Consider the following 55104-nt stretch of genomic DNA (forward strand, 5'->3'; position numbering starts at 1 on the left):
AACATAGCTCTCGGTCTCCATCGGCAGGAAACCGCCGGAACCGAGCCAGCGCGACACCCGGCTTTCACCCGAATTGTAGGCGGCCGCCGCCAGGCCGAGATTGCCGTAGCTGGTTTTCATCTCGGCGAGATATTTCGCCGAGGCCGGGATCGCCTGGTTGACGTCGAAGGAGTTGGCAAGGCCACGCATCTTGGCGGTGCCCGGCATGAACTGGGCGATGCCTTCGGCGCCGACCGGACTGACGGCGTTGGGATCGAAACGGCTTTCCTTCCAGATCAGCCGGGCGAAGAAATCCCTGGGCAGGCCGTTCTGGTCGGCATGGGCCTGGATCAGGTTGCAGACCTTCTCGATGAGCCTCTGCTTGGCGGATTGCGGTGGATCGGCCTGGACAGCTGTCGAACAGACCAGGGCGCAAAGCAGAACCAGCGTCGCCCTGAGGAAACGCTGCATCGCGTCTACTCCGCCGCTGCTTTGCCGCGACCGAACCGTTGCTCGATATAGTCGGCGACCATTTTCTCGAAATCCGCCGCGATCGACGGCCCGCGCAGCGTCGCCGCCTTCTTGCCGTCGACGAAGACAGGCGCCGTCGGCGTCTCGCCGGTGCCGGGTAACGAAATGCCGATATCGGCATGCTTGGACTCACCCGGGCCGTTGACGATGCAGCCCATCACCGCGACCTTGAGGTTCTCGACGCCGGGATATTTTTCGCGCCACACCGGCATGTTCTTCCTGAGATCAGCCTGGATGTTCTGGGCGAGTTCCTGGAACACGGTGGAGGTGGTGCGGCCGCAGCCGGGGCAAGCGGCGACGATCGGCACGAACTGCCTGAATCCCATGGTCTGCAGCAGTTCCTGCGACACCTGCACCTCGCGCGTGCGGTCGCCGTTCGGCTCCGGCGTCAGCGAGATGCGGATGGTGTCGCCGATGCCTTGCTGGAGCAGGATGCCCATGGCGGCGGACGAAGCCACGATGCCTTTCGAACCCATGCCGGCCTCGGTCAGGCCAAGATGCAGCGCGTGGTTGGAGCGGGTGGCGAGCTCGGTATAGACGGCGATCAGGTCCTGAACGCCGCTGACCTTAGCCGACAGGATGATTTTTTCGCGGCCAAGGCCGATTTCTTCCGCCATTTCGGCCGACAGGATCGCCGACTGCACGATCGCCTCGCGCGTCACTTCCTGCGCGGTCAGCGGAAAGCCCTGCGCCTGGTTGTCGTCCATGAGCCGGGTCAAAAGCTCCTGGTCGAGCGAACCCCAATTGACGCCGATGCGCACCGGCTTGTCGTATCTGATCGCCATCTCGACGATCGCAGCGAACTGCCGGTCCTTCTTGTCCTTGAAGCCGACATTGCCCGGATTGATGCGGTATTTGGCCAGCGCCTCGGCGCAGGCCGGATGGTCGGCCAGCAGCTTATGGCCGATATAGTGGAAGTCGCCGACCAGCGGCACGTTGATGCCGAGCCGCGCCAGCCTTTCGTGGATGCACGGCACTGCGGCAGCACTCTCGTCGCGATCGACGGTGATGCGCACGATCTCGGAGCCGGCGCGGTGCAGCGCCGCAACTTGCGCAACCGTCTGGTCGACATCGGCCGTATCGGTGTTGGTCATCGACTGCACGACAACCGGAGCACCGCCGCCGACGACCACGCCGCCGACATCGACGCCGACCGAGGTGCGGCGGGGGAAGGGGGAGGAAAAATATCCGGTCATGCCCGGCAGCCTTTTGTCTCTGGAGCGCCATGCGCCCACCGGGACGCACAAGAACGCCCCGGGCCGATGCGCTAAAGTCCGGGCATGAGGTGGAGGAGCAAAGATGGCTTGTCAATGGCGACAGGTCGCCACTGGCCGCAATTGGCCCGCCGCCGGGATCAAAAAAATCGAAGATCCGGCGACGGCCGAAGCAAAAAATTGAGCTGAACGGAAGTCCAGCCTCGGCGACCGCCCAGCACTGGAAATCACAATCCACCACACCGGCGACAAATGCCGCCGGCAAGAGAGGCCGTGGATCGTGATCGTCTATATCAGGAGGGCATCAATGGGTGGTCGGTTGTGCTCTCAGTTTTTCAATCTCGTCCTTGAGTGCCAGCTTGCGTCGCTTGAGATTCACGATTTCGAGGTCGTCGACCGATGGATGGTTCATCGCGTCATCGATTTCACGCTCGATGTCGCCGTGTTTCCGCTGCAACTCATCAAGATGGGATGCAAGAGACATGATTGGTTCTCCCTTTCATGGTTTCCTCGATTGCAGCCGTCACGGCGCGTCCACCGCAGGTTCGCTTCTGTGACGGCACAATGACACTGTGCCACCATCCGGCCGCGATGTCGAATGCTGCGTGGTAGCATTCCACGACAATGTGAAATGTGATATGGGCTGCGCGCCGGTGATAAAAGACCCCGGCCCCGCCCAATCAGGCCCAGTTTTTGGGCGCCGCAGACGTGCAGACGGTAGAGAATGTCCGATCAGGAACAGGCCGATATTCGCCTCGAATTTTCCCGGCTAAAGCAGGAACACGCCGATTTCGATGCGGCGATCAACGCGATGATCGCCACGAACTGCGACCCGCTGCAGATCCAGCGCATGAAGAAGAAGAAGCTGTTCCTCAAGGACCGGCTGATGGCGCTGGAAGACAAGATCATTCCCGACATCATCGCGTGAGACGGCAGAGCCGGGTCGCTCCTGATCGCTTCTTTGCGCCTATCCGGCGATCGAAAGCCTGGCGGCGCGGTCGCGCAACAGGCCGATGAGACTGCTGGTCCGCTCCTCGGACGTGTCGATGGGAACCACCAGGCACATCGTCGCCTCGACCTTGCCAGGTCCTGATAAGACCGGCGCGGCGAGGCATTTCGTATACGCATCGACAAGGCCCGAGGTGACGCAATAGCCGGTGGCTTCAGCCTTCTCGATGTCGGCGATGAAGTCGCTGAGAAGCAATCTGCGGCCGTCGGGCAGGATGAGATCGTCTTCGGATACCATGTCTTCGATCCGGGCCTGTTCGAAGCCCGCCAGAAGCAGCCGCCCCGAAGCGGTCCAGGGCAGCGGTATCTGCAGGCCGGTGGCGGAGCTGATGCGGAACGGCCTGGTGCCCGGGCTTGAATGGACGATCGTGTAGCGGCCGCTTTGCAGCATACACAGTTCCGAGGTTTCGCCGGTCTCGCGCGACAGATTGTCGACCTCCTGGCGCCCGCGCCTCAAGAGGTCGTTGCCCCGCACATAATCCATTCCGTAGAGATAGAGCTTCTTGCCGAAATAGACGCGGTTGCCGTCGCCTGCCGTCTCAAGCAGGCCGGCATCGACCAGCGACCGCACAAGCGTGTAGGTCGTCGAGCGGGGTGCGTTCACCCCCTTGGCAAGATCGCCAATGCCGATCGCTCGCTGCGTCGTGTGAAGAAACTCGAGGATCTCGAGCACCCGGTTGAGGCCTTTTTCGCGGGAGCCTGACGTCTTCTCGTCGGCTGAAACTGCCAAGGCACTGCCATCTTGCATTGTCGATTCCTGATGTTAGTATCTGTCTTGTACAGGATACATACGTCTCTTGTAAGAGACAATTTCTCTGAAAATCAACGATGCGTGTATTGCCTGTGCATAGGGGAACACAACACGAAAGGAGGTCGCCGTGAACGACACATCCGGAAGACGTGATTTTCTAAAATTGGGAATGGCGGGACTGGCCACGGCTGGTGTGCTGGCAACCGTCGATGCCCAGAAGGCCGCTGCTCAGGCGGCATCCGACAGCCTGCTGCGCACCGTGCTCGACCGCGGCAAGCTGATCGTCGGCACCGGCAGCACCAACGCGCCCTGGCACTTCGAGAACGATGCCGGCGAACTGGTCGGCATGGACATCACCATGGCGCGCATTCTTGCCAAGGGCCTTTTCGATGACCCGACCAAGGTCGAGTTCGTTATGCAGGATCCGGCGCAGCGCATTCCCAACGTCACCACCAACAAGGTCGACATCACCATCCAGTTCATGACCATGAGCGCCCAGCGCTCGCAGTTGATCAATTTTTCCCGGCCCTACTATGTCGAGGGTGTCGCCTTGCTGACCCTTCCGACCGCCGAGAACAAGACCTTCGATAAATTGCTTGCCGCAGGTTCGGCGACACGCGTCTCGATCCTGCAGAACGTCGATGCCGAAGCATCGGTGCACATAGCTCTGCCGCAGTCGCAGGTGATGCAGATCGACACCCAGGCCAACGTGTTGCAGGCGCTGGAAGCCAAGCGTGTCGATGCTGCAGCGGTCGATCTTTCGACCGTGCGTTGGCTTGCCTCGCGCAATCCGGACAAATACTTCGACGCCGGCAAGAGCTGGTTCTCGATGCTTTATGGCGCCGCGCTCCGGCAAGGCGATCTCGACTGGCTGACCTTCGTCAATCAGACCTTCACCATCGCCATGTTCGGTCACGAAACGGCGCTCTACGACGCCGCGTTCAAGGATTATTTCGGGCAGGAGCCGCCGGCGCGCCATCCCGGTTTTCCAGTCATCTGATCCAGTTGGCGGAAGGGCAGCATTCGGCGCCTTTCCGCCGGCTTCTCCTCGACGGCCCTTCGCACTGAGGCGGACGCATGGGCTATGCCCTCAACTTCAACCTGATCTGGCGGCATTTCGACAAGCTGTGGGGCGGCCTGCTGCTCAGTCTCGAACTGGCCGTCATCTCGATCGCCATCGGCATCGTCATCGGCCTGGTTCTGGCTGTCTGGTATGTCTCGGCAGGGCGCGCGGTGCGGGCGGCCATCGCCGCCTATGTCGAATTCATCCGCAACGTGCCGCTGATCCTGCTCGTCTACCTCGTCTTCTATGGCTTGCCGACCGTGGTCGACCTCGCCTACAGCGCTCAGACCTCGTTCATCTTGACGCTGTCGGTCTATAGCGGCGCCTACCTGGTCGAGGTGTTTCGCTCGGGCCTTGAAGCGGTTCCGCGCGGCCAGCTCGACGCCGGCAAGGCGATTGGCCTGACGCCATGGCAGCGACTGGTCCATGTGCGCCTGCCGACTATGCTGCGCATCACCTTGCCGGCGCTGTCCAACACCTTCATCTCGCTGTTCAAGGACACCTCTATCGCCTCGGTCATCTCGGTACCCGAGCTCACCTACGGCGCCCAGTGGATCAATTTCAACACCTTCCGCATCGTCGAGGTCTACCTGGTCACGACGGCGATGTACCTGTTTACCGGCTATGCGCTGCTTTTCGCGCTGCGGCTCGTCGAGCGCCGATTCAGGGCGGCACGCTGACATGCTCACCCAGATCGCCTATGCCTTGCCGTTCCTTGCCCAAGGCTTCGCCTTGACCTTGTGGGTGTCGCTGCTGGTCGTGGTCCTGTCGCTCATCGCGGGCGTCCTGCTGGGCGTCGGCCTGGTTTATGGTCCCGCGCCGCTGCGCTGGGCGGTGCGCATCTTCAGCGACACGATCCGCGGCATTCCGATCCTGGTGCTGATGTTCTTCGTCTATTACGGCCTGCCTGCGATCGGGCTTCATCTGCCGTCGTTCTGGGCCGCCGTGCTTGCGCTCACCTTGTTCAAGACGGCGCAGGTCATCGAGTATCTCAGGGGCGCGGTCGGCTCCATCCCGAAAGGGCAGTCGGAAGCAGCAATGGCGATCGGGCTGACCTTTCGCCAGCGCCTGGCCTACGTCATCTTCCCGCAGGCCTTCAGGCGCTTCCTGCCACCCTGGATCAACGGCGTCACCGATGCGGTCAAGGGCAGCGCACTGGTGTCGCTGCTCGGCATCACCGACCTGATGCAGGCCATCAACCAGGTCATCGGCCGCACCTACGAGGCCATGCCGCTCTACATCCTCGGCGCGCTCATCTATTTCGCGGTCAACTATGCCCTTTCGCTCGCCAGCCGGCGGCTCGAGCGGCGTTTCTCCTTCATCCGGGAATAGCAATGTCCACAAGTTCGAACGACACCCCGGCCCTCCTCGACGTCCGCAACGTTTCCAAATCCTTTGGCGCCGCCCAGGTCCTGCGCTCGGTCAGCCTGCGAGTGGCGCGCGGCGAGGTGGTGACCGTCATCGGCCCCTCGGGCAGCGGCAAGACCACGCTGCTGCGTTGCGTCAACTTCCTGGAAAGCTATGACAGCGGCTCGATCCGCATCGACGGCAAGGAGGTCGGCTTTCGCGACTCGGGAACCCGTCAGCGCCGCAGCGAACGCGATCTCGCCGCGATGCGCGCCGAAACCGGGATGGTGTTCCAGAGCTTCAACCTCTTTCCTCACCTGACGGCGGCCGGCAACATCATGCTGGGGCTGCGCAAGGTGCGGGGAAAAAGCGAAGCCGAGGCGCGCTCGATCGCCGAACATTGGCTCGGCCGCGTCGGCCTTGCCCACAAGGCCGACAGCCTGCCCGCCGAACTGTCCGGCGGCCAGCAGCAGCGCGTCGGCATCGCCCGCGCCGTGGCGATGGAGCCTAAGATCCTGCTGCTCGACGAGATCACCTCGGCGCTCGACCCCGAACTCGTCGGCGAGGTGCTGGCCGTCGTGCGCAGCCTCGCCGAGGACGGCATGACGATGCTGATGGTGACGCACGAAATGGCCTTCGCGCGCGACGCCTCGAGCCGCATCGTCTTCATGGCCGATGGTGGTGTCAGCGCCGTCGGCCCACCGAAGGAGATTCTCGCGGCGGAGACCACCAACGAGCGCCTCCGCACCTTCCTGGCGCGCTTCCGCGCCTCGCATTTCTGACACCGGACAGCGAAAGCTGTCGCAAGGAGCATTTGATGACGCCTTATATCCGGCTCGCCGAACTCGGCTTGACGCTGCCCGAGCCGCCGACCCCGATCGCCAACTTCGTCACCCATGCCGAAAGCGGGCGGCTGATCTTCCTGTCCGGCCAGGGGCCATTGCGGGCCGACGGCACGCTTTGTACCGGCAAGGTTGGAGAGGACGTGACGGTAGAGCAGGCCTATCAGCATGCCCGCCTCACCGGCCTCAATCTGCTCGCCGTCATGCACGCAGCCGCCGGCGATCTCGGCCGCATCGTGCGGGTCGTCAAGCTGCTCGGCTTCGTCAACGCGATACCGACCTTCAGCGACCACCCGAAAGTGGTCAACGGCTGCTCCGACCTTTTCGCCGATGTCTTCGACAATATCGGCGGCCATGCCCGCTCGGCAATCGGCGTCGGCTCCTTGCCCGGAAACATCACCGTCGAAATCGAGGCGGTCATCGAGATCGCCGCCTGACTTTTAGAAATGGAATCCGAGAGATGAAAACCTATTCCGCCGACGGCTCCAACACCACCATCCGCGAACGGCTCGGCCTTCGTCCGATCATCAATGTCTCGGGCACGATGACTGCGCTTGGCGCATCGATCATCGTCCCGGAAGCGATCAGCGCCATGTCTGAAATGGCTTCGCAATGGGTGGAGATGGACGATCTGCAGCGTGCCGCAAGCACGATCGTTGCACGCCTCACCGGCGGCGAGGCCGGTTTCATCACCGCCTGCTGTGCCAGCGGCATCACCATGGCGATCGCCGGCGCCATGACGGGAACCAACCTGCTCGCCATCGAGCGCCTGCCGGACGACACCGAGGACCTCAAGTCGGAAGTCATCGTCCAGCTCGGTCACATCGTCAATTACGGCGCGCCGATCGACCAGTCGGTCAGGCTGGCCGGAGCAAAGACCATTCCCGCCGGCACGGTCAGCGTGACCCAGGACTATCATGTGCGTGACGCAATCCGCGACCGCACAGCGGCGGGCCTCTATGTCGTCGCGCACCACACCGTGCAGTACGGCATGCTGTCGCTGGAGGAATTCTGCGAAATCTGCCACGCCAAGGGCGTCCCGGTGATTGTCGACGCGGCTTCCGAATACGATCTGCGTGGCTTCCTGGCGCGCGGCGCAGACATTGTCATCTATAGCGGCCACAAATTCCTCAGCGGGCCGACCAGCGGCATCGTCACCGGGCGCAAGGATCTGGTGCGCGCCGCCTATCTGCAGAACCGCGGCGTCGCACGCGCAATGAAGGTCGGCAAGGAGAGCATCGCCGGCACCATGGCCGCACTCGAAGCCTGGGAAAAGCGTGACCATGACGGCATCCGCCGGCGCGAAGAGGCAGCGCTCAACCTGTGGAAGGACACGTTGCAGGGACTGCCGGGCATCGTCGCGCAGATCATCCCTGATCCGACCGCCAATCCGCTTGATCGCCTGCAGATCTTCGTTTCGCCTGAGAGCCGGTTCACCGCCGCCGGCCTCGCCTCGGCCCTGGCCGCGGGCTCGCCGCCCATCATCGTGCGCAACCACGAGGTCGAGCGCGGCCATTTCTTCCTCGACCCGTGCAATCTCCACCCTGGCGAGGCGGAGATCGTCGCCGAACGGCTGCGAGACATATTGACCGCGGCCGACCGGCCCATCGACGCCATGAAGCCTGCCCGCAAGGATTCGTCCGGCGCCTTGCGCTGGCCGGACTAGAGCAATTCCAGGAAAAGTGTGAAACGGTTTTCCCGGGAAAAGCGCGTAGCGCTTTCCCTAAGGGAATTGCGTCAAAACAGAGAGATGGAGCGGTTCAGCGTTTCCGTGAAACTGTGAACCGCTCTAGACCCCTAGCATGCTGGTGTCGCCAGCCATCACGTGACCGTGAACGGCCGGATCTGCACCAGCCGGGAATAAACCACCGCCATCCCGGGTCTCCTCAGCATACGCCACTCCTGGCGTTGAGGAGACCGACATGACCCATCACCACGATGACGAGAGCGGACGCGACGGCATCAGCCGCCGCCATGCGCTGGAATGCATGATCTGGGCCGGCACCGGCGTGCTGTGGACGATTTCAGGCGGCGTACCGGTGTCGCTCAATCTGCTTGGCGCCGCACAGGCCGCCGAAGCCATGGCCACCGGCTTCACCTTCCTGCAGATCTCCGACAGCCATATCGGCTTCGACAAGGCGGCCAATCCGCATGCCATCGACACGCTGAAGGAGGCCATGGGCAAGATCCAGGCGCTGCCGCAAAAGCCCGCCTTCATGATCCACACCGGCGACATTACCCATCTTTCCAAGCCGGCACAGTTCGACAATGCGGCTGAGATCATCGGCGGCGCCGGCTTCGACGTGCATTACGTGCCGGGCGAGCACGATCTGATCGATGACGGCAACGGCAAGGCCTATCTCGGCCGTTATGGCAAGGGCACCAAGGGCGCCGGCTGGTACTCCTTCGACCAGAACGGCGTGCATTTCGTGGCCCTGGTCAATGTCGTCAACCTCAAGGCCGGCGGGCTCGGCAATCTCGGCGCCGAGCAACTGGCGTGGCTGGCCGACGACCTGAAGGCGGTCAGCGCCTCGATGCCGATCGTCGTCTTCGCCCATATCCCGTTATGGGCCGTCTATCCCGAATGGGGCTGGGGCACCGACGACGCGGCACAGGCGCTCGGCCTGCTCAAGCGCTTCGGCTCGGTCACCGTGCTCAACGGCCACATCCACCAGATCATGCAGAAGGTGGAAGGCAACGTCACCTTCCACACCGCGCGCTCGACCGCCTTCCCGCAGCCGGCGCCAGGCACCGCCGCCTCGCCTGGACCGATGACCGTACCGGCCGGTCAACTGCGCGGCCTGCTCGGCACCAGCAGTGTCACCGTGAAGCAAGGCGGGCAGGATCTCGCCATCATCGACTCGACGCTGGCTTGAGCCTGAAAGGGAAATCACCATGATTTGCATACGCCTTCCGGCCCGGCACATGGCCGCCATCCTCACGGCCTTCACCTTGACCACGGCGACCTGTCCGCCGCTGCGCGCGGCGGATGCGCCGATGGTCAAAATCGAGAATTTCGCCTTCACGCCACGAGAGCTGACGGTCAAGCCCGGCACCACCGTGATCTTCAGGAACGACGACGACATTCCGCATCTGGTCGTCGCCAATGATTCCTCCTTTCGCTCCAAGGCGCTTGACACCGGTGACACATATGAATTCACCTTCACCAAAGCAGGCGACTTTGCCTATTTCTGCGGACTTCACCCGCACATGCAGGGCAAGATCACCGTCGCGCCCTGAAGGCGCATGGCAGAACCTGCCCGGAGTGCCGGATCATGCTGCGGTGTTGAGCGAGAAGGCCCTGGCCGAGCGCTTCGGCGAGGTGGTGCTGCCCCATCTCGGCGATGCGCTTGCGCTCGCCCGTTGGCTGACCGGCAACGCCGCCGATGCCGAGGACGTGGTGCAGGAGGCCTGCGTGAAGGCGCATGCCGGCATCGCCGGCTATGCCGGCGGCAATGCCCGCGCCTGGCTGCTGACCATCGTGCGCAACACCGCCTACACCTGGATGTCGCGCAACCGGCCGCGCGGTATGCTGACCGTCGGCGACCTCGGCGATCTCGACGAGATCGCAGCGGCGCACGGCACCAGCCTGCCGGGCGAAGATGGTCCGGAGGCGAGCCTGATCGCCAGGGCGGATACGGCGGCACTGGAGGCGGCGATCGCGGCACTGCCGCATCCGTTTCGCGAGACGCTGGTGCTGCGCGATATCAACGGCCTCAGCTATCGCGAGATAGCGGCCATGCTCAGCGTACCAATGGGCACTGTGATGTCGCGGCTGGCTCGTGCCCGCGGCCTGCTTGTGTCTGAACTGGGGAGAACGCCATGACCAACCATGACGACGGACTGCCCAACGATCCCGAAGGCATCAGACTGATGATCCACGCCCTCGTTGATGGCGAACTCGACGCGGCAGCAGTGCTGGCGGTGGAGCGGCGCATCGCCGCCGACCCGCAGCTTGCCGCCGAACACGCCCGCATCGTCGCCTTGCAGGCGGCAGTCAGCCGCTTGCCGCGCCCTGATGTCAGCGATGCCTTTCAGGCCCGCATCGCGGCCATTGGCATGGCGGCCACGGCACAACAGGCGCAAGACGAGCCGGTGCAAGACGAGGCGGCGGAGCCTCAGCAGGGCACGCCGTCGGCGCAACCGGGGTTGATTGCCCTGATCGGGGGAGGCCAGAGGCGAAACGCCGAAACACGTCTGTCGCAGACGCGGGTCCTGCCAAGGGCGCGCCGCTTCGGCTCGTTCGACTGGCGTGCCATGGCAGCATCGATCATGATCAGCGCGGTGCTGGCCAGCGGCGCGACGCAATGGCTGATGGTCAACAGCGCATCCGACGGTTTCGCAGCAGCGGTTGCCAGCGGCCATCGCCGCAGTCTGCTTGCTGCCAGCCCTATCGATGTCGTTTCGTCCGACCGCCATACGGTGAAGCCGTGGCTCGACGCCCGGGTGGGCGTATCGCCGCCGGCGCCGGACCTCGCCCAGGATGGCTACGCGCTCATCGGCGGCCGGGTCGAGGTGATCGCCGACCGGCCGGTGCCGGCGCTGGTCTACCGCCACCGCGAGCATCTGATCACACTGGTCGCCGAACCGCAGCAGGGCGGCGGCACCACAGCACCTGACGATCTCTCGTCGGGCGGCTTCTCGCTGGTGCACTGGAGCGACGGCGCCTTCTCCTACTGGGCGATCTCCGACATGGAGCGCCCCGAACTCGACGACTTCGTCGCCCGCTTCCGCAAGGCGGTGTGACGACGGCCGTGCCCCGCTCATCCCACCGTCCCTGACAGGTCTTCAGCCTACGGCGTCAGTTGAGAAATCGCCGGTTCACGGCGCGCATTTGCGCTGGCCTGGACGAATTGCGGCCCGGCCGCCGCTCATAACCTTTCAAAACAATAACTTTACAAATATTTGTGTTTATGTGAAGTTATGAATGTTGAAGGGTCGATCATGACAGCCAATCGTTTCGCCACGCGCCTGAATTCCTTTGCCTCGCGGCCACAGGCCGAATGGCCCGACCTCACCGGCAAGCCGTCACTGATGCAGATGGCCGCGCGAGCCGCCAAGGTTGCCGGGTTGACCGACCTCGATCTGAATTTCCCCGACCATGTCAGCGAAAAACCTGCTGAAATCGCGCGGAGCCTTGGCGACCTTGGCCTCTCCATCAATGGCTTTGCCATGCGCTACTACTCCAATCCGGCCTTCAAGCTCGGTGCCTTCACCAATCCGGATCCGGCGGTGCGCCGCGAAGCGATCGACCTGACCAAGGCCGGCATCGACGCCGTGCGCGAGGCCGGCGCCAGCCTGATGACGCTGTGGCTCGGACAGGATGGCTTCGATTACGCCTTCCAGGCCGACTATGCGACACTCTGGCAACACGAAATAGAAGGAATTTGTGAAGTCGCGGCGCACGACCCCGACTGCCAGATCAGCCTGGAGTACAAGCCCAACGAGCCGCGCTCCTATAGCCTCATGCCGGATGCGGCGACGACCTTGCTGGCGATCCGCGACGTCGGCCTGCCCAATCTCGGGGTCACGCTCGACTTCGCCCATGTGCTCTATGCCGACGAGCAGCCGGCCTTCGCCGCCGCCCTTGTGGCACGCCACAGCAAGCTGCTCGGCGTGCATCTCAATGACGGCTACGCCAAACGCGACGACGGCCTGATGGTCGGCGCCGTGCACACGCTGCAGACGATCGAACTGCTCCGCCAGATCCGCAAGGACGGCTACGCCGGCGCCATCTATTTCGACACCTTCCCCGACATGACCGGGCTCGATCCGGTGCACGAGTGCGAAGTCAACATTGCCACCGTCAAGCGCATGCTGCGCGTCGTCGACCGGATCGATCAGGACAACCGCCTGTCCGCCGCTGTCGACCGCCAGGACGCGGTGACGTCGCAGGCCATCATCCAGGAAATCATGCTCGGTCCGGACAGCTGAGGCGTCCGGGACAGCTGACGCGCCTGGACGCCACCACCGTTTTCAACAAGGGAGGAATACAATGAAATTTCTGCTTGCCACCACCACCGCCGCGCTGATGGCACTATCGATCGGCTCAGCGTTTTCGGCCGATCTCGCGCCGCTCAATTCCGATACCGAGAAGGACCGCATCGACTGGTCGCAGGTCGAAGCCAAGTTCGGCGCATTGCCCAAGCTGCCCCAAGGCACCAAGGCCGGCGCCGTCTCCAAGACGCTGACCAATGAATACTGGCGCTCGCTCGGCGAGGGCTACAAGGCGTTCGGCGACAAGGTTGGCGTGCCCGTCGTCTATCAGGCGGCGCAGAGCGAAGGCGACCAGCTCGGCCAGCTCACCATCGCCGAAGGCCTGGTGACGCAAGGCTACAACGTGCTGCTCGTCTCGCCGCAGACGGACGCCAATCTGCAGCCGATCATGGAACAGGCCAAAGCCGCCAACGTGCCGGTCGTCAACGTCAACGACGCGGTCATCCCGCAAGCCGAGCACTATGTCGGCAATGTCCAGCGCGACAATGGCGTGCGCGTCGCCAAATGGTTCATCAAGAACCGTCCGAATGGCGGCAAGGTCGCCATCGTCGAGGGCCAGGCCGGCGTCTATGCCGCCGTCCAACGCACCGACGGCTTCAAGACCACCATTAGCGAGTCCGGCAAGTTCGAGGTCGTCGCCAGTGTTCCCGGCAACTGGGACCGCCAGACCTCCTATGACGCGGCCACCAACATCCTGCAGCAGCACCCCGACCTGATCGGCTTCTATGCCAACAATGACGGCATGGCGCTGGGCATCGTCGAGGCGGTCAAGGCCGCAGGCCTGCAGGACAAGGTTGCCGTGTTCGGCACTGACGGCATTTCCGACGCCTATGCCTCGATCCGTGCCGGCGAACTGACCGGCACGGTCGATAGTTTCCCGGTGCTGACCGGCGAGGTGGCGCTGGAAACGGCGCTGCGGCTGGTGGCGGGACAGAAGCTGCCGCGTGTCGTCGCCACGCCGCAGGCATTGATCACCAAGGACAACGCAGACCGCTATTCCGGCGCGGGTGACGCCGTGCGCAAGGCGCTTCTCGAGGACGCCGCGGCAGGCAACTAAAGGGCGGGGTGGCGGGTGCCAGCCCAAGGCTGGCACCCTGCCTGGAGAACGAACTGATGTCTGTCCCCAGGCTGCAATTCGTGGGCATTTCCAAGCTGTTTCCGGCCGTACGGGCGCTCAGCGACGTGTCCTTCTCGGTCGGTGCCGGTGAAATTCACGGGCTGCTCGGCGAGAACGGCGCCGGCAAGTCGACGCTGCTGCGCATCCTGTCGGGCGTCTACAGGCCGACGGCGGGAAGCGTCCTTATCGACGGCAAGCCGGTCACACTAGCCAATCCGGTCGCGGCGCGCGCGGCGGGTGTGGCCATGATCCATCAGGAACTGCAGCAGGTGCCGCGCCTCAGCGTCGCCCAGAATATGTTTCTCGGCCATCCGCTGACGCGCGGCGGCATCTTCGTCGCCCGGCGAGAGCAGGAACGCCGTGCCGCCGAGGCTCTTGCCGCCATCGATCCGTCCATCGATCCAGCGGCCCCCCTTGGCACGCTGAAGGTAGCGCAGCGACAGATCGTCGAGATCGCCCGCGCGCTGCTCGATCGCGCCCGCATCGTCGCGATGGACGAGCCGACATCGAGCCTGACGCCGAGCGAATTCGAACGCCTCGCCGAAGTCATCACAGGGCTCGCGCGCGACGGCGTGGCGGTTGTCTATGTCTCGCACAAGCTGGACGAGGTGTTCGGCATCTGCCAGCGCGCCACCATCATGCGCGACGGTGTCGTTGTCGATTCCGTCGATCTGGCAAGCCTGTCGGAGAAAGCGGTCGTCGCGATGATGGTCGGCCGCGAATTGGCTCAGGAACACCATAACTCCCATGCCTCCGGCGAGGTCATGCTGAGCGTACGCGGCCTGGCCTCCGCGACGAAAGTCCGCGACGTTTCGTTCGACCTGCATCGCGGCGAGGTGCTCGGCATTGCCGGCCTGGTCGGATCCGGGCGCACCGAGTTGCTACGGCTGCTGGCCGGCGTCGACCGCGCATCCGCTGGTACGATTGCAATCGACGGCAAGGCGACGCGATTTTCCAGCCCGCGCGATGCGATTGCCGCCGGCATCGGCCTGGTACCGGAGGAGCGCAAGCGCGAGGGCATCGTGCCGCTGCGGTCGATCACTAGCAACATGGCATTGGCGTCGATGGGCGTGTTCGCGCCTCGCGGCGTCATCGATCACACCAGGCTGAAGCGGGTGGCAGCCGAGAAGATGAGCCGCGTCAATCTGCGCCCGTTCCTCCTCGACCGGCCGATCCGGCTGTTCAGCGGCGGCAACCAGCAGAAAGCGATCATCGGGCGCTGGCTGTCGGCGGGCACGCGCATTCTTTTGTTCGACGAGCCGACACGCGGCATCGATGTCGGCGCCAAGGCCGAAATCTATCATCTGATCGAGGAACTCGCAGCCGAGGGTCATTCGGTGATTGTCGTCTCCTCCGAGCTTCCCGAGGTGATCCGGCTTGCCGACCGCGTGCTGGTCATGCGCGACGGCACGATCGCGGCCGAACTCGACAGGAACGACATCAGCGAACCGGCGATCGCGGCGCACGCCATCCCGCAAACGCAAACGCCGGCGGCACGGCCGGCAAGGCATTAGGTGACGGATATGTCGGATACCACTCTGGTGCAGCCACGGACCGAGTTCCTGCGCGGGTTCTCCATGCGCGACGCCGGCACGCTGATCGGCCTTGTCGTGATCCTGGTCGTGTTCGGCGCTCTGGTGCCCGGCTTCTTCGCCGAGCGCAACCTGATCAACATCCTGCAGCAGTCGAGCATCAACGCGTGCTTGGCGCTGGGCATGACGCTGGTCATCATCTCCGGCGGCATCGATCTGTCGGTCGGGCCGACGGCAGCCCTTTCGGCCGTCATCTCGGCCTCGATGCTGGTCGCCGGCGTGCCGTTTCCGCTCGCCATAGCCGCCGGCTTTGCCATTGGCCTCGCCTGCGGCCTCGTCAACGGCTTGCTCGTCGCCTATGTCGGGCTGCAGCCCTTCATCGTCACATTGGGAACGCTCAGCACCTACCGGGCGCTGGCGCTGATCTATACCGGCGGCAATCCGGTGCTCGGCCTGCCCACAAGCTTCCGCGCCATCTTCAACGGCTCGCTGTTCGGGCTGCCGCTGGCGGTCATCATCGTTGCCGGTGTGGCTGTCATCGCCTGGATCGTTTTGAAGAAGACGCCCTTCGGCGAATATCTGCTTGCCGTCGGCGGCAATGAGGAGGCCGCCTATATCGCCGGCGTGCCGATCGCCCGCACCAAGATCGCCGCCTACATGATCTCAGGCCTGCTGGCGGCCCTTGCCGCGCAGATCCTGGTTGGCCGGCTGGGCGCCGCCGAGCCCATCCTCGGCAATCTCTGGGAACTCGACGCCATTGCCGCGGCGGCCATCGGTGGCGCCTCGCTGATGGGCGGCAAGGGCAGCGTCGTCGGCACCATTCTGGGCGCCGTCATCCTCGGCGCCATGCGCAACGGTTTGACGCTGATGAACGTGCAGTCCTTCTATCAGCTTCTGGCAACTGGTCTTATAATCCTCGCCGCGATGCTTATTGATCGTGTGACGAGGGGGCGTGGATGACCTTGAGCGGGCTGGACCTGAAAGCGGTAGGACCGCGCATCCGCATGATGATGCCGCATCTCACCCCGCTGGAGGCGAAGGTGGTGGAAACCGTCTTTGGCCGGCGCGGCTTTGACGAGAGCATTCCGCTGAAGCAGATCGCCGAGGAATCCGGTGTATCCGAGGCGATGGTGGTCAAGATCGCCAAGAAGCTCGGCTTCTCCGGCTATCGCGACTTCCGCACCGCCGTCTATGAATACAGCCGCCTGCCGACCGCGGAGATGCACCAGGAACTGTCGTCGGACGACAGTTCGGCCGAGATCGTGCAAAAAGTGTTCCGCACCTCCATCCAGGCGCTGGAGGAGACGCTGGCCATCCTCGATATCGAGGATTTCGACCGCGCCGCCGATCTTCTGTACCGCGCCGGAAATCGTGACTTCTACGGCGTCGGCGGTTCGGCGCAGATCGCGCGCGACGTCTCGCACAAATTCCTGCGCATCGGCATCCGCACGAACGTCTTTGACGACTCGCACATGATGCTGATGTCGGCCTCACTGCTCGGCCCAGACGACATCGCCGTCGGCTTCTCGCATTCCGGCAATACGTCAGCCGTCATTGATGCCATCCAGCTGGCCCGCAAGAACGGTGCCCGCACACTGGCCATCACCAATTACGACACTTCGCCGCTGGCCGCAGTCGCCGACATTGTGCTGTGCTCCACCGCGCAGGGCTCGCCGCTGATGGGGGAGAACGCGGCGGCGCGCATTGCCCAGCTCAACATTCTCGACGCGCTGTTCGTGGCGGTGGCGCAGCGCGACTACCAGGCGGCGGAGCGCAATCTCGGCCGCACCATGTCGGCGGTTGCATCGAAACGAAAAGATCGGGGCTCATGAGCACAACGCCGCTGGTCACCGTGTTCGGCAGCCTGCACTATGACATCATGGTCGACGCCCCCGGCCGCCCGCGCAAGGGCGAAACGGTGACCGGCTATGCCTGGCACCCGAAATGCGGCGGCAAGGGCGGCAACCAGGCGGTGTCAGTGGCAAGAGCCGGTATGCGCGCGGCAATGATCGGCGCCGTCGGCGACGACGATTTTGGCACGGCGCTGCTGGCCAATCTCGATCGCGCCGGTGTCGACCGCCGCTTCGTTCGCGTAGTGCCGGGCGCCGGGTCCGGCATGAGCGTGGCGATCTTCGACGAAGGCGGCGACTATGGCGCGGTGATCGTCTCCGGCAGCAATTTGACGCTGGGCGACAAGGACATCGCGGCTGCCTCCGATGCGGTGGCACAAACTTCCGTGCTGCTCTTGCAGAACGAGGTACCGGAAGCCGCCAACATCGCCGTTGCACGCGCAGTGAAAAGACATGGCGGCCGCGTCCTGCTCAATGCCGCCCCCGCGCGCAAACTCTCCGGCGAGTTGATCGCGCTCGTCGATATCCTGGTGGTCAACGCCATCGAGGCGGAATTCCTGGCCGGCCTGGCGGTGGTCGAAACACTGGACGGTGCCGCGCAAGCGGCGCGGCTTCTGGTCGATCTCTGCCCGACAGCAATCGTTACGGCGGGCGGCGAGGGCGTCGCTTGCTGCGACCGGACCGGTGTGGCCTTCGCGTTGCCGGCCATCCCGGTCAAGGTCGTCAGCACGCATGGTGCGGGCGACGAATTCGTCGGCGCGCTGGCCGCGGCGCTTGCCCGTGGCGAGGCCATGCGGGCCGCCGTCACCGCGGCCAACGCCGCTTCGGCCTTGCTGGTTTCGACACCCGAGGCTGAGCGCGACGGCATCTGATATCTCGGCTCTGGAGGAGCACTTTCCATCTTGCCAAACGGCAGCAGCTGCCGCCCATCCTTGCGGCTTCGCCCGAATTCCGCTAAGGCGCGCCTTTGTCGCCGGGGAGCAAGGACTTGGACGATCAACGCGCCGACGTCGCCATCATCATGGGCAGCCAGTCCGACTGGGCGACCATGCGCCATGCGGCCGAAACGCTGGAGGCACTGGGCATTCCGCACACGCGGCTGATCGTCTCCGCGCATCGCACACCGGACCGGCTCTATGATTTCGCGAAGGGCGCCAAGGCTGCCGGCTACAAGGTGATCATCGCCGGCGCCGGCGGCGCGGCGCACCTGCCCGGCATGACAGCGGCGATGACGCCGCTGCCAGTGTTCGGCGTGCCGGTGGAATCGAAGGCGCTTTCCGGGCAGGATTCACTGCTCTCCATCGTCCAGATGCCGGCCGGCATTCCCGTCGGAACCCTGGCCATCGGCAAGGCCGGTGCGGCCAACGCTGCACTTCTGGCTGCCGCCGTGCTGGCGCTCTACGACGACAAGCTTGCCACGCGGCTGGATGCCTGGCGCGCCTCGCAGACCGCCAAGGTCGCCACCGAACCGACGGACACGCCGTGAGCCTGCCCGCCGGATCGACCATCGGCATCATTGGCGGCGGCCAGCTCGGCCGTATGCTGGCGATGGCCGCCGCACGCCTCGGCTACCGCATGGTGGTGCTGGAGCCGCAGCCGGATTGCCCGGCAGCACAGGTCGCCAACCGGCAGATAACAGCCGCCTATGACGACCCGGCGGCTCTTGCCGAACTGGCGGCGGCGAGTTCCGTCGTCACCTACGAATTCGAGAACGTGCCGGTCGCGGCCGCCAGCGCGCTTGCCGCCAAGGTTCCGGTCTATCCGCCGGCGCGAGCGCTTGATGTGGCGCAGGACCGGGTAAGCGAGAAGACATTCCTCAATGGCATCGGCATTGCGACCGCGGATTTCCGCCCGGTCGATAATGACGATGAGCTGACGGCGGCGCTGAACACGTTCGGCGGCAGCGGCATCCTGAAGACGCGGCGCATGGGCTATGACGGCAAGGGCCAGCGCGTCTTCCGCAACATGGAGGCGGGCGGCTTTGCAGGGATCTGCGAGGCGATGGGCAATGTGCCGCTGATCCTGGAAAGCTTCGTGCCGTTCGAGCGCGAGATTTCGGTGATCGCGGCGCGTGGGCTGGACGGCGCGGTTGCCGCCTACGATCCGGCCGAGAATGTCCACCGCAACGGCATTCTCCACACATCGACCTTGCCGGCCGCCATTGTGCCGGAGACGGCCGCAGCGGCACAGGCGGCAGCATCGAAGATATTGTCGGCGCTCGACTATGTCGGCGTCATCGGCGTCGAGTTCTTCGTGCTGGCCGACGGTTCGTTGCTGGCCAACGAGATCGCGCCGCGCGTGCACAATTCCGGCCACTGGACCGAAGCCGCCTGCATCGTTTCGCAGTTCGAGCAGCATATCCGCGCCGTGGCGGGCCTGCCGCTGGGAGACCCGAAACGCCATTTTGACTGCGTGATGGAAAACCTGATCGGCGACGATGTGCTGCGTGTCGCAGAACTGCTCGCCGAGCCGGATCTGATGCTGCATCTCTACGGCAAGGCCGAGGCACGCCCCGGCCGCAAGATGGGCCATTTCACCCGGGTCAGGCGTCGCGCCTGACCTGAGAAGCGCGCTTTATTGCACCTCGTCGCCCTCGTCCTCGTCAGGACTGGCGCAACTCGCATCACCCTCCTCGCAATTGGCCGCGGCCGTGAGCTGCTTGGTGCGGTCATTGGTCAGCCTGGTCAGGCATTGCGAAACTTCCATCGGATGGATCGAGCCGCCCTCGCTGGCCGCGGTGGAATGAGCGCATTCGGCGTCGCGAAAGGTGATCCAGGCCCGTTGCGCCGCCTGCAGCAATTTCCTGCTGTCGGCATCATCCGAGCTGATGAGGTCCTGGTAGGCCTTGTTGAGCCTGGCGTCGGCGGCCTGGTAGTCCTCGCCGGCACAGATGTTCATCATCTGCTGGCTGTCGTCGCTGCGGTCGCATTCCTGCGCCCGGGCATCCGAAGCTCCCGCCAGCAAGACAAGGCAGGCGGACAGGAAAATTCGGCGCATATTCATCCCCAAATCCCTTCATGGCGGCCGTATCATCCCAGCCGGCCAGAGGCCGCGCAATGCCGCAAGGCCGACATGGCCGATATTTGATGATATGGAAGGTTCGCCCTGTTATGGAGCACGCTTGCGGTTGACACGGACAAGGCTCCTCGTTTATGAGCCACCCACAGTTCAAAGGCGCGTCTTCTGGCGCGCCTTAAAAATTCGACCCGGACCGGGTCCACACCGACAGGCAAGACCATGAAGATCAAGAATTCGCTCAAGGCGCTGAAGGCGCGTCACCGCGACAACCAGCTGGTTCGCCGCAAGGGCCGCGTCTACATCATCAACAAGACCGCCCCGCGCTACAAGGCACGCCAGGGCTGAGTTTTCGGCCGGAGGCGTGTTGCCTCCGCCCAATTGATGCTTGTTGCCGGCCCTGCCGGCCTTTCACGCCAAATTCAGTTTGACGTTCCGCCGCCCGGGACTAGAGTCCGGCGATGCGGATTCTCTTTGCATTTTTAACAGCCTTGCTTCTTTCCGGCGCCATGTCCTTGCCGGCTCGGGCGGATGACGCTGTCGCACCGCCAGCCGCTTCGGACGCGCCGCCGGTGGCAACGACGAAGCAAGCCCGCCTCGACCAGCTGTTCAGCGACTTGAAGCGCGAGCGCAACGAAAAGGCGGCCGAGCGCATTGCCGGCAACATCTGGAACGAGTGGTCCCAATCCGGCAGCGCCTCGATCGACCTGATGATGCAGTGGTCGCAAAAGGCCCTAGAGGGCCAGAAGTTCGACGTCGCACTCGATTTCCTCGACCAGGTGGTGACCCTGCAGCCGACCTACGCCGAAGGCTGGAACCGGCGTGCCACCGTGCATTTCATGATGAAGAACTACGGCAAGTCGATGTCCGACATCGACCATACGCTGCAGCTCGAGCCGCGCCATTTCGGTGCGCTGTCCGGCCTGGCGCAGATCATGGCCTTGACCGGTCACAAGCAATCGGCGCTCGAGGCCTGGCAGAAGGTGCTGGCCATCTATCCGATGATGCGCAGCGCCCAGGACCAGGTCGCCACGATTTCGGAAGAGCTTGCCGGCGAAGGCATTTGATGCTCCCGATCTCCCGCAGGGGTATGCTGAGATTCAGGTCAGGCGGAGCCGAGAATGGCGGTGTCCGAGAACCGGAGCGGAGCGTACTTTTGGGTACGTGAGCACCGGAAGCACAGGACGCCACCGTTCGCAGGCCGGCCTCACCTGAATATCAGGCATACCCAGAACTAATTCCGCTCCAGCCCGTATTCCCCGCATGAACCTGATCTACGCTGCCCTCGCCTTCCTGATGGCGCTTGTCCTTGGCCTTGTCGGCGTCACCCGCGTCGGCTCGTGGCTGATCGAGCGGCGCAATCCGCCGATCGGTGAATTCGCCGACATCAATGGCGCCCGCATCCACTATGTCCATGTTCCGGCGCCTGCGAACGCCGCGCTGCCGCCGATCGTCTTCATCCATGGCGCCAGTGCCAATCTAAGGGACCAGATGCTGCCGCTGCGGCCGCTGCTCGAAGGCCGCGCCGAAATGCTGTTCTTCGACCGGCCGGGTTTCGGCTGGTCAGGGCGTGGCCCAGGCAACAACGAAAGCCCGTCGGCCCAGGCCAGCACCATAGCCGCGCTGATGGACCGTCTCGGCATGAAAAACGCTGTCGTCGTCGGCCATTCCTTCGGTGGCGTGGTAACGACGGCGTTTGGCCGCGAGCATCCCGACAAGACACTCGGGCTGGTCTTCCTCGCGCCGGCGACCCATCCCTGGCCGGGCGGCGCAACCTCCTGGTACTATGATCTGACGACCATTCCGGTGATCGGCTGGCTGTTTTCCGAGACGCTGACGTATTCGACGGGAACGCTGCAGATGGCTGATGCCACGACCTGTGTCTTCTCGCCCAACAAGGTGCCGGACAATTATCTCGCCACGGCCTCGATCCCGCTGGTGCTGCGGCCACCGGCCTTTCGCGCCAACGCCACCGACGTCGCGGGGCTCTATCGCTATGCTGTTGGCGCCGCCCCCCACTACGCCGAGATCAAGGCACGGACCGTGGTCATTTCGGGCGACCGCGACAAGGTCGTCTATGCGGAGATTCACTCGGTCGGCCTCGTCCGCGACATTGCCGGCGCCGAACTGGTCTGGGTGCACAATCTCGGCCACAAGCCGGACTGGATTGCCCCCGACCTGGTGGTTGGCGCCATCGAGAAGGTCGCCGGCAAGGACATCGACCTGCAGGCACTGGCAAAGGCCGTGGAAGCGCGCATCGCCGGTGACGCCTATGGCGTCGGCAAATGCGCCGACATCAAGGTGCCGCAGGCCGAACTCGCGCCGACCTGATCACCTAGATCGGCTGGTCTGCACGTCCGACCCGACATAGGCGATGCGCAGCATGTTGGTCGAACCCGGGGTCCTCAGCGGTACGCCGGCGGTGATGATGACGCGGTCGCCCGGCTTGCCGAACCCTTCGTCGAAGGCGATGCGGCAGGCGCGGTTGACCATGTCGTCGAGGTCGCGGGCATCGGGCGAGACGACGCAATGCGTGCCCCAAAGCAGCGACAGCCGCCGCGCCGTGTTGAGGATCGGCGAGAGCGCAATGATCGGCACTTGCGGACGCTCGCGGGCAGCGCGCAGGCCGGTGGTGCCGGACGCTGTGTAGGTGATGATCGCCGACAGTTTCAGCGTCTCGGCGATCTCGCGGGCGGCCAGCGAAATGGCGTCGGCGCCGGTCGCTTCCGGCTCGGAGCGCTGCGCGTTGATGATGCCGGCATAGGTCGGATCGGTTTCGACCTTGGTGGCAATGCGGTCCATCATCGCCACCGCTTCGACCGGATAGGCGCCGGCGGCGGACTCCGCCGACAGCATGACGGCGTCGGCACCTTCGAAGACGGCGATCGAAACATCGGACACCTCGGCGCGGGTCGGCACGGGGGCGGTGATCATCGATTCCAGCATCTGCGTTGCCACGACCACCGGCTTGCCGGCGCGGCGCGCGGCGCGCGTGATCTGCTTCTGGATGCCGGGCACCGCCTCAAGCGGCATTTCGACACCGAGATCGCCACGGGCGACCATCAGCGCGTCGGACAGCTCGATGATCTCGGCCAGCCGCGCAACGGCCTGCGGCTTTTCGATCTTGGCCATGATCAGCGCCCGGCCCCGCGCGATCTTGCGCGCTTCGGCCAGATCCTCCGGCCGCTGCACGAACGACAGTGCGACCCAGTCGACGCCCGTCGACAGCACGGCATCGAGGTCCTTGCGGTCCTTCTCGGTCAGCGCGCCGACAGGCAGGTCGGTATCAGGCAGGCTGACACCTTTCTTGTCGGAAATCGTGGTGCCGGCAATGACGGTGCAGACGATCGACTTGCCGTCGCCGCTTCTCACCGCCCTCAATTCGAGCTTGCCGTCGTCGATCAGCAGGCGATGACCGGCTTCGACCGAACTCAGGATCTCGGGATGTGGCAGATAGACCCTGGTCGATGTGCCGGGCTCGGGATTGTCGTCGAGCGTGAAGGTCTGGCCGACGGTCAGCACTTCCTTGCCATTGGCGAACTTGCCGACACGCAGCTTGGGGCCTTGCAGGTCGGCCAGGATGCCGATCGGCCGGCCGACCGCTTCCTCGACAGTGCGGATGCGTCCGACCAGCGTGCGCATCAGTTCGTGATCGGTATGGCTCATATTGATGCGGAACACATCGGCGCCCGCTTCGAACAATTTCTTCAGCATCTCCTCCGACGAGGAGGCCGGACCGATGGTGGCTAGGATCTTGACCTTGCGGCTACGTCTCATTGACTGTTTGTTCCCGGGGCGGCTGGAGCGCCTCCCGTTGCGGGCTCATCGGTCAGCTGGACCATCCAGCTTGCCTGTTCGCCCGTGTCATATTCCTGGAATCCGGCGCGCTGAAAGCCCCGGGCGACGCAATCGGTTACGCCGGCGATCTTGAACTCTTTTTCAGCCACGCACATGTTGATCGGGCCGTCCCAGCGTCCACCGCGCTCGGCGTCTTCTGCATAAAGATAGTAAAACCTTGATGACAGCGGCCCTTCGATCAGCGTCTTGCAGCTCGATCCCTCGATGTGCCACCAGCCCTCGGTGATCCAGCCGGCCTTGGCGCGATAGCCGATGCCGACGCCGACCAGGTTCTGCGTGGCGTTGCAGACACGGAAATCGGCACGCGCCGGCGAGGCCATGACCATCGCCGACAGGCCCACCGCAAGGATCAGGAGCGGCATGGCAAAGGCAGAGCGCATGCGCTGCCTGCCGGCGGAACCCATCCGAAAACCCCTCAAGAACCACATCTGCATCTCTCTGCGCCCCTTTTCGGAAAAGTCCGGGCGCATGTCAACGCACCGTTTTGTTCAATTCCAATCGATTTAGAAAGGCTCCGGCGCACAATTCGCCGACTTCTGCCAGATTTCCGCAGAAACCTTGGCCAAACAACGGCATTGCGCAAGCGTCGTCTTCGTGGAATGACGATAGCACCCTCCCCGGAAGCCCGCGAACAGACCATTTCCTGCCAATGACCCGATCCACAGTTTTCGCGCCTTTCGATGTCATCGAAGGCGACCGCAAGCGAGGCATCGTGCTCCTGGGCGACCATGCCCGTCGTGACCTGCCGGAGGAGTATGGCAGCCTCGGCCTGCCGGCGGCGGAGTTCGACCGCCACATCGCCTATGATATCGGCGTCGAGGCGGTGACGCGCGAACTGGCCGCCTCGCTCGGCGTGCCGGCGGTGCTCGCCAATTTTTCGCGACTGCTGATCGATCCCAATCGCGGTGAGGACGATCCGACGCTCATTCGCCAGCTCTATGACGGCACCGTCGTGCCCGGGAACTACCCGATTGCCGCCGAGGAGCGCGAAAGACGGCTCGACCGCTTCTACCGGCCCTATCACGACGCCGTCGGCGCTATGATCGCCTCGGTCGCGCAGGCCTCTGCCCAGGCACCCTTCATCTTCTCGGTGCATTCCTTCACCCCGGTCATGCAAGGGATCCAACGTCCCTGGCATGTCGGCATCCTGTGGGATCGGGATGACCGGGTGGCGCGGCCGCTGATCGACATGCTGGCCGCCGACAAGGCCCTCGTCGTCGGCGACAATGAGCCCTATGACGGCGCGTTGCGCGGCGACACTATGTACAAGCACGCCATCGTCAACGGCTTCGCCCATGCGCTGATCGAGATCCGCCAGGACCTGATATCGGACCAGACGGGCGCGATCGCATGGGCGCAGCGCCTGGCGCCGATCGTTGACGCGATCGACCGCCGCCCCGATATACATGTGGTCAAGCAATTCGGCTCCCGCGCCGGGCCGCTGTAGAGCCGCAAGGAGGTTCCGATGACCGAACTCAGCGAAGAGCAGAAGCGCGATTTCGAGGCTGCCGCCTTTCGCCGGCTGGTCGAGCATCTGCGCGAGCGCAACGACGTGCAGAACATCGACCTGATGAACCTCGCCGGCTTCTGCCGCAACTGCCTGTCGAACTGGTATCGCGAAGCAGCCGAGGCCGAAGGCGTTGCCCTCAGCAAGGACCAGTCGCGCGAGATCGTTTACGGCATGCCTTATGCCGAATGGCAGGCGCTCAACCAGACCGAGGCCTCCGACGCCAAGAAGGCTGAATTCGAGGCCAGGCGGCCTCGGGACCATTAGAGCAATTCCAGGAAAAGTGTGAAGCGGTTTTCCCGGGAAAAGCGCATAGCGCTTTCCCTTAGGGAATTGCGTCAAAACAAAGAGATAGAGCGGGTCAGCGTTTCCGTGAAACGATGAACCGCTCTAGCTCAACCGCCGACACCCCTCGATCATTTCCAAGGCCAGGTTTGGCCCAAGCGCTTTCCCCGAGAGAGTGCTTGACTAGAAATTGAATCGATCTAATTTGCCGCGCGAAGCCATTTTCTGACCGGATTCGCTCTATGAACGCGTCAAATGCCATGCTGACTGCCATTCGCGGACGATGGGCCGTGGCGGCTATTTTCCTCGCCAACGGCTTCCTGACCGGCAGCTGGGCGCCGCAGATCCCGGTGTTCCTGACCCGGCTGGAGATCACGAAGTTCACGCTCGGCCTGCTGATCCTGCTGTTCGGCGCCGGCGCGGTCACCGCCATGACCTGGTGCGGCCACCTGATCTCGAAACATGGCTCGCGCACCGTGCTGCGCTGGTTCGGTCTTTGCGGCAGCCTCGGCCTGCTGGTCGTGGCGCTGGCCCCCAACGTGCCGCTGGCAGCGATCGCCATGTTCATCTTCGGTGGCTCGATCGGCGGCATGGATGTCGCCATGAATGCCAATGCGGTGGTAGTCGAACGGCGGCTCTCCCGCGCCATCATGTCATCCTCGCACGGCTTCTGGAGCCTTGGCGGCTTCGCCGGCGGCGGCCTCGGCGGCTTTGCCATCCAGCACTACGGCCACCTCGCCCACGCGGCGGTGGTGACGGCGCTTGCCTTCGCGGTGATCGCGGTGGCGGTCCGCCATCTGATCGCCGAGGACAGGCCGCAGGCGACCGAGCATCATAAATTCGCGCTGCCGGCAAACCCGCTGGTCTACCTCGTCGGGCTGATGGCGCTGCTGACGATGATCTCCGAAGGCGCGGTGCTCGACTGGGCGGCACTGTATCTCAGACAGGAACTCGGCGCCGACCTCGCCATTGCCGGTCTCGCTTATGCCGCCTTTTCCGGTGTCATGGCGATCATGCGCTTCTTCGGCGACGGCGTTCGCAACCGCCTCGGCGCGGTGATGACGTTGCGCGCGTCGGCGCTCGTCGCCGCCGCCGGCATGCTGATCGCCGGGCTATCACCTTCGCCCTGGCTTGCGATCGCGGCCTTTGCCTTGTGCGGCTTCGGCATCGCCAACATGGTGCCGATCATCTTTTCGGCCGGCGGCAACCAGGAAGGCATATCGTCGGGCACCGGCATGAGCGTGGTCACCACCATGGGCTATTCCGGCATTCTGGTGGCACCGTCGGCGATCGGGTTCGTTGCCGAGCATTTCAGCTTCGGCCCGATCTTCGTCGCCATGTCGGGGCTGCTGATCGTCGTGCTGCTGATGGCCGGGCTTGCTCACCGTGCCGAATTCGCTCCCGACGCCACGCCGGCCGAATAGCGTTTGAGTTCCTCGTAAAGGAAGTCCGCCACGCGGCGGATGCGCACGCTGGTGCGCACGTCGCGATGCATGGCCAGCCACACCGGCAGCACCGGCAGTGGCAGGTCAGGCAGCAATTTCTCCACCGATGGATCACGGTCGACCAGCGGCTCCTGGCCGAGACCGATGCCGTTTCCCGCCTGCACCGCCTCCCACAGAACAATCTGGTTGTCGGTCCTGAAGCGGAAGCTGCTCCGGGTGACAGGGATGCCATACTGGGTGAAGCCTCTGATGATGTCATCGCCGCGGTCGAAGCCGACCAAGTCGTGGTCGACAAGGTCGGCAGGTTCCAGCGGACGGCCGCGCCGATCGAGGTAAGATCTGGCGGCGCAGGCGCAGAGCGGAATATCGCAGACCTTGCGCGCCATCAGCTCGTTCTGCGCCGGCTTGACCATGCGGATGGCGATGTCGGCATCGCGGCGCAACAGGTTCTCGACCTGGTTCGAGGCGACGATCTCGACCTCGATGGCGGGCTCCTCGATGCCGAGCCGCGCCGTCATCTCGGGCAGCACATAGGCCGCCACCACCTCGCTGGCGGCAATGCGAACCGTGCCTTCGATCGCCTCGACCGAACCCAGCGCCAGCAATGAAAAGGCGCTCGCCTGCTCGCTGACCGCCTTGCCGCGCTCGAACAGCGTGCTGCCGGCTTCCGTCAGTTCATAGCCGCGCCGCCCACGCCGGAACAACGTGACACCCAGCGCCTGCTCGAGCTCACCGATGTGACGGCCGAGTGTCGGCTGGCTTGCCGAGAGCTTCCGCGCCGCGGCCGACAGGCTGCCGGTTTCCGCCACGGTGACGAAGCTCTTGATCAGGTTCCAGTCGATTTCACTCATTCATTTATGAATATCAGAACCCCATCCATAGTCAATTTCCATTCGCATACGAGGGGATCATATTCGGGATGCAAACACCAACAAGGAGACCACAAATGACCAAGATCGCTCTCACCGCCGCCGCCATCCTCATCGCTACGGCCAATGCTTTCGCCGGCAGCGACAAGTTTGGCTCGAACAACGCCAACCAGCCGGCTGTCGCCAGCACCGACAACACGATCACCACGTCGATCCAGAAACCGGACGCCCAGAAGCCAGTCACGCAGGGCAGCAACCGCGACCTCTTCGGCAACCGCTGATCCCGATCGCGCTTGTCGCTGATCCCGATCGCGCTTGTCGCTGATCCGCCTAGCCAACCGGCCACGCAATTCCAACCAGGAGTACTTCCAATGACCAAGATCGCAATTCTCGGTGCCAATGGCCGCCTCGGCCGCGTGGTCGCCAAGACCTTCATCGACGCCGGCTATGATGTCCGCGCAGTCACCCGCAGCGGCAAGGTACCGGCCGAACTCAAGGGCGCCACGGCCGTTGCCGGTGACGGGCTTGACCGCGAAGCGCTCATCCGCGCCACCGAAGGCGTCGACATCATTTTCAACGGCCTCAACCCGATCTACACCGAATGGGTCAAGTGCCTGCCGATGGCCGAGAACGTCATGGCCGCCTGCCGGGCGAACGGCGCTTTGCACCTTGCTCCAGGCAACGTCTACAATTTCGGCTCGCCGATACCAGCGGTGATCACCGAAGACTCCCCATTCCGGCCGACGACCGAAAAAGGCCGCATCCGCGTCGCCATGGAAGATCTGTTTCGCCGCGAGGCCGACGCGGGCCGGGTGCGCACCATTCTCCTGCGGGCCGGAGACTTTTTCGGCGGCACCGGCAGCGGGTCATGGTTCGACCTGGTCGTCGCCGCCAAGATGAACAAGGGCATCTATACCGCACCCGGCCCGGTCGATCTTGTTCATGAATGGGCCTACCTGCCGGATCTGGCCAAGGCTTTCGTCGGACTGGCGCAAAACCTGGACAAGCTCGGCTCCTACGAAGCGTTGAACTTTCCGGGCCATGCCGTCACCGACCGGGAGATCAAGGCGTCAGCCGAGACGGCACTCGGTCGCCCGCTCAAGATGACCGCGATGGCCTGGTGGGTGCTGCGTGCCGGCAGCCCGTTCGTGGCGATGTGGCGCGAGATCGTCTCGATGTCCTATCTGCGCTTCGAGCCGCATCAGCTGTCCTCGGCAAGGCTTGAAGGCATCATCGGCGCGATCCCGCACACGCCGCTTGATCAGGCAGTCGCCGAGGCTCTCGAGGACATCGGCATCGCCACGGTGAATGGCGTTGCGAAAGCTGCCTGACATTGCTCCGGGGAGAGCAATGCAAAAGCCCGCCCGGTTGTTCCGGACGGCCTTTGCGTCAGAGGTTCGCAGACAGGTTTATTCGGCTGCCTTCGGAAAGGCGATAGCCGGTTCGCCGCCCACATCCGTATCTGGCGTGTCGGTCGACGAGACCTTTCCGTTGCCGCGCCGGAATAGCCGACGGAAAAACGCGTAGAAGCGGCTGTTCTTGCTGCGCGTGAAGATCATCAGCATCGACGGCGTCACCACCAGCGTCAGCAAGGTCGCAAAGGACAGGCCAAAGACGATCGCCGACGACAGCGAGATCCACCATTGCGTCGACGGCGCGTTGATCGTCGTCTCGTGATGGAAGATTTCGAGACCGAGGCCAAAGGCGATCGGCAGCACGCCGAGGATCGCCGACACCGCCGTCAGCACAACCGGGCGGGCCCGTTCGCGGCAGGTCTGCAACACCGCTTCCATCTTGTCCCAGCCTTCTTCGCGCAGCCGGTCATAGGTGTCGATCAACACGATGTTGTTGTTCACCACCACGCCGGCCAGCGCGATGACGCCGATGCCCGACATGACGATGCCGAATGCCTCTCCCGTCAGCAGCAGCCCCAGGAACACGCCGATCGTCGCCATGACCACGCAGGACAGCACCATCAGCACGCTGGTGAATTTGTTGAACTGCATCAGGAGCACGAGGAAGATCAGGAAGATCGCCGCGCCAAAGGCCTTGCCGAGGAAGGCGCTGGCCTCCGCGCTGTCCTCGTTCGAGCCGGCCAGCTTCCAGCGTATGCCGCTGCCAAGATCCATATCGGCGACAGCCTTGGTGACCTCCTGCTGCACGGCCGCGACCTGAGTGCCGGCGGCGACGTTTGCCTGGACGACCACCGTGCGGGCGCCGTCGATGCGGTTGAGGATACCAACGGTCGGTTCGGGCTTGCGCACGACGAAATTCGAGATCGGTACCGAGCCTTGCGAGGTCTGCACCCTGAGCTCATCGAGCGTCGACAGCGTGCGGCGGTCTTCGGGCAGACGCAGCCTGATGTCGACGGCATCGTCAGCACCTGCCGGTCGATATTCACTGAGCTTCAGCCCGTTGGTCACCAGTTGCACCACCGTTCCGACCGAAGTCGGGCTGATGCCGTACTGCGCCGCCTTGGCACGGTCGACCTCGAGCGCCCAGTCGACGCCGGGCGGCGGCAGACCGTCAGAAATGTCGATGACGCCGGGCACCTTGGCAATGCGGGCCGCGACGGCGCGCGCCTTGTCGTCGAGCCCCTTGGGATCGATCGCCGAAAGCCTGATCTGGATCGGCTTGCCGGTTGGCGGACCGGCTTCGGGCACGCGCACCTCGACATCGACGCCGGGAATGCCGGCCATGACGCCACGCAACTCGTCCAGGATCTGGTTCGCCGACTTGCGCTCGCGCCAGTCGATGAATTCGTACTGGATGACGCCGACGACGTCTTCCGGAACGTCCTGGCCGCCGCCTTGCGTCTTGCCGACGCGGGTGTAGACCGATTTGATGCCGGGCCAGCCGAGCAGCCTGTTTTCGGCGATCTTGGTCGCGGTATCCATTTCGGCCAGCGAAAGATTGCCGCGAGCGTGCACGTAGAGCAGGCCGTAGTCTGGCTCGACACTGGGGAAGAACTCGACACCGGCGCCATATTTCGAATAGGCAAAGCCGACGCCGAACAGCAGCGCCACGGTCAGCACCAGCACGGTGATGGGGAAGCGCACCGCCTGCTTGACGATGGCCATGTACCAGCCGTCGCGATTGTCATCCTCATGGAGCTCGGGCGCCTTGGCGAAGATCGCCCCCAGCGTCGGTGCGAACACCAGCGCGTAGAGCATCGAGGCCGACAGCGTGACGATCAGCGTGATCGGCATGTATTTCATAAAGTCGCCGATGATGCCCGGCCAGAACAGCAGCGGCGAGAAGGCGGCGATGCGCGTCATCGTCGCGGCGATGACCGGACCGGCCATGCGCTTGGCGGCAAGTGCGAAAGCTTCCGCCTTCGGCATGCCCTCGCCCATCCGCCGCTCGGCGAATTCGGTGACGATGATGGCATCGTCGACAAGCATGCCGACGGCCAGGATCAGGCTGAACAGCACGATCATGTTGATCGTGTAGCCCATCATCGCAAGCAACAGGATGCCGATCAGGAACGATGAGGGAATGGCCAGGCCGATCAACAGTGAGGCACGGCCGGACAGCGCGTAGAGGATGACGATGAACACCAGGATGACGGCGATCATCACATGGTTCTGCAGGTCGCCGAGCAGCTGGTTGACGAAGACCGACTTGTCCTGCGTGTAGGTGACATTCATGCCTTGCGGCATGGTCTTGACGAAGGCGTCGGAGACCTCCCTCACCTTGGTGAGCGTGTCGATCAGATTGGCACCGATGCGCTTTTTCACTTCGATGGCAATGGCCGGCTTGCCGTTGAGGCGGGTCACCGTCTCGGCATCCTTGAAGGTGGAGCGGATCGTCGCGATGTCCTTGGCCTGAACCACGGCATTGGGGCCGGCGACCACCGGCAGCGCCGCCACATCCTCAGGTGTCTCGATCAGTGACGGCACCTTGACGGCGTATTTGCCCTCCGAGCCCTCGATATTGCCGGCGGCGACCAGGCTGTTGGAGTTGCCGACCGCACCGATCAGCTGATCGAGCTGCAGCCCGTAGGAAGACAGCTTCATCGGGTCGATGACGACCTCGACGAGGTCGTCGCGCGCGCCCTGCAGCGAGCCTTCGAGAACGCCGGGCACTTCTTCGATGCGGTCGCGCAGTTCGCGCGCGGCAGCGGTCAGCACACGCTCGGGCAATTCGCCTGACAGGGTGACGACGAGGACGGGGAATTCGGAGATATTGACCTCGGTAACAACAGGCTCTTCAGCCGCCTGCGGCAGGTCGGCCTTGCCATCCTGCACCTTGCTGCGCGTGTCCTGCAGCGCCGTCGCCAGGTTGGTCTGCGGTTGGAACTCGACCAGCACATAGCCGCCGCCCTGGAAGGCGGCCGAGCGCATTTCTTTGAGGCCTTTCAGGCTCTTCAGCTTGCTTTCCATCGGCCGCAGCAGAAGGCGCTCCGAATCCTCGGGCGAAATGCCTTGATAGATCAGGCTGACATACATCATCGGAATCGGAACGTCGGGTTCCGCTTCCTTTGGCGTTGACTGATAAGCGACCCAGCCTGCGAGCAGAAGGAAGACCAGGACCGAAATGGTCAGGCGGGCATTGTTGATTGCGAGTCTGACGATATCCATGGCTAACGCCTGTTGTTGAATTTCAGGAGCTGCGTCGCAGCCGATTGTCCCCGCCCAGGGCTAGTCCGTCGCGACCCGTTGCTACTGCGTCCCGGCAGTCGCCTCGCCCAGCAGCTTCCGGATCGTCGCCTGGTCGGCCTCGACCGGATTGACCACATCGCCTTCCTTCACCAGTTCCTGGCCGGCGACGATGATACGCGCGTCGGCCGGGATGCCGCCGAGCACGAGGCCGGTCGGCGTGTCGTCGACGAGGTCGATCGGGAAGAACGCCACCTTGTTGTCCTTGCCGACGGCGCGGATGCCGAGGTCGCCCTTGTCGCCGAGCGTCACCACCGAGCGCGGCAGCAGGACCGCGTCGGTCGGTTGCGCATTGAGCGCGATTTCCGCCGTCATGCCGGCCGGCACGGAGCCGTCGCCATTGGGGATCGCCACCTCGACGCGGAAGGTACGGGTCGCCGACGAGGCGTCGCGGCTGATGTAGCGCACGGTGCCTTCGACCGTCTGGCCGCTGACCAGCCGTACATTGGCCTTGTCGCCCAGCTTGAGGTAGCCGAGATCGCGCTCGCTGACCTCGCCGCGGGCAATCACCGGATCAAGCTTGAGGATGGTTGCCACCTCGCCGCCCTCCATGATGGAACTGCCAAGTTCCACCGGCACCCGGTCGATGACGCCGTCGAAAGGCGCCCTCACCTCATTGCGCTCGAGCAGGGCCTGTGCCGTTTTCAGCAGCGACTGCGCCGAGGTCAGGTTCGAGCGCGCGGTGTCGAGCTGCAGCTTCGGCAAATTGCCGGTTTTCATCAGTCGCAAAGCTGCGTCCAACTCGGCCTGGCGCTGCACAACCAACTGCTTGGCGTTGTCGACCATCGAGATCTTTTCTTCGGCGGCAAGCATCATCACCAGATCGCCGGTCTTGACGTGCTGGCCTTGCTTGACCGGCAGCTTGTCGATGACACCGGCAACGCGCGCGCCCAGCACCGCTCGTTTGTCGGCTTCGGTCAATCCTGAAATGCGGATGGCGCGCGCATAGGTCTTGCGCGGCGGCGTCACCACCGCGACGGTGCGCAACGGTGGCTTCGGCTCGGCTTCCGCCACCTTGGGCTTGTTCGCGTCCGGCGCCTTGGCCTGCTCGACTTCGGCAGCCTTGGCTTTGTTGGCGGCTACGCTGCCGACGGACGAGAATTCGCCTGTCGCCATCCACGCCGCGAAACCAATGAGCACAACAACGGCTGCAAGCTTGTGAAACCTGATTCTCATCGTCGTTTTTTCCACTGCGGATTCGGCCAGCGTCCTCATAACGCGGGCGCGTCGCCGATATGGGTGCGCGCCAGGCCGTCTTCAATTTGCCGTGATCGGCGAAGCGCGCTTCTACATCAAAGTTGCACCGCAATATAGCCTTAAAGTTGCAAGACCATTACGGCACCGGGCAAGGTGAACCCACCGCCATCCAGTTTTCGATCGCTTGAAAGGTTGCTTCGGCCGAGCCCGGAGCCGGCTCACGGTTCAACCCCGGCGCCCAGCCCCAGGCGACCAGCCTGTCGTCGCGAACATGCAGCGCGATATCGTCCAAACTGCGACCGCCATTGCGCACCGGATCCTTGATCTGGGCGCAGATTTCGGCCGAAGATTTCCCGAACCAGGCCATCTCGGCCGGCGCCAGACGCCAGTTCTCGGCTCCGGGCGGTCCATGCAATGCATTGGAATTGCTAGAGAAATGGCAAGTCGTGCAGCGCAGGCCCGGATTGCCGAAGCCCGATCCGTCGTTACCGCGCTGGACGTTGAAGGCGTGAACGCGGGTGCCGCCATAATGCGCGCCGGACCAGCGCGGCCGGTCGTCCGCGACATGACAGTCGGCGCAGCGCGGATGCGAGAACACCGCATGGATCTTGTCCCATTCGGACAAGCCTTTCGCTGCGTCGACCGTCGCCGGCGCCGGCGTCTGGCTGTCTTGTGCGACTGCGAACGGCGCCGCGAGGGCGAGCATGGCAGCAGGCGTCAGCATGATGAGGAGCTTCTTCATGCGAAGGCCACCGTTTTCGACAAAGGCAGCGTGCGGATGCGCTTGCCGGTGAGCGCGAAGATGGCGTTGGCCAGCGCCGGTGCCGCCGGCGGTGTGCCGACCTCGCCGACACCGCCCATCTTGTGGAAATTTTCCAGGATGGCGACTTCGAAGACCGGGCACTGGAAGATCCGCATGGCGTCGAAGTCGTGGAAGTTCGACTGTTCGACCATGCCGTCGGCGAAGGTGATTTCCTGTCCCATTGCCGCCGAAAGACCGTAGATGGCGGCGGAAATCAGCTGAGCCTCGATGATACCGGGATCGAGCGCGGTGCCGACATCGGCGGCGATCCACACCTTCTCGATGCGGATGCCGGCCGGCGTGTCCGCCACCTGGATGATCTCGCCGACCCAGCTACCGAAGGACAGCGTGAAGGCCATGCCCCTGGCCTTGCCGGCGGGTAGCGCCTCGCCCCATTTCGCCATCGCTGCGACTTTCTCCACCACCTTCACCGCCGAGGGATAGGCGGCCATCAGCTTCTTGCGCATCTCGACCGGATCGATTTTGCCGGCTGTGGCGATCTCGTCCATGAACCCCTCATGGAAGAAGCCGTTGACCGAGCTGCCGACCGAGCGCCAAAAGCCGACAGGGATGGAGACGGGCGCCGCGACGCCGCTGACCCGATAGTTCGGAATTGTGTAGGGCTGGTCATAGGCCCCATCGACAATGGACTTGTCGGGACCGAGTGGCGATATCGACGGAAACAGCCGACGCAAGGTGCCGGCGATCACCGATGGCGAGGCGAGCTTCATGTCGACGGCGACCGGCATGCCGTCGTCGCCGAGCCGCGCCTGGAACTTGCCGACCGCGGCCGGCCGATAAGCGTCATGACGCATGTCCTCTTCGCGCGTCCAGGTCACCTTGATTGGGCGCCCGCCTGTCTCCTTCGCCATCAACACCGCGCAAAGGGCATAGTCCATCTCGGTACGGCGGCCGAAACCGCCACCCATGAAGGTGGTGTGGACGGTGACCTTGTCCTGTTCGATACCGACCGCGTTGGCGCAAAGCTGCCGCACCAGGGTCGGCGCCTGGTTGCCGCACCAGATGTCGAGGGCACCATCGCCGAACCGTGCCGTGGCGTTCATCGGCTCCATGGTCGCATGCGCCAGATAAGGCACCGCATAGTCTGCCTCGACGATCCTTTCGCGCGGCGCGTCGGCGAAGGCGGTATCGACATCGCCATTGTCGCGCATCGCTGAGCCCTTGGTGCCGAGCGCCTGTTTCAGCACGTCGCCAATGGCGGCGCTGCTGAGCGGATATTCGGGATCCGCCCACTGGGCGTCGATGGCGTCGGCCGCCCTGAATGCCGCCCAGGTATTGTCCGCGATGATGCCGAAGCCGTGACCATAATTCGTCTCGAGCGGTACGATCTTGACCACGCCGGGCATTTTCTCGGCTTTGGCGAGGTCCGCCTTGACCGGCTTGGCCCAGAAGCGCGGGCTCATCTTGACCGTGCCGTAGAGCATGTCCGGCAGCCTGACATCGATGCCGAAGATCGGCGCCCCGGTGACCTTGGCCAGCATGTCGATGCGCTTCTGCGGTTTTCCCAGCAGTCTCCAGTCGGCTCGGTCCTTGAGCCTGACTTCGGCCGGCGGTGCCATGGCGGCGGCGGCCGCGGCGACCGCGCCATAAGTCAGCGACTTGCCAGACGCCTTATGCAGGATCGAGCCGTTGGCCGTTTCCAGATCGGCGGCGGCAACGCCGAGTTTCTGCGCCGCCGCCGCAATCAGCAACTGCCGGGCAGTGGCGCCCGCCTGGCGCATCTTGTCGAAACCGTCGCGCGCCGAAGCCGAGCCGCCGGTGGCCTGGAGAGCAAGGAACTTGCCGACCACGCCGAGACCCGAGCGCACGGCTTGTGCAGTCATGCTCTCGTCGAAGAAGGCGAACGGGCCGCCTTCTTCGAGGATCGCCGCGTTGTAATAGGCATAGGAGGCCGGGCCGTGCTCGACCTTGACCTGATCGAGACCGACATCGAGTTCTTCGGCGACCATGACGGCAAGCGTCGTCGAGATGCCTTGCCCCATCTCGGCGCGCGGCGCGACGATGGTGATGGTGTTGTCGGCGCCGATCTTCACATAGGGGTTGAAGGTCGCCTCGCCCTTGCCGAGATCGGCCTCGAGCGGGTTCGCAAACGGTTTGCGATAATAGTAGTAGCCGACGGCAAAGCCGCCCGCGACAGCAGCCGCGCCAATCAGGAATGTGCGGCGGGCGATCTTTCCGACACTGGCCATGGTCAGAGCCCCGCTGTCTTAAGCGCTGCAGCCTTCTTGATGGCCGAGCGGATCTTCGGGTAGGTGCCGCAGCGGCAGAGATTGCCGCCCATGGCGTTGTCGATGTCGGCGTCGCTCGGGTCGGCGACCTCGTCGAGCAGCGCCACCGCGCTCATGATCTGGCCGGCCTGGCAGTAGCCGCATTGCGCGACCTGCTCCTCCAGCCATGCCTGCTGCACTGGATGCAGTCTGTCCGCCGTGCCGATGCCTTCGATGGTGGTGACAGCGCCGCTGACCTGGCCAACCGGGAGCGAGCAGGAACGCACCGGCTGACCATCGATATGCACGGTGCAGGCGCCGCAGGCGGCGATGCCGCAGCCGAACTTCGGTCCGGTCTTGCCAATGAGATCGCGCAGCGCCCATAGCAGCGGCATGTCCGGATCGGCTTCGAAATCGAAAGACTGCCCGTCGACGGTGAGGCGCATGGGGATACCCTTTGTTGTCGTCCACAACCCGAGACGAAATGGCCAACCGGTCATTTCATTCTCAAACAGATTGACAAAAATCGTCATTTTGTCAATTGCTATTTTGCAGGATAATGTTGCCCCATGAATCAGATCGAAGACATCGCCATCACCGACCCCAAACGCGTCCGCATCCTGGATGGCGCAATGAAGGTGTTTTTGGCCTATGGCTTCTCCCGCACCACCATGGACGACATCGCCCGCGCCGCCGACATGTCGCGGCCGGCGCTCTATCTCCTGTTCAAGAACAAGACCGACATTTTTCGCGCCATCGCCATGATGGTGCTGTCGCGCTCGGTCGAGGCCGCGAAAATGGCTCTGGCCGGCGATGGCGCTTTCACTGAGCGCATGATGCGAGCCATCGACGAAGCTTTCATCTCGATGATGAGCGCAGTCGTTGCCTCGCCGCACGGCGCCGAATTGGTGGACATGAAATCAAGCCTTGGCGATCTGGTCGGCTGCTGGCGCGGCGGCCTTGTCGAACATATCGCCGCCGCGATCGAGAGCGAGGCCGCCAGGAACGGCGTCGATCTGGCGGCCAAGGGCCTGTCGACGCAACTGCTTGCCGACATGCTGCTCGACGGACTGGAAGGCATGAAGGCGCGGATCAGCGATCCCGACAGGCAGCGGCAGGCGGCCGCTGCCCTAATCAGGGTGATCGATCTGACCTTGAAAGCTGGATGAAGCCAAGAAGCAAAGCTGTGCCGAGATTCGGGTCAGGCCGAGCCGGAGTCCAAGACGGGCGCGAAGCGACCAAACAAGGCGGGTTCCGAGAACCGGAGCAGACCGTACTTTCGGGTCCGCGAGCACCGGAAGCGCAGGAGGCCGCCATTTGCAGGCCGGCCTCACCTGAATCTCGGCACAGCTCAGGCCCGGCGGCGCTCCGCCTCCGGATTCTTGCGCACCGCGAGGAATTCCTTGACCCGCCGGCCAGGTGCGGGACCACGCACCGGCTTGAAGCCGTCATCGAGTTCGCCTGACAGATCGAGCGTTGGGCGCTTGCCGACGGCATCGTAATTCTCCTCCAGCCAGTCGCTGGCGGCGGTGCGGCCAAGATCGCGCAGATAGCTCAGGAACGCCCATTCGGCATTGACCTTCGATGACGCCGACAGGTCCTTGAACGCCTCGTCGGCATCGATGCGGTGCATGCGGATGTCGCGGTATTCGCCATGTGGCAGACGGCCGGCGGCGATCAGTTCCTTGATGAAGGCGATCGAGCGGAATTCGCGCAGCAGCCCGGCGTTGAAGGTGATCTCGTCGATGCGGTTCTGGATCTCGTTGGCGCTCCTCGGTGTTCCTTCCCGCACCACCGGATTGATCTGCACCAGAAGCACGTCCTCGGTCGCCGCCGTCTTGAAGAACGGATAAAGCGCCGGGTTGCCGCCATAGCCGCCATCCCAATAGGGCACGCCCTTGATCTCGACGGCGCGGAACAGTTGCGGCAGGCAGGCCGAGGCCATCACTGTGCCGAGATCGATCTCGCCATCGGAAAAGACGCGCAGCTGCCCGGTTTCGACATTGGTCGCCGAAATGAACAGTTCCATCGACTTGCAGGCGCGCACATTCTTGAAATCGATCTCCTGCGCGACCACGTCGCGCAGCGGATTGAGGCCGAGCGGATTGGCGACGTAGGGCGAAAACACCCGCGACATGGTGTCGAAGAAGACATAGCCCGGCGTGTTCTCGATCGACCAGTTGCCCCAGGCTACATCCCACGGCATGCGCTGCACCGGGCTGAACCGGCCCTTTGCCGCCACCGCGCGCCAGAAATCGTCGAGCTTTTGCCGTGCGCCCTCGACGCCGCCGCGCACGAAGCCGTCGGCAAGCGCCACCGCGTTCATGGCGCCGGCGCTGGTCCCGGACACCGCCGCGATCTCCAGCCTGCCATCCTCCAGCAGTCGGTCGAGCACACCCCAGGAAAAGGCCCCGTGCGAGCCGCCGCCCTGAAGCGCGATGTTGATCTTCTTGGTTTCCTCCGCCTTGCCGTTTTTCGTCATGGCGTTCCTGTCGATTTGGATGCTGCAGGCCTCATCACGCCCGGGAATCGGAACGGTTCGGTCACAGCGGACTCATGTTGCAGTGCAGCATATAAGTCCTGACCCAGGCAAGAACACGAACACGGTCGCGTGATCACATGAAATTTCGGTCATGAAAAACCGCCCCCCGCTTCGAAGCGGAGAGGCGGCATCCATCAAAACAGGCAGACAGCCTCAGGCAACAAGGTCCGGCACCGGCCCGACATAGCGCGACTGCGGCCGGATCAGCCGTCCGGTCGCCTGCTGCTCGCGTGCATGGGCGATCCAGCCGGCGACACGCCCGGCGGCGAAGACGTTGCTGAATGCCTCCTTGGGGAAACCCGCAGCTTCCAAAAGCAGCGCGGTGTAGAATTCGACATTGGTCTGCAGCGAGCGCGACGGCTTGGCAATCCGCAGCACGTCGAGCGCGGCTTGCTCCACTTTCTCCGCGAAGGCCAGCCGGCGACCGGTTTCGCCCTCACCGCCGAGCTGCCGCACGACCGCCTTGAGCACGTCGGCGCGCGGATCGCGCACGCGGTAGATGCGATGGCCGAACCCCATGATGCGCTCGCCATGCGCGACCTCGTCGCGCAGCCAGCCGGCGGCATCGCCATGCGCCTCGATCGCATCCAGCATCTCGATGACCGGGCCGGGCGCGCCGCCATGCAGCGGCCCCTTGAGTGCGCCGAGCCCGGCCAGCACGGACGATGTCAGGCCGGCCTGTGTCGACGCGACCACGCGGGTGGCGAAGGTCGAGGCATTGAGGCCATGATCGCAGACGGTCATCAGATAGGTGTCGAGCGCCTTCGCCAGCGCCGGCGAGGCGGCACGACCGCTGAGCATCCTCAACATGTCGGCGGCATGGTCGGACAGGCTGTCCGGCTCGATGGGCGCCTCGCCGCGCTGCAGGCGAAGCAGGGCCGGCGTCAGCACCGCGGGCGCCGCAACCAGCCGCAGCGCGTCCGGCAAAGTCTCGCCGTCCGGCAGAAGCGCCATGCCGGCGCGCATGGCGCTGTAGACATCGAGCGGAGTCAGCAAGGGCAGTGAGGGCAAAAGCCGCTCGAACACTTCTGCGCGCGCCTGGCCCAGCGCTCGCGCCAGTTCGGTATCGCCGGGAAGGTCTTCGAAGAAGCCATCGAGCAGCAGGCTGACCACCTGCGCGTAGCTCCAGCGTCCGGCCAGTTCCCGCAGCGAATGGCCGCGGATGGTCAGATTGCCGCCAAGACCATCCACGTCGGAGAGGACGGTTTCAGCCGCCACAACGTCGTCGAGCCCATTCGCCATAGCCTGCCTCCTTGATCCATTTCCGTATCAGAGATAAGGCTAGGCAATCTGCTGATCAATCTTGATCAATATAATCAATATCAGAGTTCGATATGTCCGAGTGGTTGTCGCGGGAAGAGGCGCTGGAAAGGCTCAAGGTGCGGCCCCAGACACTCTACGCCTATGTCAGCCGCGGCCGCATCGGCATGCAACCGGACCGCGCCGATCCGCGCCGCAGCCAGTATCGTGCCGACGACATAGCGGTACTGGCAACGCGAAGGGCGCGTGGACGCAGCCCGTCGGCCATCGCCGAAAGCGCCATTGCCTGGGGCGAACCGTCGATCGTCACCTCGATCTCGACCGTCTTGCACGGTCATCTTGTCTATCGTGGCCAGGACGCCGTTGCGCTTTCAGCGAGTGCCACGCTGGAAGAAACAGCGGCAGTGCTCTGGGCGCTGCCTGAACCGGTGGCCTTCCGAGCGCCGGCGCCGGATGCGGCCCACCAACCCGGCCGGGCCTCGGCCTTTGCGCAACTTGCCGTGCTTGCCGGCCAGGGGCGGCCTTCACTCGGGCGCAGCGCCACCTCGCTGCATGCCGATGCCGCGCACGCGGTCGGCGTGTTGGCCAGCGCCTTGGGCGCATCGGCGGGACCGGACCCAGTTCATCGGCGATTGGCGCGGGACTGGTCGGTGGATGCAGCCGGAGCCGATGCGATCCGCCGCGCGCTCGTCCTGCTCGCCGACCACGAACTCAACGCATCGACTTTCGCCGCCCGTGTCGCGGCCTCGACCGGAGCGCCGATGGCCGCCTGCCTGCTCGCTGGGTTGGCGACATTGTCAGGTCCTCGCCATGGCGGCGCCGGCGAAGCGGTGATGCAACTGGCCGAGGATGCGGGGCGGCACGGTGCCGAAGCGGCGATCCGGCGCTGGCTCAGCCATGACCGGCCACTGCCGAGCTTCGGCCATCCGCTCTATCCCGACGGCGATCCCCGCGCGGCGGCATTGCTGAGCGTGATCGACATCGATGATCTCTCTCAATCGCTGCGTGATACGGCCCTTGCCGCGACCGGCGCGCGCCCGAACATCGACTTCGCGTTGGCCGTGCTGACACGCGGCCTTGGCTTGCCGCGCGATGCACCGTTCCGCCTGTTCGCACTCGCACGCAGCGTCGGCTGGGCCGCGCACACGGTCGAACAGCTAACAAGCGGAAGTGTCATCAGGCCGCGCGGCCGCTATGAGGGATTGCTGCCGCGATAGCACTTTGTGCCAGCTAGCGGATCTTTCGATCCGAAGCGCTCACGACTCCGAAGCGCTCACGACATCGTGTCGAGCTTGCGCTGCATGGCCGCGATCTGGTCCTTCAGTTCCTGAAGGTCGTCGGGCTTTTCCGGCATTTCCTTCCTCGCCGGCTCGGCCGGGGCCGCGGCTGGCGCGGTACCTACCGGTGGAAACGGCGTGAACAGCCGCATCGCATTCTGGAACATTTCCATGTTGCGGCGCGTCTGCTCCTCCAGCGCCTTGATCGGCGTGGTGATCTTCATCATGTCCAGCGGCGACTTGCCGAGCGCACCCTTCATCTGCTCGCGAAAGCGTTCCTGCTCCTTGGAGAAGGCGAGCATGGACTGTTCGAGAAAGCTCGGCACGATCATCTGCATCTGGTCGCCGTAGTAGGCGATCAGCTGGCGCAGGAACGGGATCGGCAGCATGTTCTGCCCATCCTTGTTCTCCAGCTCGAAGATGATCTGGGTCAGCACCGGATGGGTGATGTCGTCACCGGTCTTGGCGTCCTGGACGGTGAACTCCTCGCCCTTCTTGACCATCTCGGCGAGGTCCTCGAGCGTCACATAGGTGCTGGTGCCGGTGTTGTAGAGGCGGCGATTGGCGTATTTCTTGATGATGATCGGATCGTCTTTCGCGGCCATCTGCATCCTCCCGGGGACACCGGCGCCCCCCAGTAAGCCGCCGGTAACGATTGTGCCTTTTTTGAGGATATGCGCAAAAGCCTCACAATTCCAAGCAGTTTGTGCACTGCGGCATCATTAAATGCTGCATAGCGGGCAAAATATGCTGCGCAGCAATGGATGGAGTGCAGCCATGGCACGGCGCGATGTGCTTGCTGCGCATGGGCGCCATGCCCATTTCCGGTTTGACTTGGGTTCTGGAAAGGGCAAGAAAAGTCCTCAACGACAGAACAACACCTTGAAGTCTGGAGAAGAAAATGTCCGCTTCCATCGTCATTGCCAGTGCGGCGCGCACGCCGGTCGGCTCATTCAACGGCGCTTTCGCCACCACGCCGGCGCATGAGCTCGGTGCTATCGTCATCAAGGAACTGCTGTCGCGTGCCGGTGTCGAACCAGGCGAGGTCGACGAAGTCATCCTCGGCCAGGTGTTGACCGCCGCTCAGGGTCAGAACCCGGCCCGCCAGGCATCGATCAATGCCGGCCTGCCCAAGGAAACCACGGCCTGGGGCCTCAATCAGGTTTGCGGCTCGGGTCTGCGCGCCATTGCGCTCGGCATGCAGCAGATCGCCACCGGCGATGCGAAGGTGATCATCGCCGGCGGGCAGGAGTCGATGTCGCTTTCGACGCATGCCCAGCATTTGCGCGCCGGCGTCAAGATGGGCGACTTCAAGCTGATCGACACCATGATCAAGGACGGACTGTGGGATGCCTTCAACGGCTACCACATGGGCAACACCGCCGAGAACGTCGCTCGCCAGTTCCAGATCACCCGCGACGATCAGGACCAGTTCGCGCTCGCCTCCCAGAACAAGGCCGAGGCGGCGCAGAAGGCCGGCAAGTTCAAGGACGAGATCGTCGCCGTCACCATCAAGGGCAAGAAGGGCGACACCATTGTCGACCAGGATGAATACATCCGCCACGGCGCCACGATCGACGCCATGACCAAGTTGAGGCCGGCTTTCGACAAGGACGGCACGGTGACCGCCGCCAACGCCTCCGGCATCAATGACGGCGCCGCCGGCGCGCTGCTGATGAGCGAAGCGGAAGCGGTGAGGCGCGGCATCTCCCCGCTGGCGCGCATCGTGTCCTGGGCAACCGCCGGCGTCGACCCGCAGATCATGGGCACCGGTCCCATTCCGGCCTCGCGCAAGGCATTGGAAAAGGCTGGCTGGTCGGTCGGCGATCTCGACCTGATCGAGGCCAACGAAGCCTTTGCCGCCCAGGCCTGCGCCGTCAACAAGGACATGGGCTGGGATCCCTCGATCGTCAACGTCAATGGCGGCGCCATTGCCATCGGCCATCCGATCGGCGCTTCGGGTGCCCGCATCTTCAACACGCTGGTCTTCGAGATGCGTCGGCGCGGCGCCAAGAAAGGCCTCGCCACGCTCTGCATTGGTGGCGGCATGGGCGTCGCCATGTGCGTGGAAGCGCTTTAAGATATCACTGAACGGGCGGCGCAAGCCGCCCGTTCCATATCCAGTGCCTGCTCCATATCCAGTGCCTGCCAAGCCCGACAACAGGGCGATATCAAAAAAGGGGAAACGCATGACCAAGGTAGCAATCGTCACAGGCGGATCGCGCGGCATCGGCGCGGCGATCTCGATCGCATTGAAGAACGCCGGCTATTCGGTTGCCGCCAACTACGCCGGCAATGACGACGCGGCGGCGAAATTCAAGGCCGAAACCGGCATCCCGGTCTACAAATGGTCGGTCGCCGACTACGATTCCTGCGCCGCCGGCATCAAGCAGGTCGAGGCCGATCTCGGTCCGGTCTCGGTGCTGGTCAACAATGCCGGCATCACCCGCGACGCCATGTTCCACAAGATCACGCGCGAGCAGTGGAAAGAGGTCATCGACACCAATCTGTCGGGCGTCTTCAACATGACGCATCCGCTGTGGGGCGGCATGCGCGACCGCAAGTTCGGCCGCGTCATCACCATCTCCTCGATCAACGGCCAGAAGGGCCAGGCCGGACAGGTGAATTACTCCGCCGCCAAGGCCGGTGACATCGGCTTTTCGAAGGCACTTGCACAGGAAGGGGCCCGCGCGGGCATCACCGTCAACGTCATCTGCCCCGGCTATATCGCCACCGAAATGGTCAAGGCAATCGACGAGAAGGTGCTCAACGAGCGCATCATCCCGCAGATCCCCGTCGGCCGCCTCGGCGAGCCGGAAGAGATCGCGCGCTGCGTCGTCTTCCTCGCATCCGAAGATGCCGGCTTCATCACCGGCTCGACCATATCAGCCAATGGCGGCCAATACTTCGCCTGAAGCAATTCCAGGAAAAGTGTGAAGCGGTTTTCCGTCCGGAATTGCGGCAAAACAAAGAGAAGACTCGCTCTGAGCAGCAAGATCGACGGGCCGGGAAACCGGTCCGTTTTTCGTTGGCGGCTTTATGCTTTCGACATTCCCGCGCCGGCTGCTGCCCCAATCCGGCACGCAGAGGTTAACAGCCGCCGGCTGCCCTGTGCGAAAGCGGCTTCACAACCTGTGGATTCTCGGTGGATAAGCTGTTCACAACACAAGATATTGGGGTGAACAAAACGGGAAGATTCTGGCATCGCTGATTCGTCGCCGATTCGTTCCGGCTTTGAGCGGAATGTTAATGATGGCAGGAGGCATCGCCTGCCAAATCCTTAATGCCGATTAGGAAAGGTCAACAATTTCATAACCTTGGACGGGGTACGCCAGGCCGCCACGGTCGTTCACCGGCAAAGGTTAACGGCAAAGCTCGCCCTGCATGAAACGGGCCAGTTTGTTGATTCAGCATGTGGTGAGACTCATGGTCACAAAATCCATATGTAGCCGTGAACAAAAGCTGAATCTGGTCGAGTCACTGATTCGTCGCCGATTCGTTCCAGACTCGTTCCAACTGTTAATCCGCAACCAATCTGGAGCTTGACACAGACGACTTCGAGCCGCCGGTGGAACATTCCGCTTTCGCTTCGCGCTCGAAATCCTTATGTGTCGCCTGTCATACGCGCCACTCGAGGCACGCTCCCGACAACGAGAGACCAGAAAGCCTTATTTCCAGGTCGATGAACATCCAGCCGAAACATACCGAACCGCTGATCCTGTCGGGCCGAGACGTGACCGCCGTGCTTGGGCCGACCAACACCGGCAAGACCCATCTCGCCATCGAGCGCATGGTGGCGCACGAGAGTGGCATCATCGGCCTGCCGCTCAGGTTGCTTGCGCGTGAGGTCTATGGCCGCGTCTGCGAAATGGTCGGCGCCCACAAGGTCGCGCTGATCACCGGCGAGGAGAAGATCCAGCCGGCCGGCGCCAGATATTCGGTCTGCACCGTCGAGGCCATGCCGCGCGAGACCGACGCCGCCTTCGTCGCCATCGACGAGGTGCAGTTGGCCGGCGATCTCGAGCGCGGCCACATCTTCACCGACCGCATCCTGCATCTGCGCGGCCGCCAGGAAACGCTGCTGCTGGGTGCGGCCACCATGCACGGCATCCTCCAGCGCCTTTTGAAGGGTGTGTCGGTGGTGACGCGGCCGAGGCTGTCGCACCTTGCCTATGCCGGCTCGAAGAAGCTGACGCGGCTGCCCAGGCGCACGGCGATCGTCGCGTTCTCCGCCGACGAGGTCTATGCCATCGCCGAGCTGATCCGTCGTCAGCAGGGGGGTGCCGCCGTCGTGCTTGGCGCGCTCTCGCCTCGTACCCGCAACGCCCAGGTGGCGTTGTTCCAGTCGGGCGACGTCGACTATCTCATCGCCACCGACGCTATCGGCATGGGTCTCAACCTTGATCTCGATCATGTCGCCTTCGCCCAGAACCGCAAGTTCGACGGCTATCAGTATCGCAACCTGACGGCGGCCGAGCTTGGCCAGATCGCCGGCCGCGCCGGCCGGCATCTGCGCGACGGCACGTTTGGCGTCACCGGCCAGGTCGACCCGCTTGACGAGGACCTGGTCAAGAAGATCGAAGGCCACGACTTCGACCCGGTGAAGGTGCTGCAGTGGCGCACCGCCCATTTCGACTTCGCCAGCCTCGACGCGCTGAAGCGCTCGATCGAGACCAACGCCCCGGTCGAGGGACTGACGCGGGCACTGCCTGCCGTCGATGCGCAGGCGCTCGAGCACTTGTCGCGCGACGAGGACATCCGCGCACTCGCCACCAATGCCAAACGCGTGGCGCTGCTGTGGGAAGCCTGTGCCTTGCCGGACTACCGCAAGATCGCGCCGGCCCAGCATGCCGACCTCATTGCTTCCATCTATACGGACCTCGCCCGGCATGGCCATGTCGACGAAAACTACATGGCCGAGCAGGTGCGCCGCGCCGACACCACCGAAGGCGACATCGACACGCTGTCGCATCGCATTGCCCAGATCCGCACCTGGACATTCGTGTCGAACCGGCCGGGCTGGCTGGCCGATCAGGCACACTGGCAGGAAAAGACGCGCGAAATCGAAGACAGATTGTCGGATGCGTTGCATGAGCGGTTGACGAAACGCTTCGTAGACCGCAGGACTTCCGTCCTCATGCGGCGCCTTAGAGAAAATACCATGCCTGAAGCCGAAATTAGTCCTACCGGAACCGTCCTTGTCGAAGGCCATCATGTCGGCGAGTTGCAAGGGTTCCGCTTCACCGCCGACCAAACCGCCGGTGGCGAAGACGCCAAGGCGGTGCGCACCGCCGCCCAGAAGGCGCTGGCAGCCGAATTCGAGGCGCGCGCCGAACGCTTCGGCGCCTGCGCCAATGGCGACATCGCGCTGGGCTCGGATGGCACGCTGCGCTGGATCGGCGCGCCGATCGGCACGCTGGTCGCCGGCGAAGACGCGCTGAAGCCGCGCCTTGTACTGCTGGCCGACGAACAACTGACCGGCCCGGCGCGCGACAAGGTCGCGGCGCGCGCCGAACGTTTCGTCAATTTCCAGATCGAGTCGCTGCTGAAGCCGCTGGTCGACCTCAAGAACGCCGACCAGATTGCCGGCATCGGCCGCGGCATCGCCTTCCAGCTGGTCGAGAATTTCGGCCTCATCAACCGTCGCGACATCGCCGAGGAGATGAAGTCGCTCGACCAGGAGGGCCGCGCTGCCCTGCGCCGGCTCGGCGTGCGCTTCGGCGCCTACCATGTCTTCGTGCCGGCGCTGATCAAGCCGGCGCCCGCCGGACTGGTGACCTTGCTGTGGGCGCTGAAGAACGACGGCAAGGATAAGCCCGGCTTTGGCGACGTGGTCCATGCACTCGCCTCAGGCCGCACCTCTGTGGTCATCGACCCGGCCTTCGACAAGACCTTCTACAAGCTGGCCGGCTACCGCAATCTTGGCCGCCGCGCCGTGCGCATCGACATTCTGGAGCGGCTGGCGGATCTGATCCGCCCGGCGACCAACTGGAAGCCCGGTCTCGGCCAGCGTCCGGACGGCGCCTATGACGGCCAGTCCTTCATGGTGACGCCGCCGATGATGTCGATCCTCGGCGCCACCGCCGACGACATGGAAGAGATCCTGAAAGGTCTCGGCTATCGTGCCGAGCCGAAGCCGGCCGTCGAGGTCAAGGCGCGGCTCGAGGCGCAGGACATTGCCGCGCGCGAAGCGGCAGCTGCGAAGCTGGCGGCGGAAGAAGCTGCAAAGGCCGAGCAGGCCAAGCCAGCGGAAGCTGCGGCAGTCGACGCGGCCGCGGAGGCATCGGTCGAAGGTTCGGAGCCGGCCACCACTGCTGAGGCCATCGCCGAAATTCCCGCCGAACCCATCGCGGAAGCGGCGGCCGCGCCCGTCGCGGAAGAACAACCCGAAGCTCCAGCCGAAACCACGGAAGTGGCCGCACCAGAGGCCGTCGTCGAAGTGGCTGCTGAACCCGCGCCGGCTGCCGAGCCAGAGGCGGAAGCCGAACCTGTCGCGGTCGCATCGGCAGAGCCAGTTTCCGAAGCTGCGCCAGCGGCGGAAGCGGCGCCGGACGAGCCTGTCGTGGTGGCCGATGCAGCCGCCAGCGAGCCCGCTCCGGAAGCCGAGGCGCCAAAGCCGATCCTGTTGTGGCGCCAGGGCCGTTTCGAACAGCGCCCCCGCCATCGTGACGGCCGCCACAATCGCCCGCGCAACGGCCAGGCCGCGCGCGGCCGAAGCGATACACCGGCCGATGCCGCCGGCGCGCCAGCGGCAGCCACACCTGGAGAACGTCCGGCCCACGAGGGACGGCGCGACGGTGCCGGCAAGCCGCGCTTCGACCGCTCGAAGTTCAAGCCCAAGCCGCAGGGCGAGGGCGAACAAAGGCGTGACGGCCGCCCACAGGGCGAGCGTCCCGACCGCCGCGAAGGCCGGCCCGACTGGAAGGGCGGCAGGCCGGATGGCAAGAGTGGCGGCCCCGATCGAGGCAAGGGGGGCGGGAAGCCGGCCTTCCAGCCCAAGCCGCGCGAGGAGCGCCCGGTGCGCTTCGATCCGGATTCGCCCTTCGCCAAGCTCGCCGCTTTGCGCGACCAGCTGAAGAAGTAGGCCCGGCTCGCTGCGATGGTTGCCCCAACGGCTGCCCGAGACCGCCAGCGCATCGACAAATGGCTGTTCTTCTCGCGCGCCGTGAAATCGCGCTCGCTGGCGGCGAAACTGGTGGTCGCCGGCCGCGTGCGCATCAATCGCGACAAAGCAGCGCAGGCCTCCGATCTGGTCAAGCCTGGCGATGTCCTGACCATCACGCTCGAGCGGCGCATCTTCGTCTGGAAGGTGCTGAACGCCGGTCTGCGGCGCGGCCCGGCCGAGGAGGCCCGCACGCTCTACGAGGATATCTCGCCGCCGCCCGCGCCGAAGGGCGAAGCCCCTCCCGATGCAATTCCAGGGCTGCGCGAGGCCGGCAGCGGCCGCCCGACGAAGAAGGAACGCCGCCAGACCGACCGGTTGCTCGGCGAAGACTGATGTGTCGGCCCCAAAAATGCGCGACGGTTCTGGGACAACGACACGCACAAAACAAAAACCTGAACCCGGCAAACAAGACACTGCGTGGGACGTGACCGACTTCTGCCGGGCCTGCCGTCTGGAATTCCATTCCGGAAACACTGGCACCGCCACAAAGGCTGCCCTTGCAAGCGGCGGATAAAGGCGTTACCTCACGGAAAAAGCCCAACAAAAATGGGACGCCCCGGAGCCGACCGATGACCTATGTCGTGACCGACAATTGCATCAAATGCAAATACATGGACTGCATCGAAGTCTGTCCGGTCGACTGTTTCTACGAAGGCGAGAACATGCTCGTCATCCATCCCGACGAGTGCATCGACTGCGGCGTCTGCGAGCCGGAATGTCCGGCCGACGCGATCAAGCCCGACACCGAGTCGGGGCTCGACAAATGGCTGCAGATCAACACCGAATACGCCGAGAAATGGCCCAATATCACCGCCAAGAAGGAGCCTCCGGCCGACGCCAAATCCTTCGACGGCGAGGCCGGCAAGTTCGAGAAATACTTCTCGGCCGAGCCCGGCGAAGGCGATTGACAACACGGCCGCAAAGGCCGGTATTACGCAGGGTAAGAGGCATGTCGCACTAACCGCCTTGACAGGCGGCGCTTGCCTGTGGCCTTCGCTCATGCAGCAAAACCTTGATTCTTCCGACTTTTTGTGTTACATCAGCCAAACATGCCGGTGACACAACGTCGATTTATGGCGCAGACGCCCCAAATCACTGAAAGGTGAAAATCTCATTCCGGACCAGAGCGATCTGGGCCAGGCGGTCGCACTATTGCGGTTTGCCGGTCCCGGCTTTTCCGGATGGGTTCATCTGTTGTGCGGCTAACGATCGGTTTCCCCGATCGCGCGAGTTCGGGCCGGCAGGACGCCGGTACCACAACAAGGAGTTCAGGGCGCAATGGCAACGATAACCCCGCAGAAGAAGTCCTCCGCTGCGCGTCACGGTTTCAAGACCGGCGAGTATATTGTCTATCCGGCGCATGGCGTCGGCCAGATCGTGTCGATCGACGAGCAGGAAGTCGCTGGGCACAAGCTGGAACTGTTCGTCATCGACTTCCAGAAGGACAAGATGCGCCTGAAGGTGCCGGTCGCCAAGGCGACCTCCATCGGCATGCGCAAGCTGTCGGAAGAGGATTATGTCGAGCGCGCGCTGAAAGTCGTGCAAGGCCGCGCCCGCGTCAAGCGCACCATGTGGTCGCGCCGCGCCCAGGAATATGATGCGAAGATCAATTCCGGCGACCTGATCTCGATCTCGGAAGTTGTGCGCGACCTCTACCGCGCCGACAACCAGCCCGAGCAGTCCTATTCCGAACGCCAGCTCTACGAGGCAGCACTCGACCGCATGGCCCGCGAGATCGCGGCCGTCAACCGCATGTCGGAAACCGAAGCCGTGCGCCTGATCGAGGTCAACCTCAACAAGGGCCCTAAGCGCGGCGCCAAGGCCGACAATGAGGAAGCCGAGCAGGAAGAAGCTGCCTGAGCTTTTTCACCTTCGAATCCATGAAAAACCCGGCCTCGTGCCGGGTTTTTTGTTTCTGGGAGGATCGGCCGAAGCGAGGACGGCGCCTACGCCTCGCCGCCACCCTCCTTCTCCGCCTCTTGCTTCAGCGTCGCAATGAACCGCTTGGTCCGCTGGTGTTCCGGATTGCCGAACAGCACGGCGGCCGGGCCTTTCTCGACGATGACACCGGCATCGAGGAAGACCACTTCCTGCGCGATCTTGGAGGCGAGGCGCAGATCATGCGTCGCCATCACCATGGTCGTGCCTTCGCTGGCGAGCTTGCCGAGCACGTCGACCACCTCTTGGGCCAGTTCCGGGTCGAGCGCCGAGGTCGGCTCGTCGCACAGCAGCACTTTCGGCGACGGCGCGAGCGCGCGAGCGATCGCCACGCGCTGCTGCTGGCCGCCCGACAGGGTTGCTGGCCACGCGTCGGCCTTGTGTGCCATGCCGACTTTTTCCAAGAGGGCGAGCGCCCGCTCGCGCGCCCGCTCCGTTGGCCATTTCAGCACCGTCACCAGCCCCTCCATGACATTCTCGATCGCGGTGCGATGCGGAAACAGCTGGAAGTTCTGGAACACCATGCCGGTTTGCAGGCGCAGGCGCTGGATATCCCTGGCCGGGACCTTGCCGCCAGGGTGGAATTCGAGCGTCTCGTCGCCGATGCGCACCATGCCGGAGGTCGGAATCTCCAGCAGGTTGATGCAGCGCAGCAGCGTGCTCTTGCCGCCGCCCGAGGGGCCGACCAGCGCCGTGACACTGCCTTCGTCAATGGTGACCGTCACGCCCTTCAGCACGAGATTGTCGCCGAAGCGCTTTTCGATGTTGGTGAGGCCGATCATGAACGCGCCTCCAGGAAGCCGCCATAGCGGTTGAGCCGTTCTTCCAACCGCGTCTGCAAGGCCGACAGCACCGAGCTCATCGCCAGATAGAGGATCGCCGCCTCGACATAGAGGATCAACGGTTCATAGGTGGTGGCGACGATGCGCTGCGCCGCCTGGAACATTTCCGGCACGGTGATGGCGGCGGCCAGCGACGTATCCTTGACCAGCGAGATAAAGGTGTTGGAGAGCGGCGGCACCGCGACCCGTCCGGCTTGCGGCAGGATGGTGCGCCGCATCGCCTGGCTCCATGTCATGCCGATCGAATAGGCGGCTTCCCACTGGCCTTTCGGCACCGAGCCTATTGCCGCGCGGATGATTTCCGACGTGTAGGCACCGATGTTGAGCGTGAAGCCGATCAACGCGGCGGTGAAGGCGTCAAGCAGGATGCCGACCGACGGCAGGCCGTAGAAGATCAGGAACAGCTGCACCAGCAGCGGCGTGCCGCGGAAGATCCAGACATAGAAGCGCACAAGCGCGACCAGCGGCTTCGGCCCGAACAGCCTGCCGAGCGCAGCACCGAGGCCGACCGTCAAGCCGAGAACGAAGGACAGCAGCGTCAACGGCACGGTGAAGATCAGGGCCGCCCACAAGAGCGACGGCAGCGACTCCAGCATCAGTTGCAGCCAGTGCGTCACGTAAGACCCTCCAAATGGTCGAGGCGGCTCATCAAAGCGCGAATGCGATCGGCATATCACGACAAAAGCGGCGGACCGTCAAAGACGGCTCGCCGCTTGATATCGCATGGGCCGGCGACCGGCCTCACCTCAATGAAATTACTTCGAAACGTCCTGGCCGAAATAGGTGTCGGCAATCTTCTTGTAGGTGCCGTCCACCTTGATATCGGCCAGCGCCTTGTTGATCGCCGCAACCAGGTCCGGATCGCCCTTGCGCACGATGACGCCGGAATAGTCGGCGTTTTCCTCTTGCGCGGCGATCTTCACATTGGCGTCGGGCTTGTGCTTCTTGAAGTCGAGAAACGACAGGCTGTCATTGATGGTGGCATCGGCGCGGCCGGTCAAAAGCAGCTGGATCGACTGGTCGAAGCCGTCGGTGCCGACGAGTTCGGCGCCATTCGTCTCGGCGAGCTTACCGAAATTCGAGGTCAGCGACTGCGCCGACTTCTTGCCCTTGAGATCGGCGAAGGTCTTGATGTCGGTGTTGTCGCCGCGCACGATCAGCACCGCCTTGGAGGCGATGTAGGGATCGGAGAAGTCGTACTTGGCCTTGCGGGCATCGGTAATGCCGACTTCGTTGATGACGGTATCATAGCGATTGGCATCGAGGCCGGCGATCAGCCCGTCCCACTTGCCTTCGAGGAACTCGGCCTTGACGCCGAGCTTGTCGGCGATCGCCTTGGCGATTTCGACATCGAAGCCGACCAGCGCGCCGGAAGTGTCATGATAGGTGAACGGCGCATAGGTGCCTTCCGTGCCGACCTTGATGACGCCTGCCTGCTTGATCTGGTCGAGATTGGCGCCGGCATGGCCTGACGTGACAGCCAGCGCCTGCAGCGTTCCGGCGATGATAAACGACTTGAGCCATTTCATTTTTCTGTGATCCCGTCCTTGGCCGGCTGTCCGGCATGTTGTGAGCGCTGGAAACTGACAGATACAAGTCGAAAAAATAAGGAACAGGATTTCAAAAACAACCAACTTCTGAAATCAGATTCTCGAAATAGCGCTTTTGGTTGCGATCGACACGACCGCGGATCATCGCCGGAACCCCTCAGGCAACTCGATCCAGCCGCCAACGGCCACGGAACCATTCTCGTGCATGGCACGTTCTGGATTTTCTAGGGCACGACGCCGCGATTTCAACCCGGGCGCCCTGCCAAGTTTGCAAAGTCATCCGCATCGCCTGAGCCAGGGAGCGCCTCATGATGGAAGACACTGCAGGACGGATCATGGTCCGCGCGGCAATGAGGGCTCCCTACCTCGAACGTGAAGAAGAGCACCGGCTCGCATTGCTCTGGAAAGAAGACAACGACCAGAACGCGCTGCACAGCATCACGGTTGCGCATATGCGGCTGGTCATTTCCATGGCCTCCAAATTCCGTCACTACGGTCTGCCGCTCGGCGATCTGATCCAGGAAGGTCATGTCGGCCTGCTTGAAGCCGCCGCCCGCTTCGAGCCCGAGCGCGAGGTGCGGTTTTCGACCTACGCGACGTGGTGGATCCGCGCCTCGATGCAGGACTACATCCTGCGCAACTGGTCGATCGTACGCGGCGGCACCAGCTCGGCGCAGAAGGCGCTTTTCTTCAACCTGCGACGTCTGCGCGCGCGGCTGGCCAACGGCACCGAACCTTTGTCCAACGCGACGCTCTATCGCGAAGTGTCGGAGGCACTCGGCGTCTCCGAGGCCGACGTGGCGATGATGGATTCGCGGCTGTCGGCGCCGGACTCCTCGCTCAACATGCCGATGGCCGACGATGCGGGTTCGACAGAGCGGATGGATTTCCTAGTCTCGGACGATCCATTGCCCGACGAGATCGTCGGCGACAAGATCGATGTCGCACGCCGTTCGCTCTGGCTGAGGGAAGCGCTTCGCGCGCTCAACGCGCGTGAGCTGAGGATCATCGAGGAACGCCGGCTGAACGACGAGGGTGCGACACTGGAAGCGCTTGGCGAGACGCTTGGCATCTCCAAGGAACGCGTCCGCCAGATCGAGGCGCGCGCCATGGAAAAGCTCAAGGTCGCGCTGGTGAAGCAGAACCCGGAATTTATGGCGACTGCCGCCTGATCCGCGGCAGGCGTCCAGCGGGGTGAGTTTGCGACGGACTCTTACTTGTCGGTGACGATCTTGACCTTGTCGCCGGCCGAGACCGCGGCCCCCGGCGACAGCGCATTGAGCACGCGGAACAGGTCGAGCTTGCGGTCGACACCAACCATCTGGGCGGAAAGCGAACCCATCGTCTGGCCGGGCTGAACGGTGACGACGCGGATATGCAGCGGCTTCAGCGCCGCTTTTTCCTCGGCACTGAGGATACGGAACGATCCGCT

General features: G+C 63.9%; 57 protein-coding genes (2 of these 57 cut by a window edge). 36 read left to right on the top strand and 21 right to left on the bottom strand.

Annotated elements, in window-relative coordinates; translation table 11 throughout:
* From B5V02_RS12395 to B5V02_RS12405, 3 genes are all read right to left on the bottom strand, one after another.
* A protein-coding gene (locus B5V02_RS12395; RefSeq protein WP_111544460.1) for a lytic transglycosylase domain-containing protein crosses the window boundary here: on the bottom strand, positions 1–450 show its 5' portion. The gene continues 405 nt to the left of window position 1, outside the view; only the first 450 of its 855 coding nucleotides appear in the window; the start codon lies at positions 448–450; the stop codon falls past the left edge of the window.
* 5 nt (positions 451–455) lie between these two features.
* Complete coding sequence (gene ispG / locus B5V02_RS12400; RefSeq protein WP_111544546.1) at positions 456–1706, bottom strand: flavodoxin-dependent (E)-4-hydroxy-3-methylbut-2-enyl-diphosphate synthase; 1251 nt, start codon at positions 1704–1706, stop codon at positions 456–458.
* Positions 1707–2028: 322 nt separating this feature from the next.
* Positions 2029–2208 carry a YdcH family protein gene (locus B5V02_RS12405; RefSeq protein ID WP_027023510.1) on the bottom strand — a complete coding sequence of 60 codons (180 nt, stop codon included), beginning with the start codon at positions 2206–2208 and terminating at the stop codon, positions 2029–2031.
* A 240-nt stretch (positions 2209–2448) separates the two neighbouring features.
* Here B5V02_RS12405 and B5V02_RS12410 point away from each other — a divergent pair, with 240 nt between their 5' ends.
* Complete coding sequence (locus tag B5V02_RS12410; RefSeq protein ID WP_095089397.1) at positions 2449–2652, top strand: YdcH family protein; 204 nt, start codon at positions 2449–2451, stop codon at positions 2650–2652.
* Between the two features lie 39 nt (positions 2653–2691).
* Here the strand turns inward: B5V02_RS12410 and B5V02_RS12415 are convergent, their stop codons facing one another.
* The gene (locus tag B5V02_RS12415; RefSeq protein ID WP_111544461.1) at positions 2692–3480 is read right to left on the bottom strand and encodes an IclR family transcriptional regulator; all 789 of its coding nucleotides are present in this window, start codon (positions 3478–3480) and stop codon (positions 2692–2694) included.
* Positions 3481–3610: 130 nt separating this feature from the next.
* On the opposite strand from B5V02_RS12415, the gene B5V02_RS12420 reads away from it, so the two are divergent.
* The 18 genes from B5V02_RS12420 to B5V02_RS12505 all read left to right on the top strand — a co-directional run bounded on the left by B5V02_RS12420 (position 3611) and on the right by B5V02_RS12505 (position 19790).
* Positions 3611–4483, top strand: coding sequence for a transporter substrate-binding protein (locus tag B5V02_RS12420; RefSeq protein WP_111544462.1), 873 nt, complete (start codon positions 3611–3613; stop codon positions 4481–4483).
* A gap of 77 nt (positions 4484–4560) precedes the next feature.
* A complete protein-coding gene (locus B5V02_RS12425; RefSeq protein ID WP_111544463.1) occupies positions 4561–5226 on the top strand; it encodes an amino acid ABC transporter permease in 666 nt (221 codons plus the stop codon).
* A 1-nt stretch (position 5227) separates the two neighbouring features.
* Positions 5228–5878 (top strand): amino acid ABC transporter permease, encoded by a 651-nt coding sequence (locus B5V02_RS12430; RefSeq protein WP_111544464.1) that lies wholly within the window; start codon positions 5228–5230, stop codon positions 5876–5878.
* Between the two features lie 2 nt (positions 5879–5880).
* Complete coding sequence (locus B5V02_RS12435; RefSeq protein WP_111544465.1) at positions 5881–6675, top strand: amino acid ABC transporter ATP-binding protein; 795 nt, start codon at positions 5881–5883, stop codon at positions 6673–6675.
* A 35-nt stretch (positions 6676–6710) separates the two neighbouring features.
* On the top strand, positions 6711–7172 hold the full coding sequence (locus tag B5V02_RS12440; RefSeq protein ID WP_111544547.1) for a RidA family protein: 462 nt from the start codon (positions 6711–6713) through the stop codon (positions 7170–7172).
* Between the two features lie 23 nt (positions 7173–7195).
* Entirely contained in the window at positions 7196–8401 is a 1206-nt protein-coding gene (locus B5V02_RS12445) for an aminotransferase class V-fold PLP-dependent enzyme (protein ID WP_111544466.1), read from the top strand.
* A gap of 256 nt (positions 8402–8657) precedes the next feature.
* A complete protein-coding gene (locus B5V02_RS12450; RefSeq protein WP_111544467.1) occupies positions 8658–9611 on the top strand; it encodes a metallophosphoesterase family protein in 954 nt (317 codons plus the stop codon).
* 49 nt (positions 9612–9660) lie between these two features.
* Complete coding sequence (locus tag B5V02_RS12455; protein ID WP_111544468.1) at positions 9661–9975, top strand: cupredoxin domain-containing protein; 315 nt, start codon at positions 9661–9663, stop codon at positions 9973–9975.
* A gap of 46 nt (positions 9976–10021) precedes the next feature.
* Positions 10022–10561, top strand: a complete 540-nt coding sequence (locus B5V02_RS12460) for a sigma-70 family RNA polymerase sigma factor (protein ID WP_245445886.1) — start codon at positions 10022–10024, stop codon at positions 10559–10561.
* Positions 10558–11481, top strand: a complete 924-nt coding sequence (locus B5V02_RS12465) for an anti-sigma factor family protein (protein ID WP_111544470.1) — start codon at positions 10558–10560, stop codon at positions 11479–11481. The genes B5V02_RS12460 and B5V02_RS12465 overlap by 4 nt, the downstream gene beginning before the upstream one ends.
* A 198-nt stretch (positions 11482–11679) precedes the next feature.
* Entirely contained in the window at positions 11680–12669 is a 990-nt protein-coding gene (locus B5V02_RS12470) for a sugar phosphate isomerase/epimerase family protein (RefSeq protein WP_111544548.1), read from the top strand.
* A gap of 61 nt (positions 12670–12730) precedes the next feature.
* The gene (locus tag B5V02_RS12475) at positions 12731–13789 is read left to right on the top strand and encodes a sugar ABC transporter substrate-binding protein (RefSeq protein WP_111544471.1); all 1059 of its coding nucleotides are present in this window, start codon (positions 12731–12733) and stop codon (positions 13787–13789) included.
* A 56-nt stretch (positions 13790–13845) separates the two neighbouring features.
* Complete coding sequence (locus B5V02_RS12480; protein WP_111544549.1) at positions 13846–15363, top strand: sugar ABC transporter ATP-binding protein; 1518 nt, start codon at positions 13846–13848, stop codon at positions 15361–15363.
* Positions 15364–15372: 9 nt separating this feature from the next.
* Entirely contained in the window at positions 15373–16341 is a 969-nt protein-coding gene (locus tag B5V02_RS12485; protein WP_111544472.1) for an ABC transporter permease, read from the top strand.
* Positions 16338–17213, top strand: coding sequence for a MurR/RpiR family transcriptional regulator (locus B5V02_RS12490; protein WP_111544473.1), 876 nt, complete (start codon positions 16338–16340; stop codon positions 17211–17213). The genes B5V02_RS12485 and B5V02_RS12490 overlap by 4 nt, the downstream gene beginning before the upstream one ends.
* Positions 17210–18103 (top strand): ribokinase, encoded by an 894-nt coding sequence (locus B5V02_RS12495; RefSeq protein ID WP_111544474.1) that lies wholly within the window; start codon positions 17210–17212, stop codon positions 18101–18103. The genes B5V02_RS12490 and B5V02_RS12495 overlap by 4 nt, the downstream gene beginning before the upstream one ends.
* Before the next feature lie 116 nt (positions 18104–18219).
* Entirely contained in the window at positions 18220–18717 is a 498-nt protein-coding gene (gene purE, locus B5V02_RS12500; RefSeq protein WP_111544475.1) for a 5-(carboxyamino)imidazole ribonucleotide mutase, read from the top strand.
* Complete coding sequence (locus B5V02_RS12505; RefSeq protein ID WP_111544476.1) at positions 18714–19790, top strand: 5-(carboxyamino)imidazole ribonucleotide synthase; 1077 nt, start codon at positions 18714–18716, stop codon at positions 19788–19790. The genes purE and B5V02_RS12505 overlap by 4 nt, the downstream gene beginning before the upstream one ends.
* Before the next feature lie 15 nt (positions 19791–19805).
* Here B5V02_RS12505 and B5V02_RS12510 read toward each other — a convergent pair whose 3' ends face one another.
* Entirely contained in the window at positions 19806–20228 is a 423-nt protein-coding gene (locus B5V02_RS12510) for a lysozyme inhibitor LprI family protein (protein WP_111544550.1), read from the bottom strand.
* Positions 20229–20468: 240 nt separating this feature from the next.
* On the opposite strand from B5V02_RS12510, the gene ykgO reads away from it, so the two are divergent.
* The 3 genes from ykgO (at position 20469) to B5V02_RS12525 (ending at position 22577) form a co-directional block, all read left to right on the top strand.
* On the top strand, positions 20469–20594 hold the full coding sequence (gene ykgO, locus B5V02_RS12515) for a type B 50S ribosomal protein L36 (RefSeq protein WP_006327841.1): 126 nt from the start codon (positions 20469–20471) through the stop codon (positions 20592–20594).
* Positions 20595–20707: 113 nt separating this feature from the next.
* A complete protein-coding gene (locus tag B5V02_RS12520; protein ID WP_111544477.1) occupies positions 20708–21313 on the top strand; it encodes a tetratricopeptide repeat protein in 606 nt (201 codons plus the stop codon).
* Positions 21314–21509: 196 nt separating this feature from the next.
* On the top strand, positions 21510–22577 hold the full coding sequence (locus B5V02_RS12525; RefSeq protein ID WP_111544478.1) for an alpha/beta fold hydrolase: 1068 nt from the start codon (positions 21510–21512) through the stop codon (positions 22575–22577).
* Here the strand turns inward: B5V02_RS12525 and pyk are convergent, their stop codons facing one another.
* Positions 22578–24023, bottom strand: coding sequence for a pyruvate kinase (gene pyk / locus B5V02_RS12530; protein ID WP_111544479.1), 1446 nt, complete (start codon positions 24021–24023; stop codon positions 22578–22580).
* Positions 24020–24466, bottom strand: a complete 447-nt coding sequence (locus B5V02_RS12535; protein WP_245331228.1) for a DUF1036 domain-containing protein — start codon at positions 24464–24466, stop codon at positions 24020–24022. Before B5V02_RS12535 ends, pyk begins: the two co-directional genes overlap by 4 nt.
* 287 nt (positions 24467–24753) lie before the next feature.
* On the opposite strand from B5V02_RS12535, the gene B5V02_RS12540 reads away from it, so the two are divergent.
* The 3 genes from B5V02_RS12540 (at position 24754) to B5V02_RS12550 (ending at position 27320) form a co-directional block, all read left to right on the top strand.
* Complete coding sequence (locus B5V02_RS12540) at positions 24754–25551, top strand: N-formylglutamate amidohydrolase (protein WP_111544480.1); 798 nt, start codon at positions 24754–24756, stop codon at positions 25549–25551.
* An 18-nt stretch (positions 25552–25569) separates the two neighbouring features.
* Positions 25570–25878 (top strand): DUF1244 domain-containing protein, encoded by a 309-nt coding sequence (locus tag B5V02_RS12545; protein ID WP_111544481.1) that lies wholly within the window; start codon positions 25570–25572, stop codon positions 25876–25878.
* 260 nt (positions 25879–26138) lie between these two features.
* The gene (locus B5V02_RS12550; RefSeq protein ID WP_111544482.1) at positions 26139–27320 is read left to right on the top strand and encodes an MFS transporter; all 1182 of its coding nucleotides are present in this window, start codon (positions 26139–26141) and stop codon (positions 27318–27320) included.
* Here B5V02_RS12550 and B5V02_RS12555 read toward each other — a convergent pair.
* Positions 27278–28192, bottom strand: coding sequence for a LysR family transcriptional regulator (locus B5V02_RS12555; protein ID WP_111544483.1), 915 nt, complete (start codon positions 28190–28192; stop codon positions 27278–27280). The genes B5V02_RS12550 and B5V02_RS12555 overlap by 43 nt on opposite strands.
* Before the next feature lie 95 nt (positions 28193–28287).
* On the opposite strand from B5V02_RS12555, the gene B5V02_RS12560 reads away from it, so the two are divergent.
* Positions 28288–28491: a DUF680 domain-containing protein gene (locus B5V02_RS12560; protein WP_111544484.1), complete on the top strand. Its 204-nt coding sequence runs from the start codon at positions 28288–28290 to the stop codon at positions 28489–28491.
* A 90-nt stretch (positions 28492–28581) separates the two neighbouring features.
* The gene (locus tag B5V02_RS12565; RefSeq protein WP_111544485.1) at positions 28582–29541 is read left to right on the top strand and encodes an SDR family oxidoreductase; all 960 of its coding nucleotides are present in this window, start codon (positions 28582–28584) and stop codon (positions 29539–29541) included.
* A 78-nt stretch (positions 29542–29619) separates the two neighbouring features.
* On the opposite strand, the gene B5V02_RS12570 is transcribed toward B5V02_RS12565, so the two are convergent.
* From B5V02_RS12570 to B5V02_RS12590, 5 genes are all read right to left on the bottom strand, one after another.
* On the bottom strand, positions 29620–32793 hold the full coding sequence (locus B5V02_RS12570) for an efflux RND transporter permease subunit (protein ID WP_111544486.1): 3174 nt from the start codon (positions 32791–32793) through the stop codon (positions 29620–29622).
* Between the two features lie 81 nt (positions 32794–32874).
* Positions 32875–34047 (bottom strand): efflux RND transporter periplasmic adaptor subunit, encoded by a 1173-nt coding sequence (locus tag B5V02_RS12575; RefSeq protein ID WP_111544551.1) that lies wholly within the window; start codon positions 34045–34047, stop codon positions 32875–32877.
* A gap of 157 nt (positions 34048–34204) precedes the next feature.
* Positions 34205–34810, bottom strand: a complete 606-nt coding sequence (locus tag B5V02_RS12580; protein WP_111544487.1) for a hypothetical protein — start codon at positions 34808–34810, stop codon at positions 34205–34207.
* On the bottom strand, positions 34807–37080 hold the full coding sequence (locus B5V02_RS12585) for a xanthine dehydrogenase family protein molybdopterin-binding subunit (RefSeq protein WP_111544488.1): 2274 nt from the start codon (positions 37078–37080) through the stop codon (positions 34807–34809). Before B5V02_RS12585 ends, B5V02_RS12580 begins: the two co-directional genes overlap by 4 nt.
* Before the next feature lie 2 nt (positions 37081–37082).
* A complete protein-coding gene (locus B5V02_RS12590) occupies positions 37083–37544 on the bottom strand; it encodes a (2Fe-2S)-binding protein (RefSeq protein WP_111544552.1) in 462 nt (153 codons plus the stop codon).
* A gap of 123 nt (positions 37545–37667) precedes the next feature.
* Between B5V02_RS12590 and B5V02_RS12595 the strand changes: the two genes are divergently transcribed.
* A complete protein-coding gene (locus tag B5V02_RS12595) occupies positions 37668–38267 on the top strand; it encodes a helix-turn-helix domain-containing protein (protein WP_111544489.1) in 600 nt (199 codons plus the stop codon).
* A gap of 182 nt (positions 38268–38449) precedes the next feature.
* Here the strand turns inward: B5V02_RS12595 and B5V02_RS12605 are convergent, their stop codons facing one another.
* Together B5V02_RS12605 and B5V02_RS12610 are read right to left on the bottom strand one after the other, a co-directional pair.
* The gene (locus B5V02_RS12605; protein WP_111544491.1) at positions 38450–39580 is read right to left on the bottom strand and encodes a patatin-like phospholipase family protein; all 1131 of its coding nucleotides are present in this window, start codon (positions 39578–39580) and stop codon (positions 38450–38452) included.
* A gap of 213 nt (positions 39581–39793) precedes the next feature.
* A complete protein-coding gene (locus B5V02_RS12610) occupies positions 39794–40882 on the bottom strand; it encodes a citrate synthase/methylcitrate synthase (protein ID WP_111544492.1) in 1089 nt (362 codons plus the stop codon).
* A gap of 92 nt (positions 40883–40974) precedes the next feature.
* On the opposite strand from B5V02_RS12610, the gene B5V02_RS12615 reads away from it, so the two are divergent.
* Positions 40975–42117, top strand: coding sequence for a citrate synthase (locus tag B5V02_RS12615; protein ID WP_111544493.1), 1143 nt, complete (start codon positions 40975–40977; stop codon positions 42115–42117).
* Positions 42118–42173: 56 nt separating this feature from the next.
* Here B5V02_RS12615 and phaR read toward each other — a convergent pair whose 3' ends face one another.
* Together phaR and B5V02_RS40080 are read right to left on the bottom strand one after the other, a co-directional pair.
* Complete coding sequence (phaR, locus tag B5V02_RS12620) at positions 42174–42782, bottom strand: polyhydroxyalkanoate synthesis repressor PhaR (RefSeq protein ID WP_111544553.1); 609 nt, start codon at positions 42780–42782, stop codon at positions 42174–42176.
* A gap of 82 nt (positions 42783–42864) precedes the next feature.
* A complete protein-coding gene (locus tag B5V02_RS40080) occupies positions 42865–43092 on the bottom strand; it encodes a hypothetical protein (protein ID WP_146606058.1) in 228 nt (75 codons plus the stop codon).
* Here B5V02_RS40080 and B5V02_RS12625 point away from each other — a divergent pair.
* The 6 genes from B5V02_RS12625 (at position 43079) to B5V02_RS12650 (ending at position 51202) form a co-directional block, all read left to right on the top strand.
* Complete coding sequence (locus B5V02_RS12625; RefSeq protein WP_111544494.1) at positions 43079–44257, top strand: acetyl-CoA C-acetyltransferase; 1179 nt, start codon at positions 43079–43081, stop codon at positions 44255–44257. The genes B5V02_RS40080 and B5V02_RS12625 overlap by 14 nt on opposite strands.
* Before the next feature lie 109 nt (positions 44258–44366).
* Complete coding sequence (gene phbB, locus B5V02_RS12630; RefSeq protein ID WP_111544495.1) at positions 44367–45092, top strand: acetoacetyl-CoA reductase; 726 nt, start codon at positions 44367–44369, stop codon at positions 45090–45092.
* 767 nt (positions 45093–45859) lie between these two features.
* On the top strand, positions 45860–49261 hold the full coding sequence (locus B5V02_RS12635; RefSeq protein WP_111544496.1) for a helicase-related protein: 3402 nt from the start codon (positions 45860–45862) through the stop codon (positions 49259–49261).
* A gap of 15 nt (positions 49262–49276) precedes the next feature.
* Complete coding sequence (locus B5V02_RS12640; RefSeq protein ID WP_111544497.1) at positions 49277–49675, top strand: RNA-binding S4 domain-containing protein; 399 nt, start codon at positions 49277–49279, stop codon at positions 49673–49675.
* A 236-nt stretch (positions 49676–49911) separates the two neighbouring features.
* Positions 49912–50250 carry a ferredoxin FdxA gene (gene fdxA, locus B5V02_RS12645; RefSeq protein ID WP_095089463.1) on the top strand — a complete coding sequence of 113 codons (339 nt, stop codon included), beginning with the start codon at positions 49912–49914 and terminating at the stop codon, positions 50248–50250.
* 370 nt (positions 50251–50620) lie between these two features.
* A complete protein-coding gene (locus B5V02_RS12650) occupies positions 50621–51202 on the top strand; it encodes a CarD family transcriptional regulator (protein WP_111544498.1) in 582 nt (193 codons plus the stop codon).
* 86 nt (positions 51203–51288) lie between these two features.
* On the opposite strand, the gene B5V02_RS12655 is transcribed toward B5V02_RS12650, so the two are convergent.
* The 3 genes from B5V02_RS12655 to B5V02_RS12665 all read right to left on the bottom strand — a co-directional run bounded on the left by B5V02_RS12655 (position 51289) and on the right by B5V02_RS12665 (position 53651).
* Complete coding sequence (locus tag B5V02_RS12655) at positions 51289–52062, bottom strand: amino acid ABC transporter ATP-binding protein (protein WP_111544499.1); 774 nt, start codon at positions 52060–52062, stop codon at positions 51289–51291.
* Positions 52059–52739, bottom strand: a complete 681-nt coding sequence (locus B5V02_RS12660; RefSeq protein ID WP_111544500.1) for an amino acid ABC transporter permease — start codon at positions 52737–52739, stop codon at positions 52059–52061. The genes B5V02_RS12655 and B5V02_RS12660 overlap by 4 nt, the downstream gene beginning before the upstream one ends.
* Positions 52740–52877: 138 nt before the next feature.
* Positions 52878–53651, bottom strand: a complete 774-nt coding sequence (locus B5V02_RS12665; RefSeq protein ID WP_111544501.1) for an amino acid ABC transporter substrate-binding protein — start codon at positions 53649–53651, stop codon at positions 52878–52880.
* Positions 53652–53980: 329 nt separating this feature from the next.
* Here B5V02_RS12665 and B5V02_RS12670 point away from each other — a divergent pair, with 329 nt between their 5' ends.
* Positions 53981–54844, top strand: a complete 864-nt coding sequence (locus B5V02_RS12670) for an RNA polymerase factor sigma-32 (protein ID WP_111544502.1) — start codon at positions 53981–53983, stop codon at positions 54842–54844.
* Positions 54845–54885: 41 nt separating this feature from the next.
* Here B5V02_RS12670 and B5V02_RS12675 read toward each other — a convergent pair whose 3' ends face one another.
* On the bottom strand, positions 54886–55104 hold the final stretch of the coding sequence (locus B5V02_RS12675; protein WP_111544503.1) for a M48 family metalloprotease. The gene runs 1251 nt beyond the window's last position; only the last 219 of its 1470 coding nucleotides appear in the window; the start codon falls outside the window, past its right edge — the gene reads right to left on this strand; the stop codon is at positions 54886–54888.

It is taken from the genome of Mesorhizobium kowhaii (genome assembly GCF_003253745.1).
Taxonomy (GTDB): Bacteria; Pseudomonadota; Alphaproteobacteria; order Rhizobiales; family Rhizobiaceae; genus Mesorhizobium; species Mesorhizobium kowhaii.

Excerpts from the sequence above, each read along its gene's own strand:
- B5V02_RS12440 (WP_111544547.1), top strand. The coding sequence starts at position 6,711 with ATGACGCCTTATATCCGGCTCGCCGAACTCGGCTTGACGCTGCCCGAG.
- ispG (WP_111544546.1), bottom strand. The coding sequence starts at position 1,706 with ATGACCGGATATTTTTCCTCCCCCTTCCCCCGCCGCACCTCGGTCGGC.
- B5V02_RS12520 (WP_111544477.1), top strand. The coding sequence starts at position 20,708 with ATGCGGATTCTCTTTGCATTTTTAACAGCCTTGCTTCTTTCCGGCGCC.
- B5V02_RS12610 (WP_111544492.1), bottom strand. The coding sequence starts at position 40,882 with ATGGCGAATGGGCTCGACGACGTTGTGGCGGCTGAAACCGTCCTCTCC.
- B5V02_RS12405 (WP_027023510.1), bottom strand. The coding sequence starts at position 2,208 with ATGTCTCTTGCATCCCATCTTGATGAGTTGCAGCGGAAACACGGCGAC.
- B5V02_RS12495 (WP_111544474.1), top strand. The coding sequence starts at position 17,210 with ATGAGCACAACGCCGCTGGTCACCGTGTTCGGCAGCCTGCACTATGAC.
- B5V02_RS12475 (WP_111544471.1), top strand. The coding sequence starts at position 12,731 with ATGAAATTTCTGCTTGCCACCACCACCGCCGCGCTGATGGCACTATCG.
- ykgO (WP_006327841.1), top strand. The coding sequence starts at position 20,469 with ATGAAGATCAAGAATTCGCTCAAGGCGCTGAAGGCGCGTCACCGCGAC.
- B5V02_RS12665 (WP_111544501.1), bottom strand. The coding sequence starts at position 53,651 with ATGAAATGGCTCAAGTCGTTTATCATCGCCGGAACGCTGCAGGCGCTG.
- pyk (WP_111544479.1), bottom strand. The coding sequence starts at position 24,023 with ATGAGACGTAGCCGCAAGGTCAAGATCCTAGCCACCATCGGTCCGGCC.
- B5V02_RS12585 (WP_111544488.1), bottom strand. The coding sequence starts at position 37,080 with ATGGCCAGTGTCGGAAAGATCGCCCGCCGCACATTCCTGATTGGCGCG.
- B5V02_RS12555 (WP_111544483.1), bottom strand. The coding sequence starts at position 28,192 with ATGAGTGAAATCGACTGGAACCTGATCAAGAGCTTCGTCACCGTGGCG.
- B5V02_RS12590 (WP_111544552.1), bottom strand. The coding sequence starts at position 37,544 with ATGCGCCTCACCGTCGACGGGCAGTCTTTCGATTTCGAAGCCGATCCG.
- B5V02_RS12550 (WP_111544482.1), top strand. The coding sequence starts at position 26,139 with ATGAACGCGTCAAATGCCATGCTGACTGCCATTCGCGGACGATGGGCC.
- phbB (WP_111544495.1), top strand. The coding sequence starts at position 44,367 with ATGACCAAGGTAGCAATCGTCACAGGCGGATCGCGCGGCATCGGCGCG.
- B5V02_RS12575 (WP_111544551.1), bottom strand. The coding sequence starts at position 34,047 with ATGAGAATCAGGTTTCACAAGCTTGCAGCCGTTGTTGTGCTCATTGGT.
- B5V02_RS12430 (WP_111544464.1), top strand. The coding sequence starts at position 5,228 with ATGCTCACCCAGATCGCCTATGCCTTGCCGTTCCTTGCCCAAGGCTTC.
- B5V02_RS12415 (WP_111544461.1), bottom strand. The coding sequence starts at position 3,480 with ATGCAAGATGGCAGTGCCTTGGCAGTTTCAGCCGACGAGAAGACGTCA.
- B5V02_RS12595 (WP_111544489.1), top strand. The coding sequence starts at position 37,668 with ATGAATCAGATCGAAGACATCGCCATCACCGACCCCAAACGCGTCCGC.
- B5V02_RS12485 (WP_111544472.1), top strand. The coding sequence starts at position 15,373 with ATGTCGGATACCACTCTGGTGCAGCCACGGACCGAGTTCCTGCGCGGG.
- B5V02_RS12465 (WP_111544470.1), top strand. The coding sequence starts at position 10,558 with ATGACCAACCATGACGACGGACTGCCCAACGATCCCGAAGGCATCAGA.
- B5V02_RS12470 (WP_111544548.1), top strand. The coding sequence starts at position 11,680 with ATGACAGCCAATCGTTTCGCCACGCGCCTGAATTCCTTTGCCTCGCGG.
- B5V02_RS12640 (WP_111544497.1), top strand. The coding sequence starts at position 49,277 with ATGGTTGCCCCAACGGCTGCCCGAGACCGCCAGCGCATCGACAAATGG.
- B5V02_RS12410 (WP_095089397.1), top strand. The coding sequence starts at position 2,449 with ATGTCCGATCAGGAACAGGCCGATATTCGCCTCGAATTTTCCCGGCTA.
- B5V02_RS12655 (WP_111544499.1), bottom strand. The coding sequence starts at position 52,062 with ATGATCGGCCTCACCAACATCGAAAAGCGCTTCGGCGACAATCTCGTG.
- B5V02_RS12435 (WP_111544465.1), top strand. The coding sequence starts at position 5,881 with ATGTCCACAAGTTCGAACGACACCCCGGCCCTCCTCGACGTCCGCAAC.
- B5V02_RS12565 (WP_111544485.1), top strand. The coding sequence starts at position 28,582 with ATGACCAAGATCGCAATTCTCGGTGCCAATGGCCGCCTCGGCCGCGTG.
- B5V02_RS12445 (WP_111544466.1), top strand. The coding sequence starts at position 7,196 with ATGAAAACCTATTCCGCCGACGGCTCCAACACCACCATCCGCGAACGG.
- B5V02_RS12580 (WP_111544487.1), bottom strand. The coding sequence starts at position 34,810 with ATGAAGAAGCTCCTCATCATGCTGACGCCTGCTGCCATGCTCGCCCTC.
- B5V02_RS12670 (WP_111544502.1), top strand. The coding sequence starts at position 53,981 with ATGATGGAAGACACTGCAGGACGGATCATGGTCCGCGCGGCAATGAGG.
- B5V02_RS12450 (WP_111544467.1), top strand. The coding sequence starts at position 8,658 with ATGACCCATCACCACGATGACGAGAGCGGACGCGACGGCATCAGCCGC.
- B5V02_RS12560 (WP_111544484.1), top strand. The coding sequence starts at position 28,288 with ATGACCAAGATCGCTCTCACCGCCGCCGCCATCCTCATCGCTACGGCC.
- B5V02_RS12510 (WP_111544550.1), bottom strand. The coding sequence starts at position 20,228 with ATGCGCCGAATTTTCCTGTCCGCCTGCCTTGTCTTGCTGGCGGGAGCT.
- B5V02_RS12540 (WP_111544480.1), top strand. The coding sequence starts at position 24,754 with ATGACCCGATCCACAGTTTTCGCGCCTTTCGATGTCATCGAAGGCGAC.
- B5V02_RS12635 (WP_111544496.1), top strand. The coding sequence starts at position 45,860 with ATGAACATCCAGCCGAAACATACCGAACCGCTGATCCTGTCGGGCCGA.
- B5V02_RS12605 (WP_111544491.1), bottom strand. The coding sequence starts at position 39,580 with ATGACGAAAAACGGCAAGGCGGAGGAAACCAAGAAGATCAACATCGCG.
- B5V02_RS12545 (WP_111544481.1), top strand. The coding sequence starts at position 25,570 with ATGACCGAACTCAGCGAAGAGCAGAAGCGCGATTTCGAGGCTGCCGCC.
- B5V02_RS12615 (WP_111544493.1), top strand. The coding sequence starts at position 40,975 with ATGTCCGAGTGGTTGTCGCGGGAAGAGGCGCTGGAAAGGCTCAAGGTG.
- B5V02_RS12535 (WP_245331228.1), bottom strand. The coding sequence starts at position 24,466 with ATGCCGCTCCTGATCCTTGCGGTGGGCCTGTCGGCGATGGTCATGGCC.
- B5V02_RS12480 (WP_111544549.1), top strand. The coding sequence starts at position 13,846 with ATGTCTGTCCCCAGGCTGCAATTCGTGGGCATTTCCAAGCTGTTTCCG.
- fdxA (WP_095089463.1), top strand. The coding sequence starts at position 49,912 with ATGACCTATGTCGTGACCGACAATTGCATCAAATGCAAATACATGGAC.
- B5V02_RS12425 (WP_111544463.1), top strand. The coding sequence starts at position 4,561 with ATGGGCTATGCCCTCAACTTCAACCTGATCTGGCGGCATTTCGACAAG.
- B5V02_RS12625 (WP_111544494.1), top strand. The coding sequence starts at position 43,079 with ATGTCCGCTTCCATCGTCATTGCCAGTGCGGCGCGCACGCCGGTCGGC.
- B5V02_RS12650 (WP_111544498.1), top strand. The coding sequence starts at position 50,621 with ATGGCAACGATAACCCCGCAGAAGAAGTCCTCCGCTGCGCGTCACGGT.
- B5V02_RS12525 (WP_111544478.1), top strand. The coding sequence starts at position 21,510 with ATGAACCTGATCTACGCTGCCCTCGCCTTCCTGATGGCGCTTGTCCTT.
- B5V02_RS40080 (WP_146606058.1), bottom strand. The coding sequence starts at position 43,092 with ATGGAAGCGGACATTTTCTTCTCCAGACTTCAAGGTGTTGTTCTGTCG.
- phaR (WP_111544553.1), bottom strand. The coding sequence starts at position 42,782 with ATGGCCGCGAAAGACGATCCGATCATCATCAAGAAATACGCCAATCGC.
- B5V02_RS12490 (WP_111544473.1), top strand. The coding sequence starts at position 16,338 with ATGACCTTGAGCGGGCTGGACCTGAAAGCGGTAGGACCGCGCATCCGC.
- B5V02_RS12570 (WP_111544486.1), bottom strand. The coding sequence starts at position 32,793 with ATGGATATCGTCAGACTCGCAATCAACAATGCCCGCCTGACCATTTCG.
- B5V02_RS12455 (WP_111544468.1), top strand. The coding sequence starts at position 9,661 with ATGGCCGCCATCCTCACGGCCTTCACCTTGACCACGGCGACCTGTCCG.